The organism is Methylomonas rosea, from assembly GCF_024505055.1.
In the GTDB taxonomy this organism is placed as follows: Bacteria; Pseudomonadota; Gammaproteobacteria; order Methylococcales; family Methylomonadaceae; genus Methylomonas; species Methylomonas rosea.
On the sequence record NZ_JANIBL010000028.1, the window covers coordinates 1 to 57,671 of the forward strand.

Consider the following 57,671-nt stretch of genomic DNA (forward strand, 5'->3'; position numbering starts at 1 on the left):
TCGGCGGCTTGAGCGTCACCGTGGCGGCGCGTAGCGTGATGTGCGCCAGTCGCGCCGCGCGGTTCGGCCTGGGTTTGACGTGAACATCGGCATGACCCAAGACAGGGGCTTGTTCCAGCGCGGCCCACAGCCATTTCGCCGCAGTATCGGGCTCGACCAAAAGGTCTCGGTTCTGCGTCGCACGAATGATCCATTGGGCGCGAACCGTCGACGCGTAGTCCAGGTATTCGGCAAACCATTCATAGAGGTCGCCTTCGCGGTCGGCGATATTGACCAACAAGCTGTCCGGCATTTGCGTCTGTAACGCGCAACTGTCCTGATAACTTTCCAGCCAATGCCGACTTTCCTTTTCGTCCACGCCTTTGCACCGCCGCGCTTGGCGAGGGCTGGCGGTGTCGCGCGCCCAATACGCCGCCTTGACGATGCCCAAACAAATGCGCGACGGCGTAAAGGCAACGGTCGGATGGAGCCGGCGCGAGCGTTTCGTCACGTCTTTCAAGGTGCCAAGGCCTTTGGGCCCCAAGTTAATGTTTTCGTCGTAGGCCGTCGTGTCCTGCGCCAGCAGCACGACCGGGCAACTCTTCATTCGCTCGACCGTCGAGTCTCGATGCGGCGCCAAGATCTTCTCGAAGGTCGCCTTGTCATTGTCGAAAAACCGGTAAGCCACCAGTGTCTCCTTCCAACCGCCACAGGCCACCGGAATACTGAGTTGGGGATGCTCGCCTAATCGCTCCAATAACAATGCCAAACGCTTGTTCAGGCGCTGATCGTCCAGATCAGCGGTTTGGACTTCGTCTTCGGCCCAGTTGCTCATCGCCATTCTCCATCGTCTATGTGTTTCCTTGTAGTTTAGTCTTTGGGTGACTTGTGTATAACGATGAGCGCGGAGCGTGGGAACGATGAAAATTAGCAATCTTGCAAATGACTATCCATGTTGGGGTTCGTTACCTAATCAACCTACGCTCCTCACTCCCATATTTATCGGCAAGCTTCTTGCCAAATTTCTGAAGCTGCATGTTCAATGTCCAAATACGACTTCGGCAATAAAGGAGTACGGATTACCGCTGTTTCTTTCTTCCAATCCAAGGTTTTTCCGTCTTTCGCTTTTCTGCGCAACTTCGAACCTGAACCCAAATTCATGGAGAATAGATCTAAGAATCGTCTGGGGCCAACGCCAATGAACGGTTCGAAAATGACAAGCCCACTATTTGATTTGTCTTCTAGCTTTAATTTTGGCTGTATAGATTCTGAATGAAATTCTAAAGCGCGACTTTTTGGATAAGGCTCGACGTAGACGACACGCTTAATACCGCCTGCGATAATATGTTTTGCACAGTTATGACAGGGAAAGGTCGTGCAATAAAGCGTTGCTTCTGTGGTGGAAATTCCCGCTCTTCCGCAAGATAGAAGTGCCTCCATCTCCGCATGAACCACCCGCCCAAACTCAGTTAAATCAGAAATTTTGCTTTCTTTAAGAATTTCCTCTAGTTCCGGCATCTTGTCGGCATTAATCAGGTCGTGCGCATTAATTGAATTAGCGATTTCAGCGATAATTTCCGCTTGCGCTCGCTTATTTGAATCCTCTTCGCGCATATAGTCTTTGCCATCCGGTTTGTCTTTCACTTCTCCCGTATCCGTATCGACTTCCGCCCAATACAAACCACCACCTGACTGAGGGCAATCATTTGCACCTGTTGCAATAATTTGTTGGTTACGAGTGATTACGGCACCGACTTGCCGTGATAGGTCACCTGATCTTACAGAGCTGTTGAATGCCATGAACATGGCAAATTCATCAAATGTTGGATTCTTGTATGGATGAGAAAAGATCAGCTGAAGGAAACGCTGCAAGGTATGCTTTACCTGATCGTCATTTTTTCCTAAATTCAAGAAAAAATCTGATAAATGATAAGTATCCCTGGTCTTTTGACCATGGCTAAAGCTCTCATCTTCATCAATTTTGATCAACTCATCTGCCTGATCTTGGGTGCAGTCTTTATCTTGAGTCAAAAAGTTATGCCGTCTTTTTACATCTGCATGAATTCCGAATAGATAAAATCCTTCACCATAGACTTTTCGCAAAAATTCGACTTCATTCGGGTGTTTTAGCGAATTAATGATGTATGCCCGTTTTTCAGCAGAACTATCTTTACGACTTTCTGCAACCTTTTTACTAACACCAGCGGCAAGTATCGCGTTGTTTTTGCTTTGTTGGCGAATTGAATCACCTGCCTTCATATAATGTTTTATACGTTCATATTCTTTAGGCTCTCCCGCATAAGATGGCAGAATACTGGATACTCGAATTTCTTCTACCGTATAGCCAAAACCTTTTAATCGATCTTTTAATGGGTCGATAACACGTTTCGACTCAGTTCCAACTGCACTGACAATGCCAATAACGATCTCACTATCGTTGACACCTGACTCTAAATACTTCCGTTCTATCGAGCACTGTACAGGTGTTAAAGATTCGGTGTGACCAGGTTTCTCAGGTGAGTCTTGAACTGTCTCAGCTAAAGTTGGTTCAGGGAATTGTTTCGGGTAAAGTAGATTCGGAACTTTTTGCTCCAGAAAATCTTTATCTGCTCCCTTACCTTGGAATTGTATTGTGCCTGTCGATTCGAACCAATTGAGTACCCCATCTCCTCGCCGTAAAACTTGTTTATTCGGCTGAGAGCTATCCCATTGTCCATTGAGCGACGAGAGTTTTGCTTGTAATTCGGTAAAATTCCCTGTGAATTTTAAGCTCATTTAAATACCTCTAAACTAAATAATCAATTCAAAAAATGGTTAAGTGATTATGCATTTTTACTTGGCAAATCACTCTGCATTTATTTACCAGTCAATAACTGCTGCATTAAAGCCTTTTTCTCTTGTTTCAGGCAGTCCAGTTTTTTGTAAAGCAGCAATTTCCTTAAACGCCTAGCAAAAAGTTAACGTGTATTGCGAACCAAACGCGAGGCCAATGTCGTCAATGGCTTTTTCAAGTTCATCCGGCATAAATGTTTTGAGCTGTTGAATTGAAATCAATAAGCCTGCACCCCAAACTTCAACAACAATCTCGGCAAAATATCATCCAGATTCAACACGTCCTTATCGGTCAATTCAATCAAATTGAAATTGTACTTATTGTAAATGGCGAGTTTTTCCTGTTTTCGGGCTTGGTATTTAACGTCGTTTTCGTAGCCCCAGAACTCGATATAGACCTTGCCGGTAGGAATGTAAAAGTCGCAGTAAATTTCTTCTTCGATCGGCAGTTTGCGTTCGTAGGCGTGGACGATTTCTGCCATGTACAGCCAGTTGTCGATCAGCATTTCCGCTTTGGAACGGACGAAGTGGCCGTCGGTGGTGCGGTGGGTGGCTTCAAACTTGTGGCGGAAGCTGTCCATCTTGTCGGTATCGGTTTTGGGCTTATCGACGCCCTTGATGTTATCGACGTTGTCTTTCAATGCCCGATTGCGGGTGATTTTTTCCGGCCAGCGCACATAAGGAATGCCGGAACGGCTGTCTTCGCCTTGTTCGGCACCCATCGCCAAGCCTTGCTCGGTGACCAGCCAGCCTTTCAAACCTTTTTTGATCCAGCCGAGCTCCGAAAGGATGTAATTCATTTTGTTGGCGGACAGTTCAAAGTGTTGCCCCAACACGGTGGCAGTTAGTAGCTTAGCCGCTTCCGGTTTGGCAACGGCGGTTGGCAATTGGAAATCCTCAGGCCAGGCGACGTATTGGCCATATTTACCGGTCAGGTAGACACCGCCGGCGGCAGTGCCTGCATCGGTTAACTGCCATTTGTCCTCTTGTTTCTCGATTAGGCCCAGTGCAGTCAACTGCCCGAACATTTGCTCTTGGGACACGCCGCGCAATTTGGCCAGTTGGGTGGTGGGTAGGCGTTTCTCGTCACTCATCTCTGTAGTTCACTAGTTAGATCGGACCAAGTTTAGATCATGCCAAGCGTTGCTCTTAGTCGGCGTTGACTGTTGATTTAACCTTGGCGGCTTTTAGATCGATAAATTGTTCGGTGTGGGAACAGGAAAACGCCGTGTTTTTTCGGTAATGCGAACAGCCCCAGAATTGGCCATGCGGTCCTTTGCGCAGCACCATGCCACCTTGGCAACGGGGGCAGATCGGTTCGACAAAGTCGCAACGACGATTTTCACAAATACGAAAGCGGCCATGGGTTTTCAAACCGCCGCCGCACCACTGACAAGCCCGCTGCGTGTGATTGCAGAGTGAATATTGGTTACAGCCAAAAAAGCTGCCGTACTGACTATCTCGGGGCACCATCCAGCCGGTTTTGCAAACTGGACAGGGAATATTGGAAATCCGGTCTTGAAAGCCGGGCCCGGTAAATTCGTCGATGCTGACGGCATAGTCGCCGTCGACTAACTCTCTGATGAATGGTGACGGGTTAAGACCATTGGTGACCAAATACACGTGATGCCGCGCCCTCGTCAGAGCCACGTAAAACAGGCGGCGTTCTTCGGCATGCGCAAAGGCCTCGGCCTGTGGCAGCAATAATTCCAGCAAGGGATGGGTGGCTTTTTCTGACGGAAAGCCGTGCTCGCCCTTATCCAAACCAAACACGATCACGTAATCGGCTTCTTTGCCTTTGGAGGCATGTACCGTCATGAATTGCAGCGACAGCTGGGGATAGCGGCGCTTTAAGGCGGCGACATCGGGCCGTTTGAAGTTAAAGCGCGCAAGCATTAACACACTGGCGGATGGCTTGGCCTTGCCGGCGATGGCATCGAGTGCCGCTTGCATGCCGGTCAAATCCTGATCGGTTTTGATGAGGGATACGGCGGGCTGTTCGACCAGCCGTAAGCTACGAATCTGTTTGTCGATTTGGCTGGGGTTTTGGCTGACGAAACGTGACGCCACTTCACCGATTTTGTTATTGAAGCGAAAGGTTTGATCCAGCACGCTGGTTGCCGTGTCGCCAAAGTGGGCTTGAAAGTCTTTGGTCAGTGCGACATCGCTACCGGTAAAGCGGTAGATGGATTGCCAGTCGTCGCCAACGCCAAATAAGCTGGCTTCGGCTTGCTGTGCCATCAGGGCTTTTAGCAAGCGCGCCCGGCTGGCGGAAATATCTTGAAATTCGTCCACCAACAAATATCGGTATGGCGATGGAAAACGGCCGGATTCGACGTAGTCTATGGCGCGGCCAATCATGTCGTCAAAATCGATGGTGGCGTTGTCGCGCAACCGTTGCTGATAAGCTTGATAGATGGGTTCGAATAAATACGCGGCGGCGCGCATACGTTCCAGGTCTTCATGCTTCTCGGCTTTTTCGACCAGTTGTTTGATGCTGAGGTAAGCGGCTTTGAACAGGCTGAGGATTTGCGCCATCAGTTTGCTGAATTCGGATACCCGGCCCAGCTGATTCAGTTGGTCGAGTAGCTCGTTCTGCGGCAAGGGTTTGAACTGAACGCCGGCAGTCAGTAATTTTTCGCTGAGTACTGCGGTCAATCGCCCTTGTTGCTTCAAGTAGCTGTAGGTTTCGATCAACGGGGTTTGATATTTTGCGTGTAGCGCCCGTTTCCAGGTCATGCCGGCCAAATAGTCTTCTTTATTGATAAAAGGCGGCGTTTGGTTGTGTTCGTTTACAGCAAAATGTTCGATGTAAATGCCGTAAGCCGGTAGGAAAAAATCCGGTTGGTAGATGCGGTAGTCTGGGCCGGAGGTGTTAACCTGGTAATTGGCCTCGTATTGATAAGCAATCCCTTGTCGATACAAGAAATTGGCGATCTCGCATTCTTCGTAGCTTTTGACGATCTCGCCTTGCAGTGTACGAATATCGTTTTCGAGGATGTAGGCATTGTAGGCACCCAGGCTCTTGAAATTGAATTGGCTTTTGTAGGGATAGGCAAAGCGTAGGAAATAGGTCAACAGCCGCGAGCGATAGCGTTCATCTTCCAGCAGGCTTTGAATTTGACTATCGACAAACGCAGCACGCAGCGTGTCGTCTTCCGCCATTTTGTCGATGGACGGCACCACACCTTCAACCTGGCTAATGATGCGTAAACCCAGGCTATGAAAGGTTTTTACCGTCAGATTTTCAATCCCCAACTTCGACTGGATGCGCTCGTCCATTTCTTCTGCTGCCTTGCGCGCGTAGGCCAGCATCAAGATCTGTTCGGGGTTTGCCAGACCGGCTTTGATCAAATAACCGGCGCGGCCGATCATGGTGCTGGTCTTGCCGGTACCCGCGCCGGCCAGCACCAGATTGTGCTGTTCGTCGATGATACAAGCCTTACGTTGCGCTTCGGTCAGCGGATTGGTTTCGACTTGATCAAAAAAGTCTTTGTACAGCTGGTTTTGTTGATCGATAAATGCTTGATTAAGCCTCGCAACCTGCTGGTGCGTGTCGTCCATTAGCGGACAAACAGCCAGATAATCCTGATGAAGCTCGGCTGGCAAATGCTGCAGACAATCCTTCAGCTTGATTCCCGTCGCCAGCCACAAATGATTACCGAGCCACCGTTCTGCCACGGCGCGGCGGATATAACGTTGGCCGCAAAAGATCAGTCTGGCTTCTTGGGCCGCTTGCGCTAGGGCAGGCGCAAACTGTTGGTAGAACCGTTGAATATGTTGATTAATGTGGCGTTTCAGAGACAACTGCAACATCGCCGATTGCGCTTTTTCGACGCCGCCGAAGCGTAAGGTTATGCCGTCTTTTTGGGTAAAAAGTAAGGTGTCCCAAAACCAGCCGGACTCGATGCCAATGCCTGGCTGAATACTCAGTAGGTGGAGGTTATGTTTCCGTTGGCGCTCATCGACTAACACCAATGTTTCTTGCTCGATGGCAAACGCGTGAAAGCGGTGATCTTTAGCGAGCCACTTGGCCCAAGGGCTAAGTTGGTAGTGCGGTAAGTGCTTAGGAGTGGGATTGGGCATATGTCCTTATTAATTTCCATGTCCGCTAGCCGACACTTGGTCTACCAAGTACCTTTAGTGGCAATCAGCCGGCCAAAGTAAATCTCGCCCGGCTTTTCCGAAGGATATTTGCTGACGAGGAATTAGCTCGACATATAAATCCGGACCGGCCTGATTGCTGTTACTTATTGAAATGCTTGGGGTGATCCAATTGATATTTGGAAAAATAGGATAGCTCGCTTTCCTCTGTTGATGCAGAGGGAAGATGAGAATAGAGCTTGTCGACCACGTTTTTGAACCATCGTGGTCTGTAGATTAAGACAAATATCAGGATTGAGTCGGTGACCGGGACCGGGAGTATTTCCAAGCAGCCGATGGTGATTAAAACCATAAACCACTTGAGACGCCATAGCAGCGGCGGATTTCTGCGTTTAAAGTGAAATATTTTCTTCATGTTCAACCAGTTTTACCAAGGCGTTATTCAAAGGGAACGTGGCAATCATTAGGCATAAAAAAAGGACCCGGTGTAAACCAAAGTCCTTAATTTTTATGGTGCCTCAGACCGGAATCGAACCGGTACGACCTTTCGGTCGCGAGATTTTAAGTCTCGTGCGTCTACCTATTTCGCCACCGAGGCCTTCTTACTGATGAAGTGCGAAGGCCGCGAATTCTATAGCATTGATTAAATTTGTCAATTGAAAAATGGCAAATCAATCTCGGTTTATCCGTTGGCGATGGCAAACCCTAATAGGCCTTAAACCGCTTGTTTGATTCTGAGCAAGGCATTTTCCAGATTGGTCATGCTGGTGGCAATGGAGATTCTGATGTGGCCCGGGCAACCGAAAGCGGAGCCTGGCACCAGGGCCACGCCGGCTTTTTCGATTAAGAATTCGGCAAATTCCAGATCGTCGTTGATACCGTCCAGTCTGCTCAGCAGTTTTTCCACGTTGGGAAACACGTAAAAGGTGCCGTCGGTGGGCAAACATTCAATGCCATCAATGCTGTTTAGTTCGGCGACCACATAATCGTGACGCTTTTTAAATTCCACCATCATCGTATCTATGCAACTTTGGTCGCCGTTCAGGGCTTCTTCGGCAGCCACTTGCGAAATCGATGTTGGGTTGGAGGTGCTTTGCGATTGAATGATGCACATCGCTTCGATCAAGGGCGCTGGTCCTGCCGCATAGCCGATCCGCCAACCGGTCATGGAATAAGCTTTGGATACACCGTTTAAGACGATGGTGCGATCATAAAAGCCGGGGTGGGCGTTGAGAATGTTGACGAATTCGCCTTTGTTCCACAGGATTAATTCGTACATGTCGTCGGTAGCGATCAATACCTCGGGAAAATCCAATAACACGTCGCCCAGCGCTTTTAATTCTTCCAGGCTATAAGCGGCTCCGGTCGGGTTGGACGGACTGTTAATGACCAATAAGCGAGTTTTGGGGGTGATGGCCGCGCGTAATTGTGCCGGGGTGACTTTGAAATTTTGCGCTTGACCGGCTTCTATAATCACCGGTACGCCATCCGCCAGCAGTACCATATCCGGATAGGATACCCAGTAAGGCGCAGGGATGATCACTTCGTCGCCGGGATTTAGTAATGCCTGGGCCAGATTGAAAAAACTTTGTTTGCCGCCGCAGGACACCAGGATTTGGTTAGCTTGGTAATCCAGGCCATTGTCGCGTTTGAACTTGGCGATAACGGCTTTTTTTAAGCCGGCGGTACCGTCTACTGCGGTGTATTTGGTAAAGCCTGAGTTAATAGCTTTAATAGCGGCGGCTTTAATATGATCCGGCGTATCAAAATCCGGCTCGCCGGCTCCCAGACCGATAATGTCTTTGCCGGCAGCGCGCATCGCGGCGGCACGGGCGGTAATAGCCAGGGTAGGAGAGGGTTTGACCGCTTTTACGCGGTTAGACAGGGTAATGCTCATGATGCCTCGGTCGAAATTTACTCAAATGGTTTGCATTATACGGCATAACGCTAAAAGCGCCTTATTCCTGAAACGAACTAATGGCTTTCAAATCGTCAATTTGAAAATTTTAAGCGTCGATTTTCCGCATAAACCGCTAGCTCGTGCAGTATCCCTTGATTTGCATTGGGTTCCTCCCGCATTAGCGTAATTTTGGCAGTGAACTGTTGCAGCGTCAGCCAGCCATTCGTCAGTGCACCGCTTAGCTTGTCGCGACAATATTGCTGCCAGAGCTGGGCGTCTTCGATGGATAGGGTATGCGGATAATTCCGGGCACGATAGCGAAACAGCATTTCCGGCAAACGGATGTCAACGAAATCGGTGGCAAACTCCTTTAGCTTTTCGGGTTTTGCTTGTCTGATTCGTGTCATCATGGCTTTATCACTGTTATTGAAAAATCCACCGCTGTAAATCATCAAATCAGGATCTTCAGGTGAATCTTGATACTCGCGGGTAAACACTTCCGACAGTTTTCCAGCTAAAGGTGGAGCGGCTTGAATCCGCTGCAAATTTGCTCGGCATAAGCCTAAATCCAGCTGCAAGCGTTCGGCATCGGCCGGCCGTATCACCGACAAAGGCGCCAACACCGGGGCTTTGTTGATATGTACGGTTTTTAACGGGATTCTGGCAATACCTTCCGGCAGCGCGTCACTGGCAACAAACAGCCGTTGTTGAATTTCTTCCGCACTTAACTCAAGCAAGGGTGCCGGATCGACCGAAAGGTCGTAAACGATTATTTCGTTGCTATTGCTTGGATGCTGAGCTAAGGGCAGGATCACGGCCAAGCTGTTATTCCGGGCCGGAAAACGACCGGAGACATGAATTAAGGGGTTAAAGCTGCCGAGTTGTAACTGGTTTAACGCGGTGTTTTTATATCGATTGTTCAGTAAGTAGTTGAACAATTTCGGTTGCCGCTGTTTGATTAATTTGGCCATTGCGATGGTTGCATAGACGTCCGATAACGCATCGTGCGCCGCTTCATGGGCGATGCCGTTAGCTTTGGTGAGTTCTTCCAATTTAAAACTGGCGACGCCGTCGGCATTGACCGGCCATTCGATACCTTCCGGCCTTAAAGCCTTGGCGGCTCGGACCACGTCGATAATGTCCCAGCGGGAGTTACCGTTTTGCCATTCGCGCGCATAGGGATCGTAAAAATTACGGTAGAGCAGGTTGCGGGTGACTTCGTCGTCGAAGCGGATGCTGTTGTAACCCACGCCGCAGGTGCCGGGTTCTGCGAGCTGCTGGTTAATCAAGGCGGCAAATTCCGCTTCGCAAACGCCTCTTGCAGCGGCCAATTGCGGGGTGATACCGGTAATCAGGCAAGCCTCGGGGTGTGGCAAGTAATCGTCGGCAGGCTGGCAGTAGGCCATGATGGGCTGGCCGACGATATTGAAGTCACCATCGGTGCGGATGCCGGCAAATTGACAAGGCCGGTCGCGTTGCGGATCGATGCCGAAGGTTTCGTAATCGTGCCAGAAAAAAGTCGCTGTAGTCATTATACACTCGAAGGCGGACTGGGAGAGTCGGGAAAATTTCCGCAAACATGCTTTTGCGAATACTTGCGGACAGATTTTATTTTATAATCGCCCGCTCCATTTTATGTGTCCATCATAGGAAAGTGTTATGAAAAAAACCTCGCTACTCGTTTCAACCGTTTTATTTTTGTTCACCGGTTTAGCCAATGCCCATGGTCCGGTCAGAGCAAAAATGACTGCCACCATTACTGTCGATGCGCCAGCGGCAAAAGTGTGGGATTTGATCAAGAACTACGACGATATGTCTTGGCACCCAGGCATTAAAAGCGTGAAAGGCGACGGTACCAATAATAAAGGCGCTATCCGCGTTTTGACTTTGGCGAACGGCACTATCACCGAAGAATTAAAAGCCTATGACGCCGCGAAATTTTCATACAAATATAAAATCACCGACATGAGTTCCACCGGCACCATCAAACACGCCGGCCAAGATGAACCACTGCCTGTATTACCAGTCGGCAACTACGCAGCGGAGCTGTCCGTTAACGATAAAGGCGGGAAAGCCGAAATCGAATGGGTAGCCACATACTACCGTGCTTATGTAAACAACAATCCACCAGCGGAATTGAACGAAGAAGCTGCGGACAAAGCAGTTACCAACGTTTTGAAATCCGGCCTGGAAGCAATCGCCAAGAAAGTGGGCTCAGGTTCTGCCGCGGTTGAGATCGACATAAAACGCTAGGCTGTTCTTATCCGGTTCTCGGCAGCTCGCGCCGAGAACCCTCGCTCCCCATTCCTGTCATTCTCATCATGCGCATCAGATATTGGTTTTTGGTTTTTTCACTGCTGGGTGTATTCGCATCTGGCGTTAGCGCCGATTCGCGGGCCTTTATTACTAATCAGCTGGATAATTCGGTGTCGGTAATTGATACAAAAAGCCAGCAAGTAATTGAAACGATCAAAGTCGAGGGTAAACCCGCCGGCGTTGCGCTGAATCCAGCGAAGAAACAGGTCTACATCAGCACCCCGGAAGGTGGCGGTTTTGCGGTTTTGGATGGCGAGAAACTAACGAAATTAACCAAAGTTAAGGTCGGTGGAGCCTCGTTGGGTATCACTGCGGACAGAAAGGGCGAGCAGGTATTTGTCGCCGATTGGTATGAAAACTCGGTGACGGTTTTCGATACCAAAACCTTTGCGAAGATAAAAACCATTACCGTCGGCAAATCTCCGTCTGGCATGACGGTCAGTCCGGACAATCGTTGGCTTTATGTCGCCAATCGCATCGACGATTCCATTTCGCAAATTGATCTGAGTAAACTGAGCATCCGCAATACCACCAAGGTCGGCGCGCACCCGTTTGGGATAGCCGTGGACAGTCAGGGTAAGCGTCTGTATTCCGCTAACGTCGAAAGCGACAATGTCACTGTTTTGGATGCCCGTAGCCTAAAGCGCTTGGCAACCATCAAGGTTGGCGCCAGACCCTATGCGGTGTCGCTGGCATTGAACGACAGTCTTTTGTTCGTTACCAACCAGGACGACAGCACGGTATCGGTAGTTGATACCGCCACATTGAAACAGATTGAAGTCATCGCCGTGGGCGATAAGCCGGAAGGTATCAGCACACATCCGGACGATCAAAACGTCTATGTTGCTAACTGGTTTGACAACAATGTGTCCGTCATCGACGCCAAAACCCTGAAAGTGGTGAACACTATTAAAACGGGGGAGGGCAGTCGCGCCTTTGGCGAGTTCATCGCGCGTTAGACGATTCGGCATTTTGATGGCTGCGCTTGTATGGTAGACTGCGCGCCGTTGCTAACCTCATTGAGAAATATATGGCTGAAACCGTTGAAGATTTAACCATTAGTTACGAAGACGGCGGCGTTGAAACTGTCAAGGAACTGGACAAAAAAGTCCTGAGTAAGGGCGCTTGGGCCACGGTGATTTACCGTTATCAGGATTGGGAGCCGGCTAAGAATCAATATAGCCAGGATAGATTTAGTATTCGCCGCTATCAAAAGCGCAACGGCGAATATCAGCAAAAATCCAAATTTAATATTTCCAGCGAAAAACAAGCGCAAGAGTTAATCGATGCGCTACAAGGTTGGTTGGCTGAAGGCCAATAAACAACCTTAGTTTAGCGAAGCGTTACGGCTTCGCTAAACTAATCTACCCATTCGTAGATCTCAGTCAGGGTCGGATCGCATTTACAGCAGCTGGTACCACAGGAGGCACCGACAGGGCTTAGTCTCACCTTGCCTTTATTGATCCACTTGCCCAGCATGCCGCGCAAGGCATCAGCATCCATATGAAAATGCAAAACAAGATCGCTCAAGGTTACCCGGCGTTTTTCCTGCAAATAACTACGTAAGTCGGACAATATCATTGCGGGACTCCACTAGTTTGGCGCACGCCGTAAAATCTCAGCAGGAATAGTACCCCGGCAAAGATAAGCGTTAGCGCCAGTATCCAGCCGATAGCCGAATTTGGATGCTGGGCATAGGTCATGCCTTGGTAGAAGAGGGTGGCGGTCAAGTAAGCCACGAAGGTGGTCCAGCACACTACAAATAAAGCCCAACTGCCGTTGGTTTCTTTGTATATAGCCGCCGTGGCGGCTACGCAGGGCGCATACAATAAAATGAACAGCAAGTAGGCAAATGCGCCGACTTGGCCATCGAAATGCGCTTGCATGACGCCGAAAGTATCGAGTTTGACTTGCTGCTGTTCCGCTGCCGCAGCCTGATCGGAGATATTGGCTATGCCCAATCCCAATGGATCCAGCAGCTTGTCGGCAATTGCCGTCAGGTTGTCCGGTACCGTTTGACAAGCCTCTAGCAAGGCTTGCTGTAAATCAAAGCTTTTCTCGTCTTCTGAATGATCGGATACGGCCATTTGACTGTACAACGCGTCCAGTGTACCCACTACCGCTTCCTTGGCCAGTACACCGGTAAAGATACCGACGGTCGCCGGCCAGTTATCGTGAGCAATACCCATGGGCTGAAATACCGGCGTCAAAGCGCGGCCGATTTCGCTTAGTACTGATTTATCGCTATTTTCCTGACCGAAACTGCCGTCCGTACCCAAAGAATTCAATACATTCAACACCAGTACCATAGGCACAATGACTTTGCCGGCGTTGAAGATAAAGGTTTTTAAGCGCTCCCAGGTTTTGGTGTAAACGCCTTGCAATGTGGGCAAATGATAAGCGGGCAGTTCCATCAAAAAAGGGGTAGGGTTCCCGCGCAACAAGGTGTGGCGCATGATTAAACCAGTCAACACCGCCACTACAATGCCGAATAAGTACAAACCAAACACCAGATTTTGGCCACCGACAGGGAAGAAGGCTGCGGCAAACAAGGCATAAACGGGCAGGCGGGCGCCGCAAGACATGAAGGGATTCATCAGATTGGTCAATACCCGGTCACGCTGGTTATCCAAGGTGCGGGTAGCGATAATAGCCGGTACATTGCAGCCGAAACCGACGATCATCGGCACAAACGACTTGCCGGGCAGGCCGATGATGCACATGAACCGGTCCATCACAAATGCGGCTCTGGACATGTAACCGGAATCTTCCAACATCGATAAAAATATGAACAAAAAGCCGACGATGGGAATAAAGGTAGACACCACTTGAATGCCGCCACCGATGCCGCTGCTGATCAACACCACCAGCCAAGCAGGCCAATTCATGCTGGTTAAAATTTCGCTTAAACCGTCCACCAGTAATGCGCCGACGGCTTTGTCGAAAAAGTCGACGAAAGCGCTGCCTATGTTGATGGTAAACATGAACATCGCATACATAACCAACAAAAAGATGGGGATACCAAGGAAGCGGTTTAGCACAACGCTATCAATCTTGTCGGTGGTACTGCGGGAAACCTCGTTGAGTTTGCAGACGCAGGCTTGCACCAGTTTGTTTACCAAACCGTAACGGGCGTCGGCGGCGAGTATATCGATTTCGTCTTGGGTTTGGGCTTCAATGTCCGCACGCATTTGTTCGGCAACTTTTAGCAATTCAGGACCGGCAAGCTGCTTTGCCAAGGTGTCGTTTTCTAGCAAACGCAGCGCAAGCCAACGGCTATCGCAAACCAAATCGATAGATTGCTGGGTCAATTGAGCCTGTAATTGGCTGACCGCAGTTTCTATAGCCGGATCGTAATCGACTTGTAATGCGGGAATGGGCTTGCTGAGGCAGGCTTTGTTGATAATGTCGCGTAATTCCTTAATACCGAAACCCGTAGCGGCGGTAACCGGGACTACCGGGCAAGCCATTTGTTTGGCGAGCAGTTCGATGTCTATCTTGATGCCGCGTTTTTTTACCGCATCCATCATGTTCAGGACCAATATCATCGGTACCCGCATTTCTATCAACTGCGAGGTCAGATAAAGATTTCGCTCTATATTGGAGGCATCGACAATGTTGATGATTAAATCGGCTTGGCGGGAAGCGACGTAATCGCGGGCGACTTTTTCGTCCAGGGAGATACTGTCGTCATCGGCTTCTAAAGAATAGGTGCCGGGTAGATCTACCAGACTTATATGCTTGCCTTGGTGCGTGTATTCGCCGGTTTTTTGTTCAACAGTCACGCCAGGCCAATTGCCGACGTGTTGCTTGGAGCCGGTCAATGCATTGAACAGCGTGGTTTTTCCGCAATTTGGGTTACCAACCACGCCAACAGTAAAATCCATACTCATACTTTTTCTATAAGTAAGACCGACGCCTCGTTTTTACGTAGCGACAATGAAAAACCGCGAATTTTGATTTCAACCGGATCGCCCATCGGTGCAAACCGAGTAATGGTGAATTCGGTGCCGGGTGTTAAACCCATAGCCAGCAACTTCTTGCGATAGACGCCACCTGATTGATCAAACCCAACTATACGGCCTGTATCGCCAGTCGCCAGCGTTTTAAGATATGTCGGCATGCAAGCTAATTAATAATTGTTCTCATTAAGCTGCAATATAGCACATCAACGTAAAGGTATGACAGCATTAGTTTTAGGCTGACTAACGGGTAGATAAATGATACGCATAATGTATATTATGTTAAATAATAACGGACATCCTAATTGCCTTATTCCGACTCCCTAAAACGTGGAGTCAAAACAATGGCAGAACCCAAAAAACGAGGACGGAAAGCAAAAGCAGCTTTTGCTATACCAGATGGTATAAGGTTGGGATCAATCCGGATCGAGCCGCCGACGTGCTTGGCCTCACTCAATCGGCGAATCGTGTATGACCGCAAAAAGAGCTCGTAACTCAATTTAGCCTTGGTTGGCTAACTAAAGTTAGCGGTTTTATGGTTTGTCCATGATTTCTCTTCAGCTATCGCAACCACCAAAAGGCAAACAAGCCGTCAAATCCTCACGAAAATATCACGAGCTTATGATATTTTCGTGATTGGCGAAGACTTTACGATTGGCCCATAATCGGCCTTTTTAATTCGCCGAATCGCTGATGCCTGCCGCAAAACACCTCCTTCTGGTCGAAGACGACCCCGACATCGCCAAGATTCTGGCCGACAATCTACGCGAAGAAGGTTACCGAGTCGAAGTAATAGCCGACGGCGACGCTGCATTGGCGGCGATCGCGGCTAACCATTACGACATGCTGTTATTGGACGTCATGTTGCCCGGTGTGGACGGGCTTGAGATTTGCCGGCAAGTGCGGGCCAGGCAGGTTTATACGCCTATCATCATCGTCAGCTCCAAATCCAGCGATGTGCAACGCGTGGTCGGCCTGGAAATTGGCGCAGACGATTACATTACCAAACCCTTCTCATTGGCCGAACTGGTCGCCAGAGTGCGTGCGCTGTTACGCCGCGCAACAGCTTTGAATCGGCCTAATGCAGAGCAAAGCACTACGGTCATTGTCACTCAAGGCCTGCGGATCGACGCGCAAAACCGAACGGTGGTTTTAGATAGCCAGTCGGTGGCGTTAACCGCACGCGAGTTTGATTTGCTCAATTTTTTCGCCCGCCATCCGGGGCGGATGCTGAGCAGGCTGGAACTGTTGAATCAGGTCTGGGGATACAGTCACGACGGCTACGAACATACCGTCAACTCCCACATCAACCGCTTGCGCGCCAAAATCGAAGCCGATCCTGCAAATCCAACGCGAATTTTGACTGTCTGGGGGCTCGGCTATAAATTCGCCGGACCAGAAGATTCGGTTGAATGAAATTGAGTTTCCAAAGCCGGATTGCGTGCTTATTTGCGGCACTGTTTGTCACAGTGCAGGCGCTGACGGTGGTGTGTATTTATCTCGCGGTTCGCGACAATCTGTTGCGCCAACTTGATCAGGATTTACGCTACGCTGAACAGGCTTTTCGCCAACTACTGGTGGAAAGTGCCGCCCGGGTTGCCGGAGAAACCGGCTTACTGGTCGCCGATTTCGGTTTTCGCAGCACTATCACTAGCGGTGATCCAGCCACGATCGCCTCAGCTTTGGAAAATCTGTTACTGCGCATCAACGGCCAACGTGCGGTTTTTATCGACCTGCAGTTTCGGGTGATTGCCGATACTGGCGGCCAGTGGCAAGGCAGGCCGTTTAAAGTTGCCCAAGCCTTGGCGAATGCCGATAGCGTTCGACCGCAGGTGTGGTTTGGTCTACTGGATGAGCGCTTACAGGAATGGGCATTAGTTCCGGTGCTGGCGCCAGTGCCGGTCGGCTGGGTTGTGGTGGCGCAAGCAGTTGAGGAACAGCGCATTGATCAGTTTCGGCAAAATTCCCTTTTGCCGCTGCAAATCGGTTTGGCAGTTCTCGACTCAGACGGAAGCCGATTGTTAGCCGCGTCCAAATCTGAAGCGGCCTCGGCGCTACTAAACAGTCACTTCGATCCTATGTTAACAACGACAATCGAGACCGCTGAAGGTCGTTATCTCGGTCGAGTCCTGTCATTACCTGCAGCCGGCCAAGAGCAGCATATCGCTGCGCTGTTGCAAATCAAATTCACCGACGCCTTCGCCGGATACCGCCACATGCTCCTGCTGGCAGCCGGTTTACTGCTGCTCGGTTTGTTAGCTACGTTGGCCGGCAGTGTCGTAATCGCCCGCAATCTGTCGCGACCTTTGCGGACCTTGGCGGGAGCCGGCGAACGCGTGGTCAGTGGCCACTTTTCATCCACACCACTCACGGACCGCAGCGACGAACTGGGACGCTTGGCCGATACCTTCGTCCGCGCCGCACAATTGGCAGGCCAATTGGTTACGTTGCAGCAAAAGGACCAGGAACGGCGAGAGTTTGTAGCATCCGTTTCACACGATTTACGTACACCGCTGGCCGCGTTGCACGCCTTTCTTGAAACGATGCAGCGCAAGGCCGACAACCTGCCCGCCAAGGAACAAGAGCACTTCTTGAACACCGCATTACGCCAGAGTGAAAAAGTGAGCCGGCTGGCGCAGGAGTTGTTCGAATTGGCCAAGCTGGAATGCGACGACGCCAGTTTGAATAAGGAAGCCTTCAACATGGCTGAATTGCTGCAGGATGTCTCACAAAAATACCGGCTGCAAGCTGATCAACGCGGTATAGCCCTAAAAGCCGAATTGCGCCCTGCTTTGCCAGCGGTCTTGGCCGACATTGGCCTGATCGAACGGCTGCTTACTAATCTAATAGACAATGCCCTCCGCCACACACCTGCGGGGGGCACGGTGCAGCTGGATGCATGTCTGGCAGGAGAGCGGGTAGCTGTCACTGTTTGCGATACCGGTATCGGCATCGCCCCGGAATATTTGCCGACCTTGTGCGATTGGGATTCGCCATTAGCTCGACGCGCCCGAGCCAATGGCGGCGGTTTTGGCTTGATTTTAGTCGGAAAAATCGCCCGATTGCACGGCAGCCGCCTACACGTTGCAAGTACCCTGGGAATCGGCAGCGTATTCCGTTTCGATTTGCCGCTAGCCGAAGCGGTGAGTGTTGCCGACAACAGCCCTTGAGCGCCCTCGTGTTCGCATTTATCGTATCGACTTTGAGTTCAGCACAGGCAACAGCTCGTCGCCGACAACCCATCGGCACTTTTGGACATCGCCCCATTCCCGCGTGTCGCTATCTCTCAGCAGTTTTATTAATTGGTTCAGCATTGCTGATTCAAGCAAAGCCAAGTCTGAGTGACGAGGGACAATTTCCGGAATTCACTTGGCACGGCCTTTTAGATTTGCGCTATCAACATAGCGACGCCGCACCCGGCCAACTGGAGCAAGGCTTGGGCAAACTGCGCGAAGGCGGTGCACGTGACCGTTGGCAAATCAACGAAGCTGCCTCGACTTTACAAGTCCGCCTGGACTGGGACTGGATGGCTACCGCGACATTAAAATATGCGGATCTCCAATCAGCGCCAGTGGATTTAACCGAGGCTTTTCTAGCCTACCGGCCGGTCGGCAGCGCCGGCTGGCGTCTGGCTGGGCGCTTGGGCCTGTTCTTTCCGCCGATTTCTCTGGAGAACGTCGGCACAGCCTGGAGCAGCCCCTACACATTGAGTTCGTCAACCATCAACGCTTGGGTAGGCGAGGAGCTTCGGGCCTTCGGCGGCGAACTGCGTCTGGATTACCAAACCGAAGCCGGCGACCGAGTCGGCCTATTCGGCGCAGCCTTGGCCAATAACGATACCGCAGGTTTGATGTTGGCATGGCGCGGTTGGACCTTACATGACTTCGAATCGACACTGAACGGCCGCCTGCGCTTGCCGGAGGGCATCGGTATTCCTACGTTGTTTCCTGAACAGGCAAACGCCAGCCAGACCTTTGTCGAAGTGGACCGTCGACCAGGATTTTATGCTGGGATAGCTGCAGAGCGCCCTCAGCGCTATACGCTGCGGGCAATGTATTACGACAACAACGCCGATCCGTCAGGACTATCTGCAGGCCAGTACAGCTGGCATACTCGGTTCTGGAGCGTCGGCAGTAAAGCTGAATTGCCCTGGGAAACGACGTTGATCAGCCAAGCTATGATCGGTCGAACCAGTATGGGCGACCTGAACGGCGATTTACGCGCGGTCGATGTTGGCTTTTGGTCAGCGTCCTGGCTTATCAGTCGGCCACTGGGCGAAGGTCGCTTCAGCGTCCGTTACGAACGCTTCGGCAGCGACGAGCGCGATTACCTGCCGCAAGATCGCAACGGCGAACACGGCCAAGCGTGGACCGTCAATTACAACCTGACCTTCGCTCAGCGGCACCAGTTAAATTTTGAATTCAGTAGCATCTACAGTGTTCGTCCGGCGCGATTGGAGCGCGGCGAATCAGCCTATCAGGAGGAAATGCTGTGGCAAGTCGGTTATCGACTGTTTTTTTGACGGCCTGGACAGTGCTCGCGGATGCGGAGGAACTGCGAGGCTTGGCCGAAGCAGGCGGACGGCCATTGGCGAATTTGGTGGTCGCCCTAGAAGCCTTGGATCAGTCGGGTCGAGCCAAAGCGCCACCGCAGTCGGCGGCGATGTTGCTGGATCAGAAGAGTCGGGAGTTCGTGCCGCACGTGCTCGCGGTGCGCAGCGGCACGCCCGTGTTTTTTCCGAATAGCGATGCGATCAAACATCACGTGTATTCGTTTTCGACGGCCAAGCGTTTTGAAATCAAACTATACAGCGGCGTGCCGCCTGAGCCAGTGCTATTTGATAAGCCGGGAATTGTGGCGTTGGGCTGTAACATTCACGACTGGATGTTGGGCTACATCTATGTCAGCGATGCCGACTATCTTGGTGTTTCCGATAACGAGGGGCGCTGGTCCGTAGTCGTGCCAAGCGGTCGATATCGCTTGACCTTCTGGCACCCTTACGCGGCCGCGCAGCCCGCCGAACAAGTGGTGACAGTGCCGACTGGCGAACTGCGGGTCACGCTGGAACTTAAAGCACAATTTCAGACCGGTAAACCGCCGGCTAGCTTGCAAATTCAAGGCTATGGCGACGGCTTTTAACCTGGAGTGTAAATGCAGATTTGCACTCCAAAATTAAGCAATAGCAAAGCAGAGGAAAGGAGACAGGGAGAGTGTCGTCTTTCTACCGCAAATACTTGTAAACCACTTCGTTGCGCCGGTCACAGTTAGATAAGTTCTAAACGATTACGGACTGCTTGGACAATACCGAATAGCCGGTCAAGCTCAAGCCGACAGGTTCGATGTCGTCGAACGGCGCCGCATACAGCCGAACAACGGCAACGCACTACCGAACAACCAGGCGGCCCCTGGCACCGGCACTTGCGAGACCGCACTGATTTGTAGCAAAGGCGTATTCGCGCCGGGAAAATTGGTAAAGTTATAGCCAGCGGGCGTCGGCAGGCCTGGGTAGGCAGTGAAGTCGTAGTTTGCCTGAATCGTGCCGTTTTGTGCCGGGTTATCCAGCGCATTCGAACCGACTGCGAACGCTGCGCCTACAGCGCCATCCAGTTCGGTCCCGGCATCCCAAATGCTGCTGCCGTTCTCGACAAAAGTACCACCGGTGAAGTTGCCTTGGGCATCGAACAATTCGATTTCTGTCGGCGCATCGTTACCGATAAAGCGGTCGTTGGACGGCACCACCATCGAGAAATAGCTCAAATAGCGGTTTTTCATAGGGTCGAGATTCAAGGTTATGCTGCCGCTGGCACCGGGCAGAAAAACACCTGGACCGAAGCCGTTGACTGATGCGGTTACTGTTGTACTGATGCCGCCGGCTGCAGCCGCGCTGCTGGCCGCGAACATGGAGGCTAGGCCGCTGACGTCGCCCAATTCTGCGACTGATTTGATCGCCGATGAGGCGGCGGCGCCCGCGTTAAAAGCATCGAACGACCCGTTGTGCAGCGCCAAGAAGATTGGCGTCAGCGCCGCACCATTGGCGGCGGACAAATTGGAGAAACTCAGCGTGACCTGCGCGGCTTGTGCCGAACTCAGTGGAGCAGCGATGGCCGTCAAAAACAGTGCCGATAGCGAGAGCGATTGGTATTTTTTCATCGTAATTTTCCTAAAGGTGAAAGCCAAGTGGCGTTGCTATTGTGCAATTGGAAACATCACGAAATCCTCACCGATCCCTAAAATCAGTGTGATACCTAGCTACTCAAACACAATTTGACACAAGTGCGGACTTCAACACGGCAACGCAAGCAAGGCTTTAAAAGCCAATCACTAGATATCGTTCGTAATCTCAAAGCCGTTTGACATATGACGCTCAGCTGAAGATTCTTGCTAATCAGGATAAATTAAGTGCATGTCTGCATACCCGCCAAGTACATTGGTTGGGACTTTGACTCTAGCGATTCCCTCTGCTCAAGTCGGTACGCTAACGCACATGGGCGCTGCGCCGGACGTTTTTAGATTGAATAGCGCACGCTGGGCAGTGTCCGCATTGCAATTGTCCATGACTAAAAGCCGTGGTAACTGGGATTTGGATTCCACCGTGCAGGTGCCGGCAGAGAGGATTCGGGAGAAATATTAACTGGCGGTTCGGCGGCCGGCCAGCAAACTTTGTTGCAACTTATTGTTGTCCACCCATAAATCACCCGCCAACAGCTGACCAATCTGCCCTTTCAGATCGGGGTCCCGGTCGGCTTCAAAGAACAAGTTATGGACAATATTGGAATGGTAAAAGCGCTCTACAAATAGGCGCATCGTGTTGAAACCCAACAGATAATTCTGATCGTCTTCGGCATGCAGCTCGGGATCGGCTTCACGACCTTCCGCAAGCCCTTGATGCAAGCGGTCAGCGACGCGCGCAGCACTGGTAAAGGCCAGAAACACTCCGGAAGAAAACACCGGATCAAGAAAACCGGCGGCATCCCCGCAGCAGGCGTAGCGGGCGCCATAACGGCTCTGGTTGGTGTAGCTAAAATCCGCTTCAACTCTAGCGGGCGCCGACTGTTCGGCCCCTGCCAGCAAACGATTCAAGACTGGCGAACCGGCCATATACCGGCGTAACAGTTCCTCGGTATCACAGTCACGGGGTTTGTCCTTCTGCACCACCAAGCCCACGCTCAAGCGCCGCCCGGCCAAGGGAATAATCCAGATCCAGCCAATGTCCACGACCGGGACGTAAATATTCCCGGAACGGAACAGTTCATCGGCCTCCTCACCCGGCTGAATGTTCTCGAAGTGGGTATACACCGCAAACTTGCCCAAATTTTCGATCCGTTTGATGCCCTTGTCTTTTTTACCCATCAGCGCGCTGCGGCCGGTGGCGTCGATCAGATAGCGGCAGCGGTAGCGGCTGTGATCGGACATGATGCTGACTCCGTCAGACTGAAAGGAAACATCCAGGACTTTTTCCTCTTGATGCGTTTCGACACCGTGTTTCGCGGCGTTTTCAAACAGCATTTGGTCGAAGGGGGCGCGTTCTATCTGGTAGGTTTTGCGGTGTACGCTCAACGGGAAATACATGCGCTGTGCGGTGGCTTCGTCCATGAACACCGCCCCGCTTTTCGACAGATTGCCGGCACTCCAATCTATGCCTAAGCGCTGTATCACCGGTTCACTAAACGGCAGCATCGATTCGCCGATATGAAAGCGCGGATGTCTGCCACTTTCCAACAGCAAAACCTTATGACCATATTGCGCCAGCAACGTCGCGGCTGTCGAGCCGGCCGGGCCGCCACCGACCACCACCACATCATGGTCAAAACTGTTTTGCTTGTTGGCTATCATCTTCAAAGGTTACTGATTAGTCGTTCGGATAGCCGTCTTCGGCGGCGTTGTAAATAGCACGATACACGGTCCAATGCACGCCGCCGATGCCGGCCCCGGTGTAGGTGATGATTCCCACGCCTTTGTAAAACTCATCGGTGCGCATCACGTCCGGACCAAAGTAAAAAGGGATCCAGGCTTTGCCGGTTTGATAAGACTTGGTGTCGGTGGGTTGGCCCAAAATTTCGTGAACCTGGCCCTGGGTCATGCCCAGCTTAAGTTTGGCGAACGGGCTATTCGCGGGAAAGTTACCGTCAATGCGCGAGTCCGGCGCGGTACTTGACTGAGCCGCCGGAACGCCTGACTCAGCGGGTGCTTTATTGCTGGATGCGCAGCCTGTGCCCAGTGCTAAAGCGGCGAAGAATGCTAATGTTTTATAGTGTTTCACAGAGATACCTTCAGGTTGATTTTGGTAGCGGTGAATAGTAGTTCAGTTACCGCCATTTTTCACCATCGTCTATTTTTGGATAGTAGGACGCCATCACTCCCAACCACGGACATCAACTTGCCAACCCGGCGTATGCGGCGTTAGCGCTATGGTTTGTGCCCCTTTTCCAGCTGAAACCGCTTCAAGCAAAGGGATAGCGGCCAAAATGGGCATACTATTTACCGAATTAGTCCAGGCCGCCGGAAAAATGGCCTCGCCTGCTTGCGGTCTGCCTATTTGCATCAGACGTCCATCAACTGCTCCAGCCGCCAATACCAAGGCACAGGCGAAAGCCGGGTTGCCACGACCTGGATCGAGATATTCCGGCCAGGTTTCGTCATAACAAACCAGCAGCAGTTCCCCGCCCTGGCAAGCCAACTGGCACCAGGCTTCCAGTAAGGCCATCGGCAAGGTGTCAGATCCCGCCGCCAGCGCGCTGGCCGGCTGGGTACATTGTTGGGCGATACTCCAATAGCCGGCCGCCGTATTCTGAACGGAATTGTGAAATCCGGCAGGTGAAATCACGCCATCGTCTTTGACCAATTCTGTGCAAATCTGGTCGGTCGTCTTAATTTCCCCGGCCACACTGGCAAATATAGCCGGAAAGGCTGATGGCGGACGCTGCGCTTTCTCGCAAGCGGCGGTTGCCGCGCTGAAGGCCATTTGCATCGCCTGACTGCTGCGCCGACGCAATAGCGGCGGAATGGTGTCGCGATTAATATCAAAGGCTGGAAACGGCAGGCTGGCGCGAAACTCTGTGTCCGGCGCGCATGCGCCCACACCAAGCAGACTCATGCATTCCATTAAGCCGCCTCCAGCAAGACACTGGCGTTATTACCGCCAAAGCCAAACGCATTGCTCAATATCAGACGGGGGCTGACCTGCAAGTCAGGCGCGGCGACTACCGGAAACCGGCATTCCGGATCAGGCACTCGCAAGCCGCAGGTGCCGGGTAAAAACCCGCGCTCCAAGGCCAGCAGGCTAACCACGGTCTCAACCGCACCGGCCGCACCCAAGGTATGACCGAACAAGCCTTTTACCCCGCTGCACGGCGGCGGATTGGGAAATAAGCTGCCTACCGCTCTGGCCTCGGATAGATCGTTCAGGGTGCTGGCGGTTGCATGCAAATTGATGTAATCGACCTCACTCGCATCGCGTCCCGCCAGGCGCAAGGCCTCGGCCATCGCGGTAGCAGCACCGACGCCATCCGGGTGCGGCGCGCTCATGTGATGGGCATCGGAAGACTCGCCCACTGCCAATAAGCGGGGCCGATCTGCATTTTCCGCGCGGGGCTTTTCCAGCAACAATAAAGCAGCGCCCTCCCCTATGTTGATCCCTTGGCGCTCGGTATCCATCGGCCGACAGGCTTCCGCCGCAATGAGTTGCAAACTGTTGAAACCACGCAGCGTCAAGCGACACAAACTGTCCACGCCTGCGACCAACACCGCATCGCAACAGTCCGTGGCTAGCAGTCGTTGCGCTGCAGCCAAGGCTTTGGCGCTGGATGAACAAGCCGTTGAAATAGCATAGCAAGGCCCTTGTAATCCCAATTCCAGCCGCAAAAACTCGGCTGTCGCTTGCGCCGTCTGTACCTTGGTGAAATAAAAATCGTCTGGCATTAAGCCGTCTTGGTGCAAGCGGGCATAAGCATTCTCGGAGTCGTAGATGCCTGAGGTGCTGGTACCCAGTATCAAACCCACCCTAGCCGCGCCATGCTTTGCGACTGCTCGTTCGACATGGGCACGGAAACCGCCTTGGTCCAGGGCTTTTAAAGCCAGTCTGGCATTGCGACAGTCATAGGCTTGCAAGCTAGACCGAATCGCCGGTAACGGTGAAGTCACCTCGCCCACCAAAGTATCGAAAGGAATAGCAAATAGTGTCAGCGGTTTCAGGCAAGTTTGGTTAGCAATCAGACTGGCATACAAGGCTTCCACATCGTCACCGCCGGCGCTGACGCACTGGTAGGCCGTGACGGCGACAGGAGAAATGATCGGAGACAAGGTCATTTATTGGTTGGCTTTTGAATCAGTAACGGACAAAGCAGAAAACCTAAGCTAACGCCCAAGCTTACCGAGAGCGCCAGAATTGGCAAGGTGGGCGTCTTGCCCAAGCCCAGCGCGCCAAACGAAGCGATTGTTGTTAATGTCGATGAGGCGATCGCATGATAGGTAACATCGGCATCCTTGCCGCGATTGTCGATAAAAAAGATGCCGTAATCCACGCACAGCGAGACCGATAACAACAAACCGATGACGTGCAGGAAGCTGACTTCCTCACCCATCAGCGCCCAAGTAGCGAAAATGAATAAGACGGACGCAATAGAAGGCAACAAAGTCAGCAACACCTTGCGCATGTCGCGCTGTTGCAGCCAAATAAACAAGGCCATCACGCCGATACCGATGCCCAGCATCGCTAAAGATCGATCTCGATATTTGCTCGCCAAATGATCCAGTTTATCCTTTTGGCTGAAGTAACGCGTGCCTTCCAAGTCTGCCAAACCGGCTATCAATTTATCGGGATCGTGCTCACCTAACCACAGCGACAACATTACCCCGGTTTGGCCGGTCACTATTTGGCCGGACAGAATATGCTTTACCGGCGAATCCATAATTTTAGCGGGCTGCAATGGTTCGTTCACCGCAGGCAGCAATGATCCAAGTTTCTCAACGGAAAGGCCAGCCTTGGCTAATCCCGCTTGCCAGGCTAGTTGAAACGCTGGCGTTGTAACACCTTGATAGAATTTGGCGTTTTCAGCTTGCAACTGCGCAGATACCAACCACGGAAACAAACCGTGATACTCGCTAACCACCCCCGCTTGCTTTAAGGACTGCAATCGGCGCTCGGCGGCTTCGGAGCGCTGCAGCGCTGTTTCCCAGTCGTCCGCTTGTATCAACACAAACCGGCCTGGTTCGATACTGGAAAAATGCGAGCGTACCGCTGCATCCTGTTGCTTCAGCAAATCCATGTCTACCGCCAACTTCTGCATATCGTCCATCCAACGAATTTGCGGCAGGCACAACCCGGCTAAAACAACGCTAACAGCAAATAAACCCAGCAAGATTTTCCGGTGCTTACCGCAGAAATTCACCCAGGCCGCAATGCCGGGCAAATGTGCAGAGTGGAGCGAAGAATTGGTCAGTAAGGCCGGCAACACCCAGCGAGTCAATCCTAAAGACGCGGCGACGCTGGCTAATGCAAACACGGCGATTTGCTCGAAGCCGGGAAACCCGGTAAAGCCCAGCGCGCCGTAGCCGATCACGGTGGTCAAGCCGCCCATTAGCAGACTCGGCCACAACAAGCGGACCGCTGACAGAGGCGTATTGCTGTGTTTGGCGCAATGCACCATGACATGAATAGGGTAGTCAGAGGAAATGCCGATTAAACTGGCGCCCAAAGCCAAGGTCAAACTGTGCACCTGCGGAAATGCTAAGGCTGTCGCCAAGGTGCCAAGCACAAACGATGCGCCCTGCACCATCATCACCCAGTGCAAGGCCGAAAAGGAATGAAACAGGAATAGAAACACCAAAGCCACGGCCAGGCTGGACACCACCGACACCAGGGTCACATCCTGGCTGATCTCACTTTGCGCGGCCACACTGAATACCGGTACGCCGGCCATCGATAACTTAAACGCGCCGCCGGCTGCCGCATTCAAGCTGTCGAAACTGGCATGAATCGCCGCTTGCAAGCGGGTCTGCGCCTCGGAATCCAGCGCCGCCGGACGGCTTTGCAGGATTAACGCGCCGCCGCTACCCAGCTTTGCTTGCTGCTGAAATTGTCCCTGCAAAGCCTTGAAGCCGTTTAGCGACAGTAACAAGGGGTCCTGTTTGGCGATGGCTTTGACAAAATTACCTTTCGGTGAGAGCAAGGCTTGCTTTAATCCGTCGGCTTTAGTCGCCAACTGGGTAGGATCGAACAATGCCGGTGCATCTGTTTGCGGATTTAGACTGAACAGGCGAGCGTGGTAAGGCGCATAAGAAGCGACCGCATCTATCCAGTCGAGAGGCGGCTGGTCGGCCGGCCAGACTTGCTCTACATCATCGAGTTTGGCGAGTTGTGCAACCAGACGGGCGCTAAAAGCGGCGACGGAATTTAGGGTTTCGCCGGGATTACTGATGCCCGGCGCGGGCTCGGTCTTTTCCACGACGAGTAAGTAGCGCCGCGATAATTCGCCTGACTTTAATAAGCCGGCCAATAGTCGGGAATCTTCATCGTCGGTCGCGGTAAAAAACGCGTTCAGGTCAGTCTCGACCTTGATTTGCCAAAAAGTGATCGCCAGCAATAAGGGAAACAGCAGCACGAACCAGCGCTTTCTCCAGACAAAAGACACGCCCTATTCTCCGCTGGCTTCCCGCAGCAAGCGCTGGAGGGAATATTCCTGTTGCTGGGCTGTGGTGGCTTTTTGCATCCGGTACTCGGTGGATTCGCCATCGGCTTGTTTGATCAGAATGCGGCGTTGCTCGTCTTTGTCGTCACCGGATATTTCAATTGACGGCGAGTCTTCGGCAGTCAATTCCGGTTTCGGCGTCAATCGCAAAATCCATTGCTTGCCTTGCTTTTCGGCGGCAATGTCATAGCTCATTTGCAAATCTTCAGTACGTCCTTGCAGGATGGTCCGGAACACTTTGATCTGCGCGCCTGCCGGACCAGCGGAATCCAAACCCGCGCTGTGACGTTGATTTTGCTGTGGGTCCCAGTAGAGCATGCGCTGGTCGGTAATCGCCATGATCACCCGCGTGGGTTGCAGTTGCAATTTGACCAGGCTGCCATCCGCAGCGGATAGCATGACGCCTTGTCCGTGCCATGGTTCGGCTGCCAATTCCAGTATGCGGGTTTCTTCATAGCTAAATTGGGCCTGACCCGTTTGCCGGATGCGGGCCAGTAATTCAGCAAGCACGGCGTCATCCGCCAATCCAGCGATGGGCAACAAGGCCAAAAGCAAAAAAACTACGTGTTTAATTCTCATCCTTTGAACACCTTATGACCGTTCATAGCGATGACTTTAAACGTCTCCAATGCCGGCGGAATCTCCAAATCGGGAAAACGCCGGTGCCGGTAAAACCATTCACCCGTTCCCAGCAGGCCCATCAAAAGATACACCAAAATCCCGGTATACAGCGCCCAAGCGGTTTGCCCGGCGAACAGCGGCAGGACGGCGCAGATAACGATATTGACCGCAAAAAATAAGGTCCAGACCCAGGTCAGATTCCGGCAATAGTCGGCAATGCCGGGTACTAACTCGGGAAACTGCAAGCGAACCAAGCGTTCGATAAAAGAAGGCGGCGACCACAAGGTATGTCCGAATAAAAATGTCAGCCACAAATAAGCGAATGACGGTACCAGCCAGACAAAATAGGTCGTCGCAAAATAGGCGCCGGCCAACAATACCCCAGCGAGAGCAAAGCTCGCCAAACGTGCGACCAAGCCGGCCGCGGTAATGCCGCGCCATAGGGTCAGCGCGGCGAAGACGATTAGCTCTAAGCTGGCAAAACCGAGACCAGTCAGATAGGCACTTAGAAAAGGATAAGCGACAACAATACCGGCGATTAAGAGCGGTTTGATGACATGCCGCATGATTAGCGGGTGCGATTAGCGGCGACGAAGTCTGCGAGCGAGCGGAGGGAGAGAAAAATCTGATTATTGCGTTCGTCGCCGGAGGTGATCTTAATACCGTATTGCCGATCCAGCATCACGCCGATTTCCAGTGCATCAATAGAGTCCAAGCCCAGTCCACCACCAAACAACGCATCGTCCGGCGACAAGTCATCCGGAACGATGTCTTCCAGGAGCAAGCCCTCGATAAGCATGGTTTTCAATTGGCTGATCAAGTCTTCTGACATGGCTAGTTAAATTCCATTAATAAACGCCGGATTCTACACAAATTCCTGGAGTGGTTCAAAATCACTTGGATTGCGGCGCCGGCAATGCCAAAATTGCTGAACGCTTACCCACTCAACACCCGATGCCGACAGATAGATACATGCGTCCTTTCCTGGCTTTAAAGACCCTGTTATTCACGCTAATCGTCCCCGGCGCGGTGCTGATTTACGTACCTTGCTGGCTACTTTCCGATCCGTACAGCAACTTGCCGCACGCCAATCTGGCATGGGCTCTGCCCTCAGGTCTGTTTATCATCCTAGGTTTAGCTATTTATCTGCGTTGCGCTTGGGATTTTGCCGTTAAGGGACTGGGCACGCCCGCCCCAATAGATCCACCCATAAAACTGGTTATAACCGGACTGTATCGCCGCACCCGCAACCCGATGTTTCAAGGCGTTTTGCTGCTGTTATTGGCAGAATGTTTGCTGTATGCCGATCCGAGCTTATTAATCTATGCCGGCTCTATTGCCCTGTTTTTTCATATCACGGTGGTATTTCGCGAAGAACCCGACCTCGCTAGCCGATTTGGGCCTGATTATATTAGCTACTGTCAGCAAGTGCCGCGCTGGGGCTTTGCGTTAAAAGCATTTGTCACGGACGCTAACTGATGCCGGGCGGTAATATCAGTATAATTTACCCTCTTACTTACCAACCATAACGATGCCATGAAGGACGTACTAAAAAGCTTCATCTTTGCCGAATTGATTTATCACGAAGACCCGGCCACATTCGGCGACGAGGATAATCTGTTGGACGCCGGACTGGACAGCATGGGCATCATGCGTTTGATCATGTTTGCCGAGAAAGAATTTGGCGTTACTTTGCCGGACACCGAAATCGAACCGGATAACGTCGGCAGCCTGAAGTCTTTAGAAAGCTGGATCCGCCGCAGCGGTTACACCGGATGACGGATTCCAAAGAGCAGCTGTTCAATCCTGGCGATTATTTTACCTATGTACTCGACCAGGAGATTCGTAATGCCGGCATGCCCGGCGGTTATTGCGGATTTGCGCTGCAACTGGCGGAAACACCGGATTTGTCCGGTCTGCAGAAACGCTTGAATTTACTGGTAGAACGTTTCCCGCAAGCCTCAGCCAACATCGAGCCGCGAGGCAAGCGTTTCGCGTGGGTCGCCACCGGCAACCCAATACTGTTGGAATTGCATCAATGCCAGCCTGATGCGAATGAGGCCGATGAAACCCAACGCTTGCTGCTGGACATTTTCAATCGCCAGGAATCCCGGCCGCTGACGGTACACTGGATAGCTGGCGCTGACGGCGGCACTGTATTGCTGATTTGGTTGCATCCCCTGCTCGATGCGCGGGGCTGCAAGATATTGCTCGACTTCCTGTCTACAGAACGTCCGGAAAGCTTTAAAGATTCGCCGTCGCTGATCGAAGCCAAATTGGCGCAATGGAGCTTCTGGAAAAAACTGCAATTGTTCTTCAAAGCCAAGCGCCACAATACCGCAGCCAATAGCCTGGATAGTTGCTTGCCGACTCAGGTAGAACAAGGGCCGCAACACCTGCAATTGAAAGTACAGCGTTTCGATGCCGAACAGTCACAGCGCATCGCCAAGTTGGCGCAACAATACACCGGCCTGACCGGTCGCACGCTGTATTACCTCGGCTGCTTCATGCGCGCCATGGAACTGGTGGGTCCGCCGGCGGCAAAAGACGGTTATTGCATCCCCTATGCCTTCAATTTGCGGCGCCAGAATGCGCCGACGCCGGTGTTTGGCAATCATATCGGCTGCCTGTTCGCCCGCGCCACCCGCCAGCAAGTCCGCGATCGAACAGGCTTGTTCGCGCATCTGTTGAGCGAGCATAAGCAAGTCGTGCGAGATGAACTGGACTTGGCCTACCTGCCGCTGATGTGGCTGGGCCAATGGCTATCACCCGACAAATACGCCAAAGTCTTGCGCAAACAACACAGTGGCGGCGAATTAAGCTCGTTGTGGTTCTCCGACATTGGTGAACTATCCTGGGGCAAGACAGGCTTTCTCGGCGTCCCGGTGACCGATTTATCCCTGATGTGCTGGATGACCTTGCCGCCCGGTTTGGCGCTGTTAGCCTGCCAGCACAACGGCAAGTTGGTTTTATCTTATAGTTACTTATCGCCAGCAATAGACGAGGCTTGGTTGGAGGCGGTAATGGCGCGGATGAATGTCGAATTGCTGGAAACTGCCGAAAGCTGAGTTAAGTATTTTTGGGCGCCACGTTCAGACATCATCAGTATTAGGTTAAGCCGTCATTCCGGCAGGGATTGCCGGAATCCAGTTTACAGGGACGTAAAACGCCATTGCCTTCCATGGCATTCGGACCCCGGCAACCCCTGCCGGGGTGACGCCACTCTAAACTTACTAACTGAGATTCCCCCAGCGTGGGAATCATTCGGAATCCATTATTTTTAGCTCATGCTGCTGACACCTTTTCTACACCAATGCCAACAACAACCTGACTCCTTGGCCTTGCAAGAGCAAGATCGAAGAGTCAGTTATCGGCAACTTCTGCAACGGGCGCAAACCATTGCCGCCGCGTTACAAGCCAAAGGCATCCAACCCGGCCAGCCGGTCGCGATTCATATTGATCGTGGCATAGACGCCGCTAGCGCGCTGTTCGGCGTCCTGTTGGCGGGCGCATGCTATGTGCCACTAGATCTGAAAAACCCCATAGCCAGACTTAGCTTTATCATCGCCGACGCTCAGGTTTGTGTAGTGATTGGATCGGGTTCAGCACCTCATTGGCTGGATAGCGACCTATGGCTCGACATCGCCAGCTGTAACGAGGCAACGCCAGCAACTGTAGAAATTCCCGCCGAATCGCTAGCTGCAATTTTGTACACCTCCGGCTCCACCGGCCAACCCCGCGGCGTGGCTATTAGCCACCGAACGATTGCGGCATTTACCACCTGGGCTTCCGACTTGCTGGATTTAACGCCTGCCGACCGCATCGCCAGCAGCGCACCGTTGTTTTTCGACCTGTCCACCTTCGATCTCTATTCGGTGTTAGGCGCCGGGGCCAGCTTGCATTTCATCCCGGCCGGTTTGACCATGGCCCCGGCCCGCTTGAGCGCCTGGCTCAGCGAACAGGCCATCAGCGGTTGGTACACCGTGCCTTCGCTGCTAGCCTTCCTGACCTACAAAGGCAACCTGGCGCAAACACCGCTAGCTTCCTTACGCTTTTTAATCTTTGCCGGCGAAGTGTTTCCCACCCCTGCCCTCATCGATCTAGCGGCTAGCTTGCCGCAAACGGCCTTGTACAATTTCTTCGGCCCTACCGAAACCAATGTCTGCTGTTATTGGCCGGTGGAGCGCGACCGCTTAATCGCCGAGCAAACCATCCCCATCGGCCAGCCCGCCGCCGGCTGCGAACTGCAAATCGACGCGGAATCCGGCGAGCTCTGGGTACACGGCCCGACACTAGCCAGCGGCTACTGGCGCGACGGTCGCGTGCAGTCTTTTATGAACGCTGACGGTTGGTATGCTACCGGCGACCGCGCCAGCATAGAACAAAACGAATACCGCTTCCATGGCCGCCTGGGCCGCATGCTGAAATCCTCCGGCTACCGCGTCGAGCCGGCAGAAATTGAGGCTATCGTCAACGCCATCCCCGGTGTCAAAGCTTGCGCCGTGATCGGCATAGATGACCCCACAGCCGGCCAGCGTCCAGCGTTAGCGATGGTTTTGGAGCCGGAAATGACCATCGGCGAGATTCGCAAGGTGTTAAGCAGGCAACTGCCGGCCTATATGCAACCGAGTCGTTATTTAGTTCTGGATGAATTGCCGCGATTGGCAAATGAGAAGTTGGACTTTCAGCAGCTAAAAAATCTGTTCGAAACTCAACTATGATCTCCGAACATTCTATTTAGGCGACAAAGTATGTACGAGTTATTAATGATCGTGGTGGGCGGAGTATTAGCCGTTTACGTGACAGCGGAATGGGGGCTTCATTTCCTGGAATTGAGGCATTGGTTGGATCTGATTCTGACTGTATCAGCTCCTTGTTTCATAGCAGTCGGCCTAATGCTCAAATTACGTTGGGCTTCTTATTTGCTAGCCGCCATCGGCATCACCAGCGCTTTATTTGTCTCAGGGAATTTTAAACTTCTGTTACCAGCATGATCGACGCACAGTTGTCGTACTGATAGCAGGGGGAAACACCGGTAGTGACTGGCGATAACAGACAAGCCTTGAATAATTTAGTCCATTTTATGACCACCTTCTCTCTAATCGACGCATCCGAGCACGACCAGGATTTCATCTTTGAAATATTCAAACTCTCGATGCGTGATTACATCGAGTGGGCCTGGGGATGGGACGAGGAATTCCAACGTACCGGGTTCTGGGCAACCCTACCGGTGAAGAATTTTAAACTGATTTGTATTTCTGGGGAGCACGCCGGCGCAATCTATGTGGAAGAGAGCGAACAAAGCCATTGGATCCGCACTATATTCCTGCGTCCGGAATTTCAAAGACTTGGAGTGGGTTCCGCTTTGCTTACACAAGAAGCATTCCGAGCAAGACGTCTAAACAAGAAATTGATACTAAACGTCATTAAGATCAACCCAGCAAAACGTCTATATGATCGTATTGGTTTCAAAGTAGTGGATGAAGACAGTAAGACTTACCACATGCAATGGGAGTAAAAATCATATCATTCCCACGCTCCTGCGTCCTAAACCAACGACCATCCCATGGGCCGAAGCCGCTACACTATCACTGAACCCCAGCAAGCGCATTTCCTGACCTGCACGGTGGTGGAATGGCTGCCGGTTTTTACCCGCCCGGAACCCCTGGCTCGATTGCTGGGCGTTTCAACGGCAACAGGTCGGTTTGAAGCTCTACGGATATGTGATTCTAGAAAACCATCTGCACTTCATCGCGCGGAGTACCACGCTGGATAAATGCGTTGCCAGCTTTAAAGCCTTTACCGCGCGGCGGATTATCAACCACTTACAGTCAAGACAAGCCGAACAGCTAACCTGATTGTGAAGACCCTTCAGCGATCTCTAAATTCGTCATCTCGGCAGTGATTTCCGAGATCCAGAAGTCAAGGATGGCAAGCGTCGAAAACGTCCATGTGATCTGGATTCCGGCAATCCCTGCTGGAATGACGTAGTTGCTGAAGCGGCTATGTATTCACTACAGATTATGCTGGCGCGTCTGGGGCGGCATTCCCACGCTGGAGCGTGGGAACGATATAATCTGCCTACGCCGATTAATGCTTAAGTGAAAATACACAAACCTCAATCATGACTAAAACCCCTGATTTTTCCGGCATACCTGCTTACGCAGGCCCACCGAACGAAGCCCAAATCCGATCCCGCTTGCATGCTGTCGCCGAGCTGGGTGTGTTCCGTCATGCCATCCCCCAAGCCATCGGCGGTTTTGGCGACGACTTTGCCGCTCTGGTCGAAAGCCATCGCTGGCTCGGAGAAAGCTGCCGCGATCCCGGCTTGATGCTGGCGATCAACGCCCATCTGTGGGGCTCGGTTTTTCCGATCTTGCTTTACGGCAGCGAGACGCAAAAAGAAAAATTTCTGCCGGCCTTGCTAAACGGTCAATGGCTGGGCGGCCATGCCATCACCGAGCCGTCTTGCGGCTCGGACGTGCAGGCGATGACCGCTCGCGCGGAACTTAGTGGCAGTGGTTATGTGTTGAACGGCGAAAAACGCTATATCAGCAATGTGCCATTAGCTGATTGGTTGGTGATTTACGCCAAGCTGGACGGCAAGATTTCTGCGTTCCTGGTTTGCCGCGAGGATGACGGCTGTCAGTTCAGCGACGAGGGGGCTTTGAGCGCTTGCTTGGGCAGCGCTACCGGCAGCGTGAGCTTGAAAGATTGCCGGCTTGGCCCCGATCGCCTACTAGGAAAAATCGGCGCCGGCACGCAGATGATCCAAAAGGCGCTGGAATACGAGCGGGCCTTTGTATTTGCCGGCATTGCCGGGATCATGGACTGGCAACTGGCGGAAGTAGTGCGTTACAGCCGGGAACGGCGCTCCGGCGGCGTACATTTGGGCAAGCATCAGGCTATTAGCCACAGAATTGCGGATATGAAGTTGCGGCTGGACACTGTCGATTTATGGTTAGGCGAATGCGCGCGATTGTGCGACGCAGGGCAACGCCTGACAATGGCTTCAGCGCAAACCAAACTGTATGCGGCCGAGGCCTTCTTGCAATCCAGCCTGGATGCGGTGCAGATCATGGGCGCGGCGGGTCTGGAATCGGAAAGCATAATGGCGCAATTGGTGCAGGATGCCATGGCCGGCCGCTTGTTTTCCGGCAGTTCGGAAGTGCAGAAAAACCTGATCGCCGCGCTGCTCGGCACCGGCGACGCTTACCGGCTTAACCCGCAACCTCATTCATGATGAACTTTTCCGCTTACCGCAACTGGCAGCCGACACTGCTAATGAAGGCCTCATTCGCTATAACAATGGCTGCCCCAGTGACTATGGTCATTCAACCCGGCATCTGGCCTTGGGCCCTGGCCGTGTTAATTGCCGATCATTTGGTTTTAACCTTTGCCGGGCTTTGGCCGCGCTGTTCCTGGGTGGGGTCAAACTGGACTTCGTTACCGCCAGCTTCCGCCGCGCGGGGCGAAATTGCCATCACGATTGACGACGGCCCTGATCCCGACATCACACCCGCCGTCCTCGATATACTGGATCATTACCACGCCAAGGCCACATTTTTTTGCATTGCCGATAAAGCTCAGCGCTACCCGGACCTGTGCCGGGACATCGTGAAGCGCGGGCACGCCGTGGAAAATCACAGCATGCACCATCAATACCATTTGCCGTTTCTGTTGCTAAATGGCTGGATGGCCGAACTAAACGCGGCCCAGGATGCTCTGACTAAGGTGACCGGCATCCGCCCGCGATTTTTCAGGCCGCCGGTGGGATTGCGTAATCCTTTGCTGGACCCGGTACTCAATCGTTTAGGGTTGAAATTGGCGAGTTGGACCCGACGCGGCTTCGATACTATCGAGGGCAATTCGCAGGCGGTATTAGCGAAATTATTGAAAGACCTAAAGGCCGGAGACATCCTGCTGTTGCATGACAGTAACGTCGCTGTTACTGAAAGCGGCCAGCCGGTGATTTTGGAAGTTTTACCGCCTCTGCTAAAGGCTATTAGCGCTGCAAGGTTACGCACCGTCACGCTGAGCGAGAGTCTGGAAGGTTCCGACTAAGGTCACGAACAAGCCTGTTTATCCAACAAACCTGACTGCGGAGAAATCAGCCATGAAAAAATACTATTCCATCACCGCTTTGCTGTTCTTTCTGAGCGCTTGCTCGTATCAAGCGCCGGATTATTTGCAAGTTATTGCCGCGCCGGAATTAAACCAACTGATGCAAAAACAGGATATTTTTCTGGTGGACGTGCATACGCCGGAGCAGCGGCATATCAAAGGCACTGACGCCTTTATCCCTTACAACAACGTAGAAAAATATCTGGATAAACTACCCAAGGATAAATCAACCCCGATTTATTTGTACTGTGAGGGCGGGCCGATGGGAAACGCCGCAGCCAAAACGCTACACGAATTGGGTTACGAGCATTTAAGCAATCTGGAAGGCGGCACCAAAGCCTGGAAACAGGCGGGATTTGGGTTCGAATAAACTTGCGGAGTATGAGTTTTTAATTTCTGGAACCGTGACGAATGTCAGCGGTTCCAGCGACGGAAGATTACCGGTGTTTATTCGACAATATTATCAACCTTGCCGTTTTTAAATTTGACCACAAAGCGGTTGAACAGATTGGACCAGTAAGTCCAGTCGTCACTGTCCAGCGAGGGCGTCACATGCTGCGGCGGGTAGCCAATGGCCGCCAGCACGGCTTTTTTACTCATATCTTTCTTGACCTGCCCCGCCAGGATGCTTTCGCGTTCGGCGGCGGTAAATTGATTAAGATCAACTTTGCTGGTGCCGGCGATTTTACTGAAGGCAATCGGCATCTCGTCCTTGGTAAATTTCTGCACGTTTTCGATCGTAATCAATTGGCCGCTAGGCTCCACTCTAAGCACCGCGTCGTCGGAGTTCAGAGACAGCAATGCGACCGGCGTATTGATCGGAATCAACTGGCCCTTACGATAATTGGTGGTGCGGAACCGGTTTTGCTCTTGGAATAGACTGAACTGCGTGTAGTAAACCTGAGCGGGCTGCACAACCGCCGCCGCGCCTTCGCCGGGTTTAAGCTCTTTTTTACACCCAACCGCCAACACAGCCAGGCACAGCAGCATCAAAATGTAGTTTTTTCTAAACATAGTCAAAATCCCTCGAGCAAAAGGTTAAGAACATGCCGGCGCCAGGCAAAATGCAGCGCCGCGACGGTAAAAACAGATAGTACAGCCGGGAAAGCCTTAAAAACAAACAGAATAGACAGCATTAGGGCGAATCGATTTTAATCCCGAGTTTTTCCAGAAACACGGCCGGCGAGGCGAAACACATTTCGCGGCTCACCGCATCAACGGCGGCTTGGATGGTATGCCCCTTGGCCAATACTTCGCCGGTTTCGGCATCAGCGACCAGGTATTTAATCTTCATCCGGTATTCCCACTCCACCAACTCCGCCGATACGCGAATCCGCTGTTCAAACTGCGCCGGGCGCACATAACGCAGTTGTAAATCCACAATCGGCCAGACGTAGCCGGTCTCCTTCATGGCCATATAACCGTAGCCGATTTTGTCCAGCATCGCGCAACGGGCGATCTCGATGTATTTGCAATAGTGGCCGTGCCAGGCAATATTCAATAGATCGATGTCATGAAAAGGCACGGTCATTTCGACTTCGGCGCGTAGCATAGTCACTTGTCCTCGGCAGCAATCGGGGCTTTATCGTTTGCAGCCGGCCGGCCCCAATACGGGTAAAAATTAAACCATTGCAGTGGCGCAATCCGGCAATAGCCCTCCAGTCGCTCGGCATATTGTCTTGCCAGGGCAGCCAAGGCCTGACTACGTTGGGGATCGCCACGCGGGATGCGGATATTCGCGGCAAATGGCTCGAGATGAATTTTGAATCGTCCATCTACCGGAAAGCAGAACAGGGTGAAGACCGGACAACGCAACAACGAAGCTAACAGATACGGGCCTTGCGGAAATTCGGCATCCTCTCCTAGGAAACTAGCCGACATGGTGCGGCTGCCCTGCACCGGCACCCTGTCGCCCACCATCACCAAAAACTCGCCGCGCTCGATCTTTTCCTGCAAGCTAATCGCAATCGCCGGACTCAACTCAGTAACTTGAATCAACTGGATGGTGGCGCTGCCACGGCTGCCGAGCAGGCGGTTAAACTTCTCGGCGTGCTTGGTGTGCACCAAAATATTGAGATGGATGTGGCCGCGCATCGTGGCGATGGCCTGACAGATTTCCAGATTGCCGATGTGGCCGGACAGCAGCATGGCGCCGCGCTTTTGGTCGATCAAATCCAGCAGCAGCTGGCGATTGGGAAAATCCACTTGTTCCGGCGTGATATTGCCGGTCCAAACCACAATTTTATCCAGCAAGGTTTCACCGAAGCTCAAGAAATGCCTGTAACTCTGCCAGAGCCCGCTGCCTAAGCCCAACTCCGGGTAAAACCCGGCTAAGTGGCGCAAATACTCCCTCGAAGACTCGCGGGCAAGATGCCCGGCGACAAAGTAGTAACTCACCACCGGCCGTAAAAACAAACGAAATACCCAACGGCCGAATACCCGATACACCCACACCAACGCCCGTATGCCCCAAAGCAGGCTGTTTTCCTCCACGGCGGCCCAATGCCGGGCGGCGGCGTTTGCGGGTTTCATCGGAAATGCCTCAATAACAATTTTGGCCAACGTAACAACATGCCAAAAAACAAGCGGGCATGGGTCTGACTTAGCAGCAGATTATCCTCCCAAGCCCGGAAATGCGATAAGCCGTCAAGCGGATAGCGCACTTGGGTGGGAATGGAAATGATCGACACCCCTTGCCAATAAAGCCGGACCAAAATTTCCGTATCAAACCCCATGCGGTTTTCCATGGCAATGGTTTGGACTAACTTTGCGGTAGAGGCCAGCGGGTAAACCCGGTAGCCGCACATCGAATCGGGGATGGCCCAAGACAAGGTGTTGATATACACCCAAACATGGGTCAGGTAGCGGGCGTAGTAGCGCAGTTTGGGAATCGATGCATCGAATAGCGCCCGGCCGATGACTACCGCTTCCGGTGTTTGTTTAGCAGCGTTGAGGAATTTATCCAGATCGTTTAAATCGTGCTGGCCGTCGGCATCGATTTGCAGCGCGTGCGAATAACCTTGCGCCAGGGCAGCTAGGATGCCAGATTTTACCACCGCGCCCTTCCCCTGGTTTACCTCAAACCTGATAGTTTTTATCAAGGCATATTGCTCGGATAAACCACGAATAACCTCGGCGCAGGAAGCATCGCTACCGTCATCCAGCAACAGACAAGGTAATTGCCGAGCGGCCAAGCGCTCAACAATCCTGGGGAGCGGCTTTTCGTGGTTGTAGACCGGAATCAGGATGCAGGGATTAAACAAGGTCGTCATGGAAGTAGATTCTACCCGAGCTATATTCGCAGGCTGGCGAACGGTAACAAAATGTCAATTTGCCGGTTTGTTGCAGATAGTGCAATTCCAACTCCAACTTTTGGCCAGGCAACAACAGCTCCTTAAATTTTACCGATTCCATATGACTGAAGGCGCGGGTTAAATCCAGGTATTGCCGGGCATAATGCACCGCCCATTGGATTTGCACGACGCCCGGCACCACCGAAATTTCATCGAAATGACCGTTGAAATAGGTTAGATCCTTAGGAACACGTAGCGCCAACACCACGCCGTCGGCCTGAACTTGTTCGACTAGCATCTCCGGAAATAAAACGACCGGTTCGTTTCCTTGCATTACTGTATTCAAAAGCTGGCCTTCACTTTGCGGCGCACAGCCATTTCTGCTGCCATCAATAAACCCATCAGCACATAGGAGATGCAACCGTTGTAAAGGCTCCACAACCAACGGTCGCCATACCAAATAGTCAGCAAGGAAATTGCCGCGTTGCCAAGAAAAAAAACGCTCCACACCAGCGTCACTTTCCTTGTATACAGCACACCATGGGCGGGCAGATTGGGAAATTCCAGTCTGGCTAACCGTTCCACCACTGTCGGCGGATGAATCAAACTAAAGGAAAACACCGCAAAAAACAGCAGACTGACGAACACCGGATAAGCCAGCAGCCAGCCGGCATCGTTAACCCATGCGCCCAGCAACAAAAATAGTGCGCAAGCCAATATCAACCGAGACTCGGCTGCGCCGGCGGATTTACCGGACTTTTGCAGCCAATAACGTAGCAGGAATAAGCCGGCGAGCCCCAAGGCCATGGCGCGCGGCTGAAAATAATCAGCGGAAAACCAAATCAGAAAGGGATAGCAGACAGTCACTGCGCCGATAATCACATTGAGGATGATTTGCCGAGGCTTTGCTTTGGGGATTGGGCAAACACTGGTATCGGGATTTGCCTGGAGCCTGGCTGGGACCAGGTTGTTGAGAAAGTCTTTAAACATCCAGCCTATTCAGCGCTGATCCGATACACGGTATCGACCACATCCTGGATGGTACGGGCGTTTTTGAAATCTTCGGGATTGATGCGTTTGCCGGTAATCTCGCGCAGCCTGACCATTAAATCTACAGCGTCTATGCTGTCGATATCCAAATCCTGCCGCAAGTTTGCCTCTAAGGTGATGTCATCGGGTGTTAACTCGAACATTTCCGACATCAGTTGTCTTAAGGTGGCGAATACGTCTTCTTGGGTCTTCATACGGGTTTTGTTTCCTATTGCGATACTCTCGACTCGGCCGGGCATTCATTCAGCAGCAAATGCTCAACAGGCTCGATTAAGCGGGTATCGGTTTGATATTGTATTTTCTTTGGCACCACTCCAAGCGCCAAAGTATCTCTGCCAACCGCGCGATAAATTACTACGCCAAGCAAGGATTATACCCTGGGTTACGGCAGATCGCTTACGCTGCTAGCAATCGAAATCACGAAACATTGTCCAAACGCCAATACCAGATAGCCCTATCTAGCCGACAAGATCCGCTTTGCTGGCCGGTTACGACTGCTTGAACTAAATTCGGCAACCCATTTTCCGGCAATCCCGGGCCATTCGCCGGCTCGCGTGTCAGTCGCAACTGCCGCCCCGCTCCACCAGGCCTCGCTAGCGTCATCGCCAAAGCCCAGGTGGTTTGGCTGCCGGGCAGATAGGATCGGTAAACTTCCGGCAAAGGCTGTTCATACCAGACCACTAAAACCTGAGGCACATCCAACAGCATGCCGCCAGCTTCCAAAAAGACTGAATACGGCCCTTCCGAGCCCCCGGCCAAAGCCACATAAGGCAGATAACTTGAGCTATGGAAACTGGACAAGCCGGCTATGGCATTATGCACACATTGGCTGAAGCGGCTAGGCGAAACATGTTCGCCCGCTGCCAAATCTTCCAGCATCTCGAAATAATACTGGCTTTCGCCATGGTTCGAGAAAAATACCGAGGGCATGTCGCCGTTTTCGTTGCGGCAGCGCCAGGCGACAGCGCAGGCGGCTCTGGCTAAAGGCGACAATCTACGTCTTTGCATTGCCGGTAAAAATCCCACGTCGGCATTACCCTGGTTATACGGCAATATTTCTCCATCCGGCCAGTTATTGAGATTAGGATACGGCGCCGACTGCCAAAAACACCAGTGCTTCAGCGTGAAAACCAAGCTACGTTCCAAACCCGTCGCGTCCATGCTGTCGGTCAATTTAGCTATCCCAGCGCTGGAAAACCAAGGACGTGTTGATACCGCCGAATGCAAAATTATTGCTGACGATGTAGTCTGCATCGATGTTGCGGCCGTCGCCGGCCAGATAATCCAGCTCCGCGCAACGCGGATCGGGGTTATCCAGATTCAAGTTGGGATGAAACCAACCGTCGCGCATCATCTGAATCGCCACCATAGCCTCCAAGGCCCCGCATGCGCCCAAGGTATGACCGGTGAAACTTTTCAGACTGCTAATCGGCGTATTGCCGCCGAACACTGCGGCGGTAGCCTGACTTTCGGCAATGTCGCCCTGTTCGGTGGCGGTACCGTGCGCGCTGATGTAAGCAATTTGATCGGGTTCTAGCTGCGCATCCTGCAAAGCCAACCGCATCACAACTTGCATGGTGTCGGCGTTGGGTTGCGTAGCATGCACGCCGTCGGCATTGGTGGCAAACCCGGCAACCTCGGCGTAGATTCGCGCGCCGCGTTTTAAAGCACGATCCAGGTCCTCCAAGACCAAGGTGCAAGCACCCTCGCCTATCACCAAACCGTCGCGGTCGCGGTCGAAAGGCCGGGGAGTTAGCTCAGGCTCAGCGTTGCGGGTACTAGTGGCATACAGTGCATCGAACAACGCGGCTTCGGTGGGACAAAGCTCCTCCGCGCCGCCGGCCAGCATCACATCCTGTAAACCGTATTTGATAGCCTCATAGGCGTAACCTATGCCCTGGCTACCCGAGGTACAAGCGCTGACGGAAGGAATGACTCTGCCGCGCACCTGGAAAAACAAGGCGACGTTGGCGCAGGTGGTATGGCCCATCATCTTCAAATAAGTGGTGGCATTCAGATTGCCGATGTCGTGATTGATCAGCATTCTGCCGAAGTCGGCGATAGCCGGCGTCGATCCTACCGACGAGCCGTAGGCCACGCCGGTGCGGCCGCTACTGATCACCGGATCGCCCAGCAAACCGGCATCGATCATGGCAAGCTCGGTGGCACGAGTCGCCAATAAAGAAACCCGACCCATGCTGCGGGTGTTTTTGCGGGTGTAATGCGCCGGCAGCGTAAAGTTTTCCACAGGACCGGCCAGGCGGGTCAGTAAACCGTTATAAATTTCCCATTCCGGAATGTAACGGATGCCGGACTGCTTTGCCGAAAGTCTGCCGCGTATTTCTTGCCAATCGTTGCCGATGGGTGAAAAGCCGGCCATGCCGGTGACAACGACGCGCCGAGTCAACACAAACCTCCATTCACGGAAATCACTTGGCGAGTAATGTAGCCGGCATCTTCGGACATTAAAAACGCCACCAACGCGGCAACTTCTTCCGGCGTACCCAAGCGTTTTGCGGGTACAGCTGCAAGAGCTTCTTCAAGGGGTAAGCCTTCCAGCATCTCAGTCTCGATTAAGCCTGGGGCCACGCAGTTGACGGTGATTTTGCGTTTTGCCAATTCAACCGCCAGGGCTTTAGTCGCACCGATAATACCGGCCTTGGCCGCGCTGTAATTGACTTGACCACGGTTACCAACCAAACCGGAAACCGACGACAGGGTAACGATGCGCCCAGGCTTACGCCGTTGTATCATAGGCATGACTAGCGGATAGAGCACGTTGTAAAAACCATCCAGATTACAGCGCAGCACTTGATCCCAATCTTCGCCACTCAGCGCCGGAAAGGCATTGTCTCGTGATAACCCGGCATTACAGACCACACCGTAATAGGCGCCGTTGGCGAGGATGTCGGCTTCCAAACTGTCTTTAGCAGCGCTGCGGTCGGCTAAGTCAAAACTCAACACGCGAGCTTGGCGGCCCATCTCGATAATTTGGTCTTGTACTTGCCTTGCTTCATCCAGCCGGCTGCGGCAATGGACGACAATATCGTAGCCTTCGCGAGCAAGGCGCAAGGCAATCGCTTTGCCGATGCCTCGGCTGGATCCCGTCACCAGGATGGTTGGTTGGCTCATATTCCTTTTCCGGCGAGAAATTTTTGCGAATCTTGCGGCAGCAACACATTTAACTTCGAGCTGGCCTGGATATGTTTCCCTGCTATCGTGCAGTCGAACACCGACATATCGTTCGCCGCTTCGATGATCTTTTCCGCCCTCACGGTTAACGTTGCGCCGCAAGGGAAACTACCGACCGAACACTCAAAGTAACGAGTACCCAATAAAAACCCCAATCCTATCGCCTCGCCTCGGCACTTGCGGTGGTAACCGGAGTAGGCGGCAATGGCCTGAGCCATGTATTCCAACCCTACCCAGGCGGGTACATGTTGGTCGGCACTGGAAAACAGACCGTCGTCGCGGACTTTCAGTTCGGCCACAATATGGTCGTCACCCACTTCCAGCACCCGGTCCAGCAGCACCATACGCCCGGATTGAGGTACTAGCGTTTCGATGGGGTAAGGAAAAGCCGCAGGACTGTCAGGGATGTCCAATGAGCAAGGACACATTGTTTCCGCCGAATGAAAAAGAGTTGCTGAGGCAGTATTGTAGCGGCTTTAGCGATTGGTTTTCCAGCCCGACCAAATGCAGCCGCACCATGTCGGGATCAGGCTCGCCATCCCACAAATGGGGCGGCAAACGACTTTCTTGATGTAAATCAGACAGTAGCACCCAGCACAAACCTGCTTCGAGCGCGCCGGCCGCCCCCAAGCAATGGCCGGTAGACGGTTTACTGGAACTGCAAAATGTATCGCTACCGAACAACTGCCCGACCGCCCGATTTTCCATCGCATCGTTTTGCCAGGTTGCGGTACCGTGCAGGTTGATGTAATCAATTTGCTCAGGCTTTAGGCGCGCATCGTCCAGCGCCGCTTGCATCGCCAGATATGCACAGCTACCGTCTGGGCGCGGCGCGGAAATATGATAGGCATCGGCACTGGCGCCGACACCCAGCAAGGCGATTTCGCCAGGGTCGCGGGTCATCAGAAATAAAGCCGCACCTTCTCCTATCACGGTGCCGTCGCGATTTTTACTGAACGGATTGCAAGTGGTTTTGCTGAGGGCACCCAACGCAAAAAAGCCTTCCAGCGTGGTGCGGCATAAACTGTCAGCACCGCCTACCACCACCGCATCGCAGACACCCAAACGTATCAGGCGGCGCGCCGAGGCCAAGGCATTGGCGCTGGATGAACAGGTCGTGGACACGGTGTAGGCCGGACCACGAATATCCAGGTAAGCTGCCAAAAACTCCGCCGCACCACCCAGTTCCTGCTGCTTGTAGTGATAGTGGGTTGGCATACGCCCGATTGCCTGCAACGCCTGCACTGCGGCTTCACCTTCGGCAATCCCGGAAGTGCTGGTGCCGACTACTATGCCGACCCGTTCCGCACCGTAACGGGCCATGGCTTTACTGACCGAGGAGTGGATTTGATCCAGCACTGATAGCAGCAAACGGTTATTGCGGCAATCGTATTGTTTAAGGCTAGTCGGAATGGCCGGTAGCTGGGTTAGCACACCGAATGCGGGAATTGCCGAATCCAGCCAATCTGGCGGCACCGGCCGAGCAGCGTTGCCGGCAAGCCAGCCGGCTAAAATATTCGCCTTGCTGTCGCCCAGCGCGCAGACCATGCCTAGATCGTGTAAATACAAAAACTACACCGCTCAGGCAGTTTGATACGTTGCCAAGATGGCCTCGATTTTGTTGGCGGAGCGCTGCGTCATGGGGTTTTCTTCATCCCAGGCATAGCCGGCCAGGATGGAACAAATCATGGCTTTGACGCTGGCCAACTGATTTTCTTCGAAGATGATTTGTTGGAAACGGCCATCGTACCAGGCCTCCACATAGGCCCGAAATACCTCTATACCCTTGCGCAAAGCCTGCTCGTATTCCACAGACCAGTTCACCGACTCGCCGCGTAATTGCCGGTCAACCAAGGGTACAACCAGCGCAGCGGATTTCATAGCGATAGTCACACCCGACGAAAACACCGGATCCAGAAATTCGCCGGCGTTGCCGAGTAAGGCAAAGCCCTGGCCATACAGTTGCTTGACGTTGGCCGAATAGCCGCCGATGGTGTTAGCCGGCGTATCGAAGCAGGCGTCGGCCAACAGTTCAGCGAGCCGAGGTTCTTCGAACGCAATTTCCTTTAACACTTCCAACGGCTCACCCTCGCGTTCGTCCAGAAAACCGGCCGGCGTCACCACGCCCAGCGAACATCTGCCGTTGCTGAACGGAATTAGCCAATACCAAATCTCGTGAAATTTGGGATGTATCGCGATCAGAATTTTATTGCGGTCGTAATCGGATACGGTAATCCGATCTTCGATATGAGTGAACAGCGCCCGGCGCGGCGACAAGGAAGAAGGCGTTTCCAGATCCAATAAGCGCGGCAATACCCGGCCAAAACCACTGGCGTCCAACACCATCGCCGCTGACCATTCTTTGCGTACACCATTAGCATCGACGCTGGTCATGCGGGCTTGGCCTGGATTACTAAAATCCGCTGCCAGGATAGTTTGTTGATAATGGATAGGCACACCGGCAGCTTCGGCGCTGTCGGCCAAAACCTTATCAAAATGCGCTCGCGGCACTTGAAAAGTGGTGCCCCAGCCTGGGCTAAATTTCTGAGTAAAATCGAACTCGGTCAGCTTGCCGGCTCTGGAAAACGCCGCGCCGTTTTTGAACTGAAAACCTTCCGCCGTCACCGCCGGCAACATGTCGGCCGCTTCCATAAACGCCATGCACTGGGGCAGCAGGCTTTCGCCTATCGAAAAGCGCGGGAACTGTTCTTTTTCCAGAATCACCACATGGTGACCGCGTTGTTTCAGCATTTTCGCCGCCACGCTGCCCGAGGGGCCGGCCCCGATAATCAATACATCCGCATCCATTTACTTACCAACCCTCGTTATCCGGTTAAAATATGTCCAGCAAAATTCAGTAACAGCGGCAATGCCGTTAAGTTAAATTTGGAGTATTCCTTCTCCCTCGGTACCCAAGGGTATAAATGAGAAGGTTAGGATGCGGGAATCAAAATAAGGTAATCGCCTTGTTCAATTCTCCTCACCCCTACCCTCTCCAGCAGGAGAGGGAGCTTTTACGACTACCTCTAACTAGTTAGGGAGTTAACTTAGCGGTATTGCCCCAAAAAAATCCCATTCAATGCAGGAAACCCACAAATCTCGCGCCCCACAGACAGCAATCGATTCCAGCCACACAACCCCGTTTGCACTCCACAATGGCCAGATAGTCAGCAGGGGCAATCTATGGGCCGATGTGACAGCTCTTGCAGCACAATTGCCCGACCGGCCTTATCTGTTCAATTTATGCGAAAACCGCTATCTGTTTTGTATTTGCCTGTTGGCGGCGGCAGCGCGCGGTCAAATCTGCCTGTTGCCGCCGGCCGGCCAAATGGCTGTGATATTGGAAATTCTCCAAGACTATCCCGGCGCTTATATCGCCAGAGAACACGCTCCGCAGCAAACGGGTTTGGATTGGTTCGAAGTCATCGCGCCAAATTCTGAAATCACGGCATCGCCGCCCCATTTCGACTGGCGGTGCACCGCCGTGATCGCCTTCACCTCCGGCAGCACCGGCAAGCCAAAGCCCTGCCCTCATAGCCTAAATACCTTTAAAACATCCGCCGAGATGGCGGTAAGCAGTCTGGGATTAGCCGAACAGCAAGTATTGATGCTGTCCACCACCCCGCCGCAACACATGTACGGCCTGGAAACTTCGGTATTTTGGCCGCTGTTTTCCCAACTGGTGCTACACGACGGCCGGCCGTTCTTCGCCGAAGACATCCGCCAAACAATTAAATCCGCGCAGTGGCCCACGCTACTGGCTTCCACGCCCACCCATTTGCGTTCCTTGATCAAAGCCGAAGCCTCTTGGGACAACCTGACTGGCATCATTTCCGCCACCGACACTTTATCCGAAAAGCTGGCCGGCGAGACCGCGGCAATTTTAGGGCAATCGCCGCGCGAAATCTATGGCAGCACCGAAACCCTGTCGTTTGCCAGTCGCGAGACGTTGCGGGAAAACCTGTGGCGACCTTACTCAGGCTGCTGCTTGACTCAAGATAAAAAAGGACAGACCTGTCTGGAATCTGCGCATTTGCCGCATGCAGTACCGCTGCAAGACAGCGTGCAAATCGAAGCCGACGGTCGCTTTGCCGTATTGGGCCGCGATCAGGATATGGTGAAAATCGGCGGCAAGCGCGCCTCTTTAACCGAACTGAATCGCCGATTGAAAGACATCGACGGCGTGGAAGATGGCTTCTGCTTCATCCAAGAAAATGGTCGCTTGGCCGCTGTCGTGGTCAGCAAGCTAAACAGTCAGGCTATTAAATTGAGCTTACAGCCCTATCTGGACGAGGTATTTCTGCCGCGAAAAATTCATTTCGTTACCGAGATTCCGCGTAACCAGACAGGTAAACTTGCAAAAATCGAACTGGAAAAGTTGTTAACGGGTTTGATTGCCAGAAATTAAATTACTTGGCGTTCAGTGGAATTATCCAGCAAACCTTGTACACCAGACTTAGGCCTACCGGCAAAAAGCTCATGCCTGTTTGACGGTTTGCTATCTCGATTTGCCCGGCTGTTAAGGGCTTAGACAAGATTAGTCATAGCGCCTTGCGTCAGCCGGCAATTTGTCGAACAAGGCGTTTTTGGCGATGCCGTAATGCGCCGGATAATACACAGCAGCCAGATGCAAGCCATGCGGTGGCGCAGTCATCGCCGCTTGGGAGCGGTCCTGAACCACCAGCAGTTCCTTCGTCCACTCTACAGGCCTTCGGCCCATGCCGATCTCCATCAACACCCCGGCGATATTTCTGACCATATGGTGTAAAAAAGCGTTAGCGCACAGATCGATGATCACCCGCTGCTCGTCTCGATAAACATCAATGAAATGCATCAAACGGTTGGGGCTGACCGACTGACAGCTCTGGGCCCGAAACGAGGAAAAATCGTGTTCGCCCAGCAGGGCTTGCGCGGCCAGATGCATGACTTGTTCGTCGAGCGTCTGGTAGCACCAAGTCGCCTGAGTTCTTAACAAAGCCGACTTCATCGGCCGATTCAAAATCACATACCGATAAGCCCTGGCTATAGCACTGTAACGCGCATGAAAATCGCCCTGGGCCGGCTGCGCCCAGGTAATCCGAATATCGTCCGGCAATTGACTGTTCCCGCCCATCAGCCAGGCGTGCATATCGCGCTCGACATCGCAATCGAAATGCACCACTTGCTCTAGCGCATGCACGCCGGCATCGGTACGACCGGCGCAAAGCACGGTAACCGGTTGATTGGCGATTTTGCTCAATGCGGCTTCCAGCGCGCCTTGTAAGGTTGCTCTGCCTTCCTGCCATTGCCAACCGGCATAAGAGCTGCCGTCGTATTCGATACCTAAAACAATGCGGGGCATATCGGTTGCTGATTATTCATGAATCCATACCCGGCAACCCACAGTAACCAGCTCGAATAAGGCAATCAGGTCGGCATTTAGCATGCGCACACAACCGTGCGATTCCGGCTTGCCTTGCATCAGTTCATCCGGCGTGCCGTGAATATAAATGTAGCGCCATGTGGAATCGACATCGCCGTAGCGGTTTTTACCCGGTTCCAGGCCACCCAGCCAGAGAATCCGACTAAGAATCCAGTCGCGTTGCGGATACTGCAGCGCCAATTCCGGTGTATAAATTTCGCCGGTCGGCCGGCGGCCGGCCAGCACGCTGTTGATAGGCAGGCCGGCACCGATTTTGGCGCGGACTTTATGCCAACCGGTCGGTGTGCAGTAACTGCCTTTCTTTTCGCCGGGGCCGTTTTTAGCGGTTGAGACCGGAAAGTCGGCCAATACCGCGCCGCTATCTAATAAACGCAGGCCTTGCTCGGCAATGGAGATGTCTATGTAGCTAGCTGTAGCGGCGAATTCAGTCGCAGATTTGGACAACTTGTCAGAGGCGAGTGAATTCTCCTCTACAGAATATCGGATCATTGCACAAACAAGGCTATCGATTCGACATGCGCGGTTTGCGGAAACATATCCATCACGCCAGCCTTGACCAGTTTGTAACCGAGCTCATTCACCAATATCCCGGCATCACGGGCCAAAGTGGACGGATTGCAGGATACGTAAACGATGCGTTCCGGCCGCCAATGTTTCAAATTGTGCAGCACTTCCGAGGCGCCAGCCCGCGAGGGGTCGAGTAACACCTTGGTAAACTTTTGCTTGGACCAGGGTTGGTCTTTCAGATCCTTGGTCAAATCGGCGACATGAAATTCGACGTTATCGAGATTATTTAACTTGGCGTTTTCGCGAGCGTGCTTGACCAATGGCAAGTCGCCTTCCACCCCTACCACTTGCCCGGCCTGCGTTGCCAGCGGCAAGGTAAAATTTCCCAAACCGCAGAATAAATCCAGTACCCTGTCGTCCTTGGTCAATTCCAGCGCAGCCAAGGCCCGCGTCACCATTTTTTGATTGATCTGGTAATTGACCTGGGTAAACATCGCCGGGCGAAAATTGAATTTAACCCCCTGCTCAGCCAAGGCATAACTCGGAATCACTTCCGGCTCGCCGTCCAGCGGGACGATTGTGTCCGGACCTTTGGGCTGTAAACAAATGCTGACCTGGTGCTGATGGGCGAATTCGCGCATTCTTTGCCTATCCGCGTCGGCCGGCGCTTCCAGCACCCGAAACGCCAGCACACATTCGTTGTCGCCAATCGCGACTTCGATTTGCGGGATTTTGTCTTTCACCGTCAAACCGGCAATCATCTCGCCCAGTGCAATCAATTTTTCGCCGACGATAGGATTCATCACCTTACAGCTTTCGAGTTCAGCCAGAAACGGATTGCGACGCTCGCGAAAGCCCACTAAGACCCTATTCTTTTTCGCCACCCATTTCACGCCCATCCGGGCTTTGCTGCGATAACCCCAGTGTGGGCCGGTCAGGGCCTCCCAAATTTGCGGAATTTCAACTTTGCCGATGCGGCGAAACTGGTCGCGAAGTAAATCCTCTTTAAAGTTGATCTGTTCGGCGTCATCGACGTGCTGAAAACTGCAACCGCCGCAACTGCCGAAGTGCGGACAAGCCGGCTCAACCCGATGTTCGGAGCGGCTGAGCAAATTAACTACCTTACCTTCTGCGTAGTCCTTACGGCTGTCGGTGTAGACAAATTCCAGCGTTTCGCCGGGCAAGGCTTCGTCGATAAATACGACTTTACCATTGACATGGCTGACGCCACGGCCATCGTGGGAGAGGGATTCTATGGTAACGGTGACGGGGTCTAGCGGGAGTTTTTTCTTGTGGGCCATTATGAAATTTGCTTCGGGTTACTGCGATTCGGGTTAGCCCCGATGATAAATCGGTCAGGGAATGCAATTGCGCCCCTGACCTGGTTTGCCGGTCAAGTCGGAAAAATACCAGTGGATAAATAGCGGTCACCGCGATCACAGACTATGGCCACGATCAAGGCGTTTTCAACTTGTTGGGATAATTGCAAAGCCGCGTAAACGGCACCGCCGGACGATACGCCGGCGAAGATGCCCTCTTCCGCCGCTAAGGCGCGGGTGGTGTTTTCCGCATTCAGTTGATTGACTTCGATGATGCTATCCACGCGCACCGATTCGTATATCTTGGGCAAATATTCCTTCGGCCATCGACGGATGCCGGGGATTTTCGAGTCGCCTTCCGGTTGTACACCAATAATTTGAATGGCGGGGTTTTGTTCTTTCAAATACCGGGATGTGCCCATGATGGTACCGGTAGTACCCATGGAGCTGACGAAATGGGTAATCGTGCCCTGGGTGTCGCGCCAGATTTCCGGCCCCGTGCCTTCGTAATGCGCCAATGGGTTATCGGGGTTGGCGAATTGATCCAGAATCCGGCCTTCGCCGCGCGCTTCCATGGCCCTAGCTAAATCGATAGCGCCTTCCATGCTGCCTTTCGCCGGCGTTAGGATAATTTCCGCGCCATAGGCTTTCATCGATGCAATACGCTCGGCACTCATGTTGTCGGGCATGATCAAGGTCATTTTGTAGCCTTTTATTGCCGCCGCCATCGCCAGGGCAATGCCGGTATTGCCGCTGGTGGCTTCGATCAAGCGGTCGCCGGGCTTGATCTCGCCGCGCGCTTCGGCGTGTTGAATCATACTTAAGGCGGGCCGGTCTTTAACCGAACCAGCCGGATTGTTACCTTCCAGCTTGACCAAAATAGTATTGCCGCCAGCGACTGGCAAGCGTTGCAATCGCACTAATGGCGTATTTCCGACAAAAGACTCTATGGTTGGGAAGTTCATGACTTTAACATCCGGTTAAGGTTACGGCGGCGATTATAGCAAGTTCCGCATCTCAAGCGCCGCTGTAACCCAAGGCCAAAAAATTTCATTTATAATCGACTGACCGCAATCCAACCAGCAGCCGACATGGAATCCATCGATCTAACTAGTCCCGAGCTTTACATAAACCGCGAGCACAGCTTGCTGGAGTTCAACTTTCGGGTGCTCGCTCAAGCCCTGGACGAAACGCTACCCCTATTGGAAAGGCTGAATTATTTATGCATTTCTTGTTCCAATCTGGACGAGTTCTACGAAGTACGGGTCGCCAGCTTGATACAAATGGCGGAAATGGACCCCAATCTGGTCAGTTCCGACGGCTTAACCATTAACGAACAGTTCGAAAAAATCTCGATCAAAGCGCACGAACTGGTCGCCGAGCAATATCGGGTGCTTAATGAGGTACTGATCCCCTGTCTGGAAACCGAAAATATTCGTTTCCTGCGCCGTGACCGCTGGAGCCCCGCGCAAAAAGTCTGGTTGGAAAAATATTTCAACGAAGAATTACTACCGATTCTGACCCCGGTCGGACTGGATTCCGCCCATCCCTTTCCGCGCATCCTGAACAAAAGTTTAAATTTCATCATCTCTCTGACCGGCAAGGATGCTTTTGGGCGCAATAGCGGCCGGGCGATTTTACAGGCACCGCGCGCGTTGCCGCGTATCGTGCAATTACCGGTTACCGATACCGATAGCGGGCCGTACGATTTTGTATTTCTATCCTCCATCATTCACGCTTTCGTCAATGAATTGTTCAACGGCATGATGGTGAAGGGTTGTTATCAATTCCGGGTGACACGCAACAGCGACTTTTTTGTCGACGACGATGCGATCGACGACTTGATGCTGGCCGTGGAAGGCGAGCTGGCGATGCGCAATTACGGCGACGAAGTGCGACTGGAAATCGACGGCAATTGCCCGGAAGAAACCGTCAACTTCCTGTTGGCGCGTTTTGATTTAAAACACGACCGTTTATTTTTGGCTAACGGTCCTGTCAATTTGAGCCGTATCCAAACCATCTTGAATATGGTCGAAAGACCCGATCTGAAGTTTACGCCGTTCAAATCCAGCGTGCCGTCGGCGCTAGGTCGCAATAAGGACATTTTTGCCAGTATCCGTAAGCAGGATATTTTATTGCACCATCCTTACGAATCGTTCTCGCCGGTGGTGGATTTCATTCGTCAGGCTGCTGCCGATCCGGATGTGCTGGCCATCAAACAAACCTTGTATCGGACCGGAGTGGACTCGCCTATCGTTGCAGCGTTGATCAAGGCCGCCCGCGCCGGCAAGGAAGTCACGGTGGTCATCGAACTGCGAGCGCGCTTCGATGAAAAAGACAATATCGGTCTGGCCGCGAAACTACAGGAAGCGGCGGCCCATGTGGTATACGGCGTGGTGGGATACAAAACCCACGCCAAAATGTGCATGGTCTTGCGCAAGGAAGGCACCACGCTGCGCAATTACGTGCATTTGGGCACCGGTAACTATCACCCGAAAACCGCCCGTCTCTATACCGACTACGGTCTGTTTACCTGCGAAAAAGAACTGGGCGAAGATGTGCGGCGAGTATTCATGCAACTAACCAGCTTGGGCAAGGTAAGCAAGCTCAATAAACTGCTGCAATCGCCGTTTACGCTGCATCACGGCATCATGAAGATGATCGATAGGGAAATTGAAAACGCCAAGAAAGGCAAGCCGGCAAAAATAGTTATCAAGGTCAATGCCGTAGTTGAGGAGCAGGCCATACAAGCCCTGTACCGCGCATCGCAAGCCGGCGTGGAAATTAAAATGATCGTGCGCGGCGTCTGCTGTTTGCGGCCGGGCGTACCCGGAGTTTCCGAGAATATCGAAGTACGTTCCATCGTCGGCCGCTTTCTGGAACACACCCGCATCTATGCGTTTTGCAACGGCGGCGACTGGGCGGTTTACGCGTCCAGCGCCGATTTGATGAACCGCAATATGTTCCGCCGCGTGGAAGTCTGTTTCCCTATCGCCGACAAACGGATTGCCGAACGCATTCTTAACGACCTGGATGCGTATCTTAGAGATAACGCCCAAGCCTGGCAATTGCAAAGCGACGGCCAATACCGGCATTTGCGCGCCGAAGGTCAAGCTGTTTATCAAGTACAAACCGAACTGCTCAAAGCGTTTTGCGGATAGAGAAAGCCATGAGTCAAAAACCCCGCCAAATTCGGCAAGTAGTGCTGGATACCGAAACCACCGGCATCAATCCCAAGGAAGGTCATAAGATTATAGAGATCGGCTGTGTGGAGCTGATTAACCGGCGTTTGACCCGCAACCATTTTCACGTGTACCTGAATCCGGATCGGGAAATCGATGCCGGCGCAATTGAAGTGCATGGCATTACCAACGAATTTTTAAAGGATAAACCCCGCTTCGCCAATGTCGTCGAAGACTTTATGCGCTTTACCCACGGCGCGGAGCTGATTATTCACAACGCACCGTTCGACGTCGGTTTCTTGAATCACGAATTGGCTTTGTTAGCCGGCGAGCCGCGTCGCGTCGAAACGAACAGTACCGTATTCGATACCTTGGCTTACGCCCGGAAAAAACACCCCGGCGCCCGGAACAGTCTGGATGCTCTATGTAAGCGCTATGGCATAGACAACAGTCACCGCGAGTTACACGGCGCTTTACTCGACGCCGAGATCCTGGCCGAAGTCTATTTATTAATGACCGGTGGACAGGCTTCCTTGCTGGATGAAGGTGATCACACCGGCAATGGTAACGAACAGCCTATCGTACGTCTGTCGGCCGACAGACCGCCGTTAAAAATCATTGCATGTAGTAGCGAAGAGGAGGAGGCCCACCAACAGCGCTTGGCGAAAATAGCCAAAGTCAGCGGCAATTGTTTGTGGCAACAGTAATTTGGGTGTATTTGGACACCCTGCTTTCAAAATCCCCAGAACTCGGTGTCTTCAAATGAAAAAAGCGGGGCGCTAGGTGGTGGTTCGATGACCAACTCGCGGAGCGGCATGGGTTTGTGTACGCCGTAACCTTGCGCAAAATCGACGCCTATGGTTTTCAAAACTGCTCTAATCTCAGCGTTTTCGACGTATTCGGCAATGGTTGCCAAACCCAGGGAATGGGCGATTTCGTTCATGGATTTCACTATCGCTATATCGGCCTTACTATTTAAAATATCTTTAACAAAAGCCCCGTCTATTTTCAGGTAATCGATATTTAAATTCTTCAGATAAGAATATGAGGAATAACCGGACCCAAAATCATCCAAGGAAAATTTGCAATCAAACTGCTTGATTGCTTTGATGAAACTATTTGTTAAATAGAAGCTTTCCGCAGCGACCGTTTCAGTCACTTCAAAAATCAGCTTATTAGTCGGAACACTAGTCGACTCTAAAATACCTTTAAGAAACCCCAAAAACTCTGCACTGTTGATAGATTGGCCGGATAGATTAATGGCAAACCCATCGATATGATCGAAATAATGTCTATTGTTTTCAATCCACAACAGTACATTGGTAATTACCCACTGATCTATTTCCGGCATGCGCTTACAGCGTTCCACGGCCGGTATGAAATGGTCGGGCGGAATAATATTATCGTTTTCGTCCTTAATACCGAGCAGAATTTCGTAATGTTGATGACTGGCACTGGTTTCGTCTACGGCGGTAATCATTTGGCAACGCAAAAATAACCTATTCTCGGAAAACACCTTGTCAATATTGCCTATCCATTCGTATATTTTATTTTGACGCTTTAAATTCTCGTCATCATTCGTAAAAAGCAATACGTTATTCGGACCGGAACGTTCCGCAGACATACTTGCGGCATCAGCGTTTTGCAACAACTCGTTAACATCGAAATTATTCTGTTCGAACGGCACCAAGCCGATGCTCACACCGATGGTATAGCTTTTCTCTTGCCATTGAAATCGCGATTCGCTGATGACTTTTAACAGTTTCTTGATTAAATCATAAGCGGTTTGCGCAGTGCAATCTTTTAACAGCACCGCAAACGATTTATCGCCGATTCGCGCGAATAAATCGCAATCGCGCAACTGCTCGCTGATTAAATGCGTGAGAGTTTTTAAGAACTGTTTTCCGCCCGCGACACCGCAAACGTTGGTAATGACCCGAAAATCCAATACCTCTATATGACACAATATATGACCTGTGCTGTCGAGTTTAACTAGCTCGACTTTTAGCTGTTTAATAAACTCGTCCTTGGTAAGTAAGTCGGTTTCCGCATCGTGCGTTGCGTTATAAATCAGCTTGCTATGCATGTTTTGCAACATTTGATTGGTCGCGCGATCCATTAAGGGCACGTCCAGGCTCTCTATTCTATTAGCCCCGCCATTTTCTAAAAGTAATGCTAATTCGCTCTTACTAAGTTCTAACTTAGTTAGTCCATCGCGGTTAACAAAAACACAAATCGGTAAAACATCCCCTATCCAGACCAGTTTCATAGGTTCAAAACCTTCCGAACCTCTATAAATTATCAGCCATTCTCCTACCTGTAGTTGTGCAACTTGTACCGCCCATTCAGATTCTATAATGTCCTGCGTGGATTTCGGTGCCGGAATTCTGATGGTGTCCATCGGTTTCCTGACTTTTGGCACCCCGCTGCCTACCAGCAAAGCAAATAACTCCTCAATAACATTATCGCGTTTGAATAAATTAGGACAAACCGCGCCTAAATTATCCTCGATAAATTTAAGTGTGGTGTGAATGCTGACCGATTGCATATTAAGAAATGAATCTTGCTCGTAAAGCCAAAATAGCAAATCGTCAATAACCTTGAGATAGGAGATTTTTTCTTCGGGATTAGCTTCCTTGTTTAACTCGGCAATCACTAACAGGTCTTGCCATCCAGCCCCAAGGAGCGTGGGAATGATCGATGGTACGGAGCGGCCGGCTATGCGCTTATCGACTTCCTGCTGAATAGTCAGCCTTGCCATCTCCAGTTTTTGTTGGCCTTCGTAGGGCTCTATGATGCGCTTAATGTTGGTGTCATTGGATTTGGTCAATTTTTTTGCGACGTCATCCAGCTCATGTTCGACTTCTGCGAAGACGTTAGGATTGCTTATAGACTCAGCGGAAATCCGCGCAATCGCTTTTTCTACAGTATTTTTTATATTAGTATTTTTGATTACCCGATTACTTTTAATCGCAGGTTCCAAAATAGCCAGTTGATTAAGTATTTTGCGGGCAGGATGCGTTTCTGAGTCCAGAAAATCATTACCTTGCATGGGCAATGACAACAAAGGCAAATGAATACTTTCCAAATAGTCTTTAATATCTGTAGAAAACTCAAGCTCACCGAACAAGGCATCAAAAAACTTGCCATATAACTCAAGACGCTGAACGTCGTTTTCTGCC

The 57,671-nt window shown here is 52.2% G+C and carries 56 protein-coding genes and 1 tRNA gene (1 of these 57 running past the window's edge); 20 read left to right on the forward strand and 37 right to left on the reverse strand.

Annotation, left to right across the window (positions count from 1 at the left end; translation table 11 throughout):
- The 7 genes from NP589_RS10285 to sbcB form a co-directional block, all read right to left on the reverse strand.
- Positions 1-814 (reverse strand): IS4 family transposase (locus NP589_RS10285; RefSeq protein ID WP_371929663.1); only part of this gene is annotated, 814 nt, incomplete at its 3' end.
- Between the two features lie 164 nt (positions 815-978).
- Positions 979-2,754, reverse strand: coding sequence for an anti-phage dCTP deaminase (locus NP589_RS10290; RefSeq protein WP_256606898.1), 1,776 nt, complete (start codon positions 2,752-2,754; stop codon positions 979-981).
- Positions 2,755-3,029: 275 nt separating this feature from the next.
- A complete protein-coding gene (locus tag NP589_RS10295; RefSeq protein WP_256606899.1) occupies positions 3,030-3,905 on the reverse strand; it encodes a glycerol kinase in 876 nt (291 codons plus the stop codon).
- Between the two features lie 55 nt (positions 3,906-3,960).
- A complete protein-coding gene (locus tag NP589_RS10300; protein ID WP_256606900.1) occupies positions 3,961-6,897 on the reverse strand; it encodes a UvrD-helicase domain-containing protein in 2,937 nt (978 codons plus the stop codon).
- A gap of 529 nt (positions 6,898-7,426) precedes the next feature.
- Positions 7,427-7,513 (reverse strand) — tRNA-Leu (locus tag NP589_RS10305).
- Between the two features lie 117 nt (positions 7,514-7,630).
- A complete protein-coding gene (locus tag NP589_RS10310; protein ID WP_256606901.1) occupies positions 7,631-8,812 on the reverse strand; it encodes a pyridoxal phosphate-dependent aminotransferase in 1,182 nt (393 codons plus the stop codon).
- Positions 8,813-8,907: 95 nt separating this feature from the next.
- Positions 8,908-10,347, reverse strand: a complete 1,440-nt coding sequence (gene sbcB, locus NP589_RS10315) for an exodeoxyribonuclease I (RefSeq protein WP_256606902.1) — start codon at positions 10,345-10,347, stop codon at positions 8,908-8,910.
- Between the two features lie 127 nt (positions 10,348-10,474).
- Between sbcB and NP589_RS10320 the strand changes: the two genes are divergently transcribed.
- The 3 genes from NP589_RS10320 (at position 10,475) to NP589_RS10330 (ending at position 12,452) form a co-directional block, all read left to right on the forward strand.
- Positions 10,475-11,068, forward strand: coding sequence for an SRPBCC family protein (locus NP589_RS10320; RefSeq protein ID WP_256606903.1), 594 nt, complete (start codon positions 10,475-10,477; stop codon positions 11,066-11,068).
- Between the two features lie 68 nt (positions 11,069-11,136).
- Positions 11,137-12,090 (forward strand): YVTN family beta-propeller repeat protein, encoded by a 954-nt coding sequence (locus NP589_RS10325; protein ID WP_256606904.1) that lies wholly within the window; start codon positions 11,137-11,139, stop codon positions 12,088-12,090.
- A 71-nt stretch (positions 12,091-12,161) separates the two neighbouring features.
- A complete protein-coding gene (locus NP589_RS10330) occupies positions 12,162-12,452 on the forward strand; it encodes a hypothetical protein (RefSeq protein ID WP_036272448.1) in 291 nt (96 codons plus the stop codon).
- Positions 12,453-12,490: 38 nt separating this feature from the next.
- Here the strand turns inward: NP589_RS10330 and NP589_RS10335 are convergent, their stop codons facing one another.
- From NP589_RS10335 to NP589_RS10345, 3 genes are read right to left on the reverse strand one after another with little or no spacing between them, the layout of a single operon-like run.
- On the reverse strand, positions 12,491-12,712 hold the full coding sequence (locus NP589_RS10335; protein ID WP_064010863.1) for a FeoC-like transcriptional regulator: 222 nt from the start codon (positions 12,710-12,712) through the stop codon (positions 12,491-12,493).
- Positions 12,709-15,024, reverse strand: a complete 2,316-nt coding sequence (feoB, locus tag NP589_RS10340; protein WP_256606905.1) for a Fe(2+) transporter permease subunit FeoB — start codon at positions 15,022-15,024, stop codon at positions 12,709-12,711. Before feoB ends, NP589_RS10335 begins: the two co-directional genes overlap by 4 nt.
- Positions 15,021-15,254 carry a FeoA family protein gene (locus NP589_RS10345; RefSeq protein ID WP_256606906.1) on the reverse strand — a complete coding sequence of 78 codons (234 nt, stop codon included), beginning with the start codon at positions 15,252-15,254 and terminating at the stop codon, positions 15,021-15,023. Before NP589_RS10345 ends, feoB begins: the two co-directional genes overlap by 4 nt.
- Positions 15,255-15,786: 532 nt before the next feature.
- On the opposite strand from NP589_RS10345, the gene NP589_RS10350 reads away from it, so the two are divergent.
- The 4 genes from NP589_RS10350 to NP589_RS10365 all read left to right on the forward strand — a co-directional run bounded on the left by NP589_RS10350 (position 15,787) and on the right by NP589_RS10365 (position 20,232).
- Positions 15,787-16,509, forward strand: coding sequence for a response regulator transcription factor (locus NP589_RS10350; protein ID WP_256606907.1), 723 nt, complete (start codon positions 15,787-15,789; stop codon positions 16,507-16,509).
- On the forward strand, positions 16,506-18,263 hold the full coding sequence (locus NP589_RS10355; RefSeq protein ID WP_256606908.1) for a sensor histidine kinase: 1,758 nt from the start codon (positions 16,506-16,508) through the stop codon (positions 18,261-18,263). The genes NP589_RS10350 and NP589_RS10355 overlap by 4 nt, the downstream gene beginning before the upstream one ends.
- Positions 18,264-18,406: 143 nt before the next feature.
- On the forward strand, positions 18,407-19,615 hold the full coding sequence (locus tag NP589_RS10360; protein WP_256606909.1) for a hypothetical protein: 1,209 nt from the start codon (positions 18,407-18,409) through the stop codon (positions 19,613-19,615).
- Positions 19,585-20,232: a methylamine utilization protein gene (locus tag NP589_RS10365; protein ID WP_256606910.1), complete on the forward strand. Its 648-nt coding sequence runs from the start codon at positions 19,585-19,587 to the stop codon at positions 20,230-20,232. The genes NP589_RS10360 and NP589_RS10365 overlap by 31 nt, the downstream gene beginning before the upstream one ends.
- Positions 20,233-20,415: 183 nt before the next feature.
- Here the strand turns inward: NP589_RS10365 and NP589_RS10370 are convergent, their stop codons facing one another.
- Positions 20,416-21,243 (reverse strand): spondin domain-containing protein, encoded by an 828-nt coding sequence (locus NP589_RS10370; protein WP_256606911.1) that lies wholly within the window; start codon positions 21,241-21,243, stop codon positions 20,416-20,418.
- A gap of 253 nt (positions 21,244-21,496) precedes the next feature.
- On the opposite strand from NP589_RS10370, the gene NP589_RS10375 reads away from it, so the two are divergent.
- Complete coding sequence (locus NP589_RS10375) at positions 21,497-21,724, forward strand: hypothetical protein (protein WP_256606912.1); 228 nt, start codon at positions 21,497-21,499, stop codon at positions 21,722-21,724.
- Here the strand turns inward: NP589_RS10375 and NP589_RS10380 are convergent.
- The 8 genes from NP589_RS10380 to NP589_RS10415 all read right to left on the reverse strand — a co-directional run bounded on the left by NP589_RS10380 (position 21,721) and on the right by NP589_RS10415 (position 29,232).
- A complete protein-coding gene (locus NP589_RS10380; RefSeq protein WP_256606946.1) occupies positions 21,721-22,926 on the reverse strand; it encodes an NAD(P)/FAD-dependent oxidoreductase in 1,206 nt (401 codons plus the stop codon). The genes NP589_RS10375 and NP589_RS10380 overlap by 4 nt on opposite strands.
- 16 nt (positions 22,927-22,942) lie before the next feature.
- A complete protein-coding gene (bamE, locus tag NP589_RS10385) occupies positions 22,943-23,353 on the reverse strand; it encodes an outer membrane protein assembly factor BamE domain-containing protein (protein ID WP_256606913.1) in 411 nt (136 codons plus the stop codon).
- A 93-nt stretch (positions 23,354-23,446) separates the two neighbouring features.
- A complete protein-coding gene (locus NP589_RS10390; RefSeq protein ID WP_256606914.1) occupies positions 23,447-24,196 on the reverse strand; it encodes a beta-ketoacyl synthase chain length factor in 750 nt (249 codons plus the stop codon).
- Entirely contained in the window at positions 24,196-25,398 is a 1,203-nt protein-coding gene (locus NP589_RS10395; protein ID WP_256606915.1) for a beta-ketoacyl-ACP synthase, read from the reverse strand. Before NP589_RS10395 ends, NP589_RS10390 begins: the two co-directional genes overlap by 1 nt.
- Positions 25,395-27,722, reverse strand: coding sequence for an MMPL family transporter (locus tag NP589_RS10400; RefSeq protein WP_256606916.1), 2,328 nt, complete (start codon positions 27,720-27,722; stop codon positions 25,395-25,397). Before NP589_RS10400 ends, NP589_RS10395 begins: the two co-directional genes overlap by 4 nt.
- 3 nt (positions 27,723-27,725) lie before the next feature.
- Positions 27,726-28,358 carry a LolA family protein gene (locus NP589_RS10405; protein WP_256606917.1) on the reverse strand — a complete coding sequence of 211 codons (633 nt, stop codon included), beginning with the start codon at positions 28,356-28,358 and terminating at the stop codon, positions 27,726-27,728.
- Positions 28,355-28,966 (reverse strand): COG4648 family protein, encoded by a 612-nt coding sequence (locus NP589_RS10410; RefSeq protein WP_256606918.1) that lies wholly within the window; start codon positions 28,964-28,966, stop codon positions 28,355-28,357. The genes NP589_RS10405 and NP589_RS10410 overlap by 4 nt, the downstream gene beginning before the upstream one ends.
- Before the next feature lie 2 nt (positions 28,967-28,968).
- Positions 28,969-29,232: a phosphopantetheine-binding protein gene (locus tag NP589_RS10415; protein ID WP_101052310.1), complete on the reverse strand. Its 264-nt coding sequence runs from the start codon at positions 29,230-29,232 to the stop codon at positions 28,969-28,971.
- Between the two features lie 50 nt (positions 29,233-29,282).
- Here NP589_RS10415 and NP589_RS10420 point away from each other — a divergent pair, with 50 nt between their 5' ends.
- The 9 genes from NP589_RS10420 (at position 29,283) to NP589_RS10460 (ending at position 36,894) form a co-directional block, all read left to right on the forward strand.
- The gene (locus tag NP589_RS10420; protein WP_256606919.1) at positions 29,283-29,879 is read left to right on the forward strand and encodes a methyltransferase family protein; all 597 of its coding nucleotides are present in this window, start codon (positions 29,283-29,285) and stop codon (positions 29,877-29,879) included.
- Positions 29,880-29,936: 57 nt separating this feature from the next.
- The gene (locus NP589_RS10425; RefSeq protein ID WP_256606920.1) at positions 29,937-30,179 is read left to right on the forward strand and encodes a phosphopantetheine-binding protein; all 243 of its coding nucleotides are present in this window, start codon (positions 29,937-29,939) and stop codon (positions 30,177-30,179) included.
- Complete coding sequence (locus NP589_RS10430) at positions 30,176-31,468, forward strand: hypothetical protein (RefSeq protein WP_256606921.1); 1,293 nt, start codon at positions 30,176-30,178, stop codon at positions 31,466-31,468. Before NP589_RS10425 ends, NP589_RS10430 begins: the two co-directional genes overlap by 4 nt.
- Before the next feature lie 219 nt (positions 31,469-31,687).
- Positions 31,688-33,121: an amino acid adenylation domain-containing protein gene (locus tag NP589_RS10435; protein WP_256606922.1), complete on the forward strand. Its 1,434-nt coding sequence runs from the start codon at positions 31,688-31,690 to the stop codon at positions 33,119-33,121.
- 30 nt (positions 33,122-33,151) lie between these two features.
- On the forward strand, positions 33,152-33,394 hold the full coding sequence (locus tag NP589_RS10440; RefSeq protein ID WP_256606923.1) for a hypothetical protein: 243 nt from the start codon (positions 33,152-33,154) through the stop codon (positions 33,392-33,394).
- 68 nt (positions 33,395-33,462) lie between these two features.
- Positions 33,463-33,918, forward strand: coding sequence for a GNAT family N-acetyltransferase (locus NP589_RS10445; RefSeq protein ID WP_256606924.1), 456 nt, complete (start codon positions 33,463-33,465; stop codon positions 33,916-33,918).
- 606 nt (positions 33,919-34,524) lie between these two features.
- Positions 34,525-35,643: an acyl-CoA dehydrogenase family protein gene (locus NP589_RS10450; RefSeq protein ID WP_256606925.1), complete on the forward strand. Its 1,119-nt coding sequence runs from the start codon at positions 34,525-34,527 to the stop codon at positions 35,641-35,643.
- A gap of 83 nt (positions 35,644-35,726) precedes the next feature.
- Positions 35,727-36,464 carry a polysaccharide deacetylase family protein gene (locus tag NP589_RS10455; RefSeq protein WP_256606947.1) on the forward strand — a complete coding sequence of 246 codons (738 nt, stop codon included), beginning with the start codon at positions 35,727-35,729 and terminating at the stop codon, positions 36,462-36,464.
- A gap of 52 nt (positions 36,465-36,516) precedes the next feature.
- Entirely contained in the window at positions 36,517-36,894 is a 378-nt protein-coding gene (locus tag NP589_RS10460; protein ID WP_064008205.1) for a rhodanese-like domain-containing protein, read from the forward strand.
- 77 nt (positions 36,895-36,971) lie between these two features.
- Here NP589_RS10460 and NP589_RS10465 read toward each other — a convergent pair whose 3' ends face one another.
- The 13 genes from NP589_RS10465 to NP589_RS10525 form a co-directional block, all read right to left on the reverse strand.
- Complete coding sequence (locus NP589_RS10465) at positions 36,972-37,538, reverse strand: hypothetical protein (protein ID WP_256606926.1); 567 nt, start codon at positions 37,536-37,538, stop codon at positions 36,972-36,974.
- Between the two features lie 121 nt (positions 37,539-37,659).
- Positions 37,660-38,076 (reverse strand): acyl-CoA thioesterase, encoded by a 417-nt coding sequence (locus NP589_RS10470; RefSeq protein ID WP_064008203.1) that lies wholly within the window; start codon positions 38,074-38,076, stop codon positions 37,660-37,662.
- 2 nt (positions 38,077-38,078) lie between these two features.
- Complete coding sequence (locus tag NP589_RS10475; protein ID WP_256606927.1) at positions 38,079-39,056, reverse strand: lysophospholipid acyltransferase family protein; 978 nt, start codon at positions 39,054-39,056, stop codon at positions 38,079-38,081.
- Positions 39,053-39,796, reverse strand: coding sequence for a glycosyltransferase family 2 protein (locus NP589_RS10480; protein ID WP_256606928.1), 744 nt, complete (start codon positions 39,794-39,796; stop codon positions 39,053-39,055). Before NP589_RS10480 ends, NP589_RS10475 begins: the two co-directional genes overlap by 4 nt.
- The gene (locus tag NP589_RS10485) at positions 39,780-40,151 is read right to left on the reverse strand and encodes an ApeI family dehydratase (protein ID WP_256606929.1); all 372 of its coding nucleotides are present in this window, start codon (positions 40,149-40,151) and stop codon (positions 39,780-39,782) included. Before NP589_RS10485 ends, NP589_RS10480 begins: the two co-directional genes overlap by 17 nt.
- Positions 40,152-40,159: 8 nt before the next feature.
- Positions 40,160-40,807, reverse strand: coding sequence for a COG4648 family protein (locus tag NP589_RS10490; protein WP_256606930.1), 648 nt, complete (start codon positions 40,805-40,807; stop codon positions 40,160-40,162).
- 5 nt (positions 40,808-40,812) lie between these two features.
- Positions 40,813-41,061 carry an acyl carrier protein gene (locus tag NP589_RS10495; RefSeq protein WP_256606931.1) on the reverse strand — a complete coding sequence of 83 codons (249 nt, stop codon included), beginning with the start codon at positions 41,059-41,061 and terminating at the stop codon, positions 40,813-40,815.
- A gap of 223 nt (positions 41,062-41,284) precedes the next feature.
- On the reverse strand, positions 41,285-42,040 hold the full coding sequence (locus tag NP589_RS10500; protein ID WP_256606932.1) for a beta-ketoacyl synthase chain length factor: 756 nt from the start codon (positions 42,038-42,040) through the stop codon (positions 41,285-41,287).
- A 1-nt stretch (position 42,041) separates the two neighbouring features.
- Positions 42,042-43,277 (reverse strand): beta-ketoacyl-ACP synthase, encoded by a 1,236-nt coding sequence (locus NP589_RS10505; protein WP_371929664.1) that lies wholly within the window; start codon positions 43,275-43,277, stop codon positions 42,042-42,044.
- Positions 43,271-43,999 (reverse strand): 3-oxoacyl-ACP reductase FabG, encoded by a 729-nt coding sequence (gene fabG / locus NP589_RS10510; protein ID WP_256606934.1) that lies wholly within the window; start codon positions 43,997-43,999, stop codon positions 43,271-43,273. The genes NP589_RS10505 and fabG overlap by 7 nt, the downstream gene beginning before the upstream one ends.
- Positions 43,996-44,487 (reverse strand): hotdog family protein, encoded by a 492-nt coding sequence (locus NP589_RS10515; protein WP_256606935.1) that lies wholly within the window; start codon positions 44,485-44,487, stop codon positions 43,996-43,998. Before NP589_RS10515 ends, fabG begins: the two co-directional genes overlap by 4 nt.
- Positions 44,459-45,628, reverse strand: coding sequence for a beta-ketoacyl-ACP synthase (locus NP589_RS10520; RefSeq protein WP_256606936.1), 1,170 nt, complete (start codon positions 45,626-45,628; stop codon positions 44,459-44,461). Before NP589_RS10520 ends, NP589_RS10515 begins: the two co-directional genes overlap by 29 nt.
- Before the next feature lie 12 nt (positions 45,629-45,640).
- Positions 45,641-46,867, reverse strand: coding sequence for an NAD(P)/FAD-dependent oxidoreductase (locus NP589_RS10525; protein ID WP_256606937.1), 1,227 nt, complete (start codon positions 46,865-46,867; stop codon positions 45,641-45,643).
- Positions 46,868-47,252: 385 nt separating this feature from the next.
- On the opposite strand from NP589_RS10525, the gene NP589_RS10530 reads away from it, so the two are divergent.
- On the forward strand, positions 47,253-48,467 hold the full coding sequence (locus NP589_RS10530; RefSeq protein WP_256606938.1) for an AMP-binding protein: 1,215 nt from the start codon (positions 47,253-47,255) through the stop codon (positions 48,465-48,467).
- 129 nt (positions 48,468-48,596) lie between these two features.
- Here the strand turns inward: NP589_RS10530 and truA are convergent, their stop codons facing one another.
- The 4 genes from truA to cysM all read right to left on the reverse strand — a co-directional run bounded on the left by truA (position 48,597) and on the right by cysM (position 52,272).
- Positions 48,597-49,400 (reverse strand): tRNA pseudouridine(38-40) synthase TruA, encoded by an 804-nt coding sequence (gene truA, locus NP589_RS10535; RefSeq protein WP_256606939.1) that lies wholly within the window; start codon positions 49,398-49,400, stop codon positions 48,597-48,599.
- A 12-nt stretch (positions 49,401-49,412) separates the two neighbouring features.
- Entirely contained in the window at positions 49,413-49,925 is a 513-nt protein-coding gene (locus NP589_RS10540) for a L,D-transpeptidase (protein WP_256606940.1), read from the reverse strand.
- A gap of 41 nt (positions 49,926-49,966) precedes the next feature.
- Positions 49,967-51,289, reverse strand: coding sequence for a 23S rRNA (uracil(1939)-C(5))-methyltransferase RlmD (gene rlmD, locus NP589_RS10545; protein WP_256606941.1), 1,323 nt, complete (start codon positions 51,287-51,289; stop codon positions 49,967-49,969).
- A gap of 92 nt (positions 51,290-51,381) precedes the next feature.
- Positions 51,382-52,272 carry a cysteine synthase CysM gene (cysM, locus tag NP589_RS10550; RefSeq protein WP_256606942.1) on the reverse strand — a complete coding sequence of 297 codons (891 nt, stop codon included), beginning with the start codon at positions 52,270-52,272 and terminating at the stop codon, positions 51,382-51,384.
- Between the two features lie 126 nt (positions 52,273-52,398).
- Here cysM and ppk1 point away from each other — a divergent pair, with 126 nt between their 5' ends.
- Positions 52,399-54,468 carry a polyphosphate kinase 1 gene (gene ppk1 / locus NP589_RS10555; protein ID WP_256606943.1) on the forward strand — a complete coding sequence of 690 codons (2,070 nt, stop codon included), beginning with the start codon at positions 52,399-52,401 and terminating at the stop codon, positions 54,466-54,468.
- 8 nt (positions 54,469-54,476) lie between these two features.
- Positions 54,477-55,196 carry a DNA polymerase III subunit epsilon gene (gene dnaQ / locus NP589_RS10560; RefSeq protein ID WP_256606944.1) on the forward strand — a complete coding sequence of 240 codons (720 nt, stop codon included), beginning with the start codon at positions 54,477-54,479 and terminating at the stop codon, positions 55,194-55,196.
- Between the two features lie 26 nt (positions 55,197-55,222).
- Here dnaQ and NP589_RS10565 read toward each other — a convergent pair.
- Positions 55,223-57,671, reverse strand: part of the annotated coding region (locus tag NP589_RS10565) for a DUF1631 family protein (RefSeq protein ID WP_256606945.1) (this coding region is incomplete at its 5' end). The annotated region continues 1,159 nt past the right edge of the window; 2,449 of its 3,608 annotated nt are in view.

Coding starts and splice junctions, on each gene's coding strand:
- NP589_RS10475 (WP_256606927.1), bottom strand. CDS start 39,056: ATGAAACCCGCAAACGCCGCCGCCCGGCATTGGGCCGCCGTGGAGGAA.
- NP589_RS10330 (WP_036272448.1), top strand. CDS start 12,162: ATGGCTGAAACCGTTGAAGATTTAACCATTAGTTACGAAGACGGCGGC.
- cysM (WP_256606942.1), bottom strand. CDS start 52,272: ATGAACTTCCCAACCATAGAGTCTTTTGTCGGAAATACGCCATTAGTG.
- NP589_RS10455 (WP_256606947.1), top strand. CDS start 35,727: ATGGTCATTCAACCCGGCATCTGGCCTTGGGCCCTGGCCGTGTTAATT.
- NP589_RS10380 (WP_256606946.1), bottom strand. CDS start 22,926: ATGATAGCCAACAAGCAAAACAGTTTTGACCATGATGTGGTGGTGGTC.
- NP589_RS10490 (WP_256606930.1), bottom strand. CDS start 40,807: ATGTTTAAAGACTTTCTCAACAACCTGGTCCCAGCCAGGCTCCAGGCA.
- truA (WP_256606939.1), bottom strand. CDS start 49,400: ATGCCCCGCATTGTTTTAGGTATCGAATACGACGGCAGCTCTTATGCC.
- NP589_RS10355 (WP_256606908.1), top strand. CDS start 16,506: ATGAAATTGAGTTTCCAAAGCCGGATTGCGTGCTTATTTGCGGCACTG.
- NP589_RS10440 (WP_256606923.1), top strand. CDS start 33,152: ATGTACGAGTTATTAATGATCGTGGTGGGCGGAGTATTAGCCGTTTAC.
- NP589_RS10345 (WP_256606906.1), bottom strand. CDS start 15,254: ATGCCGACATATCTTAAAACGCTGGCGACTGGCGATACAGGCCGTATA.
- NP589_RS10350 (WP_256606907.1), top strand. CDS start 15,787: ATGCCTGCCGCAAAACACCTCCTTCTGGTCGAAGACGACCCCGACATC.
- NP589_RS10290 (WP_256606898.1), bottom strand. CDS start 2,754: ATGAGCTTAAAATTCACAGGGAATTTTACCGAATTACAAGCAAAACTC.
- NP589_RS10300 (WP_256606900.1), bottom strand. CDS start 6,897: ATGCCCAATCCCACTCCTAAGCACTTACCGCACTACCAACTTAGCCCT.
- NP589_RS10425 (WP_256606920.1), top strand. CDS start 29,937: ATGAAGGACGTACTAAAAAGCTTCATCTTTGCCGAATTGATTTATCAC.
- NP589_RS10460 (WP_064008205.1), top strand. CDS start 36,517: ATGAAAAAATACTATTCCATCACCGCTTTGCTGTTCTTTCTGAGCGCT.
- NP589_RS10335 (WP_064010863.1), bottom strand. CDS start 12,712: ATGATATTGTCCGACTTACGTAGTTATTTGCAGGAAAAACGCCGGGTA.
- NP589_RS10450 (WP_256606925.1), top strand. CDS start 34,525: ATGACTAAAACCCCTGATTTTTCCGGCATACCTGCTTACGCAGGCCCA.
- NP589_RS10485 (WP_256606929.1), bottom strand. CDS start 40,151: ATGCAAGGAAACGAACCGGTCGTTTTATTTCCGGAGATGCTAGTCGAA.
- NP589_RS10435 (WP_256606922.1), top strand. CDS start 31,688: ATGCTGCTGACACCTTTTCTACACCAATGCCAACAACAACCTGACTCC.
- NP589_RS10515 (WP_256606935.1), bottom strand. CDS start 44,487: ATGTGTCCTTGCTCATTGGACATCCCTGACAGTCCTGCGGCTTTTCCT.
- NP589_RS10370 (WP_256606911.1), bottom strand. CDS start 21,243: ATGAAAAAATACCAATCGCTCTCGCTATCGGCACTGTTTTTGACGGCC.
- NP589_RS10470 (WP_064008203.1), bottom strand. CDS start 38,076: ATGCTACGCGCCGAAGTCGAAATGACCGTGCCTTTTCATGACATCGAT.
- NP589_RS10395 (WP_256606915.1), bottom strand. CDS start 25,398: ATGACCTTGTCTCCGATCATTTCTCCTGTCGCCGTCACGGCCTACCAG.
- NP589_RS10495 (WP_256606931.1), bottom strand. CDS start 41,061: ATGAAGACCCAAGAAGACGTATTCGCCACCTTAAGACAACTGATGTCG.
- NP589_RS10415 (WP_101052310.1), bottom strand. CDS start 29,232: ATGTCAGAAGACTTGATCAGCCAATTGAAAACCATGCTTATCGAGGGC.
- NP589_RS10375 (WP_256606912.1), top strand. CDS start 21,497: ATGTCTGCATACCCGCCAAGTACATTGGTTGGGACTTTGACTCTAGCG.
- NP589_RS10430 (WP_256606921.1), top strand. CDS start 30,176: ATGACGGATTCCAAAGAGCAGCTGTTCAATCCTGGCGATTATTTTACC.
- NP589_RS10320 (WP_256606903.1), top strand. CDS start 10,475: ATGAAAAAAACCTCGCTACTCGTTTCAACCGTTTTATTTTTGTTCACC.
- fabG (WP_256606934.1), bottom strand. CDS start 43,999: ATGAGCCAACCAACCATCCTGGTGACGGGATCCAGCCGAGGCATCGGC.
- NP589_RS10310 (WP_256606901.1), bottom strand. CDS start 8,812: ATGAGCATTACCCTGTCTAACCGCGTAAAAGCGGTCAAACCCTCTCCT.
- ppk1 (WP_256606943.1), top strand. CDS start 52,399: ATGGAATCCATCGATCTAACTAGTCCCGAGCTTTACATAAACCGCGAG.
- NP589_RS10390 (WP_256606914.1), bottom strand. CDS start 24,196: ATGGAATGCATGAGTCTGCTTGGTGTGGGCGCATGCGCGCCGGACACA.
- NP589_RS10410 (WP_256606918.1), bottom strand. CDS start 28,966: ATGCGGCATGTCATCAAACCGCTCTTAATCGCCGGTATTGTTGTCGCT.
- NP589_RS10405 (WP_256606917.1), bottom strand. CDS start 28,358: ATGAGAATTAAACACGTAGTTTTTTTGCTTTTGGCCTTGTTGCCCATC.
- NP589_RS10525 (WP_256606937.1), bottom strand. CDS start 46,867: ATGGATGCGGATGTATTGATTATCGGGGCCGGCCCCTCGGGCAGCGTG.
- NP589_RS10295 (WP_256606899.1), bottom strand. CDS start 3,905: ATGAGTGACGAGAAACGCCTACCCACCACCCAACTGGCCAAATTGCGC.
- NP589_RS10465 (WP_256606926.1), bottom strand. CDS start 37,538: ATGTTTAGAAAAAACTACATTTTGATGCTGCTGTGCCTGGCTGTGTTG.
- rlmD (WP_256606941.1), bottom strand. CDS start 51,289: ATGGCCCACAAGAAAAAACTCCCGCTAGACCCCGTCACCGTTACCATA.
- feoB (WP_256606905.1), bottom strand. CDS start 15,024: ATGAGTATGGATTTTACTGTTGGCGTGGTTGGTAACCCAAATTGCGGA.
- dnaQ (WP_256606944.1), top strand. CDS start 54,477: ATGAGTCAAAAACCCCGCCAAATTCGGCAAGTAGTGCTGGATACCGAA.
- sbcB (WP_256606902.1), bottom strand. CDS start 10,347: ATGACTACAGCGACTTTTTTCTGGCACGATTACGAAACCTTCGGCATC.
- NP589_RS10325 (WP_256606904.1), top strand. CDS start 11,137: ATGCGCATCAGATATTGGTTTTTGGTTTTTTCACTGCTGGGTGTATTC.
- NP589_RS10480 (WP_256606928.1), bottom strand. CDS start 39,796: ATGACGACCTTGTTTAATCCCTGCATCCTGATTCCGGTCTACAACCAC.